This window comes from Lysobacter sp. Root604, from assembly GCF_001427505.1.
GTDB lineage: Bacteria > Pseudomonadota > Gammaproteobacteria > Xanthomonadales > Xanthomonadaceae > Lysobacter.
Map to the genome: position 1 here is coordinate 1534491 of NZ_LMGS01000001.1, position 57671 is coordinate 1592161.

The 57671-nt window shown below is 66.4% G+C and carries 47 protein-coding genes and 1 tRNA gene (2 of these 48 cut by a window edge); 30 read left to right on the forward strand and 18 right to left on the reverse strand.

The features are described 5' to 3' along the window. The 8 genes from ASD69_RS07020 to ASD69_RS07055 form a co-directional block, all read left to right on the forward strand. Positions 1–211 carry the 3' end of a biotin-dependent carboxyltransferase family protein gene (locus ASD69_RS07020; protein ID WP_056175550.1) on the forward strand. The gene continues 755 nt to the left of window position 1, outside the view, so 211 of the gene's 966 nt are visible here — the last part of the coding sequence; the start codon falls outside the window, past its left edge; it ends in the stop codon at positions 209–211. Positions 212–491: 280 nt separating this feature from the next. Continuing rightward, a complete protein-coding gene (locus ASD69_RS07025) occupies positions 492–2318 on the forward strand; it encodes a DUF885 domain-containing protein (RefSeq protein ID WP_056175555.1) in 1827 nt (608 codons plus the stop codon). Between the two features lie 102 nt (positions 2319–2420). Further along, positions 2421–2603, forward strand: coding sequence for a DUF5668 domain-containing protein (locus ASD69_RS07030; protein WP_056175562.1), 183 nt, complete (start codon positions 2421–2423; stop codon positions 2601–2603). A gap of 37 nt (positions 2604–2640) precedes the next feature. After that, positions 2641–3405: a 5-oxoprolinase subunit PxpA gene (locus ASD69_RS07035; RefSeq protein WP_056175565.1), complete on the forward strand. Its 765-nt coding sequence runs from the start codon at positions 2641–2643 to the stop codon at positions 3403–3405. A gap of 124 nt (positions 3406–3529) precedes the next feature. Continuing rightward, complete coding sequence (locus ASD69_RS07040) at positions 3530–4228, forward strand: DUF969 domain-containing protein (protein WP_056175568.1); 699 nt, start codon at positions 3530–3532, stop codon at positions 4226–4228. Continuing rightward, complete coding sequence (locus ASD69_RS07045) at positions 4225–5178, forward strand: DUF979 domain-containing protein (RefSeq protein ID WP_056175570.1); 954 nt, start codon at positions 4225–4227, stop codon at positions 5176–5178. Before ASD69_RS07040 ends, ASD69_RS07045 begins: the two co-directional genes overlap by 4 nt. After that, positions 5175–5831: a pyroglutamyl-peptidase I gene (gene pcp, locus ASD69_RS07050; protein WP_056175573.1), complete on the forward strand. Its 657-nt coding sequence runs from the start codon at positions 5175–5177 to the stop codon at positions 5829–5831. Before ASD69_RS07045 ends, pcp begins: the two co-directional genes overlap by 4 nt. Before the next feature lie 236 nt (positions 5832–6067). Next, a complete protein-coding gene (locus ASD69_RS07055) occupies positions 6068–6370 on the forward strand; it encodes a hypothetical protein (RefSeq protein ID WP_056175578.1) in 303 nt (100 codons plus the stop codon). 16 nt (positions 6371–6386) lie between these two features. On the opposite strand, the gene ASD69_RS07060 is transcribed toward ASD69_RS07055, so the two are convergent. The 3 genes from ASD69_RS07060 to apbC all read right to left on the reverse strand — a co-directional run bounded on the left by ASD69_RS07060 (position 6387) and on the right by apbC (position 8684). Further along, complete coding sequence (locus tag ASD69_RS07060) at positions 6387–6905, reverse strand: RDD family protein (RefSeq protein WP_056175582.1); 519 nt, start codon at positions 6903–6905, stop codon at positions 6387–6389. A gap of 31 nt (positions 6906–6936) precedes the next feature. Next, complete coding sequence (gene dcd, locus ASD69_RS07065; protein ID WP_055899878.1) at positions 6937–7506, reverse strand: dCTP deaminase; 570 nt, start codon at positions 7504–7506, stop codon at positions 6937–6939. A 110-nt stretch (positions 7507–7616) separates the two neighbouring features. Beyond that, positions 7617–8684: an iron-sulfur cluster carrier protein ApbC gene (apbC, locus tag ASD69_RS07070; protein WP_235567158.1), complete on the reverse strand. Its 1068-nt coding sequence runs from the start codon at positions 8682–8684 to the stop codon at positions 7617–7619. Positions 8685–8890: 206 nt separating this feature from the next. Here apbC and ASD69_RS07075 point away from each other — a divergent pair, with 206 nt between their 5' ends. From ASD69_RS07075 to rnfB, 8 genes are all read left to right on the forward strand, one after another. Continuing rightward, the gene (locus ASD69_RS07075) at positions 8891–13774 is read left to right on the forward strand and encodes an RHS repeat-associated core domain-containing protein (protein WP_157499067.1); all 4884 of its coding nucleotides are present in this window, start codon (positions 8891–8893) and stop codon (positions 13772–13774) included. Then, positions 13746–14147 carry a hypothetical protein gene (locus ASD69_RS21805; RefSeq protein ID WP_157499068.1) on the forward strand — a complete coding sequence of 134 codons (402 nt, stop codon included), beginning with the start codon at positions 13746–13748 and terminating at the stop codon, positions 14145–14147. The genes ASD69_RS07075 and ASD69_RS21805 overlap by 29 nt, the downstream gene beginning before the upstream one ends. 762 nt (positions 14148–14909) lie before the next feature. Continuing rightward, a complete protein-coding gene (locus ASD69_RS07080) occupies positions 14910–17744 on the forward strand; it encodes a TonB-dependent receptor (protein ID WP_056175589.1) in 2835 nt (944 codons plus the stop codon). Between the two features lie 595 nt (positions 17745–18339). Then, positions 18340–21165, forward strand: a complete 2826-nt coding sequence (locus tag ASD69_RS07085; protein ID WP_235567159.1) for a TonB-dependent receptor — start codon at positions 18340–18342, stop codon at positions 21163–21165. A gap of 533 nt (positions 21166–21698) precedes the next feature. Continuing rightward, positions 21699–24533 (forward strand): TonB-dependent receptor, encoded by a 2835-nt coding sequence (locus tag ASD69_RS07090; protein WP_056175591.1) that lies wholly within the window; start codon positions 21699–21701, stop codon positions 24531–24533. Between the two features lie 164 nt (positions 24534–24697). Further along, a complete protein-coding gene (locus tag ASD69_RS07095) occupies positions 24698–25132 on the forward strand; it encodes a DUF2147 domain-containing protein (protein ID WP_056175596.1) in 435 nt (144 codons plus the stop codon). Between the two features lie 249 nt (positions 25133–25381). Then, positions 25382–27460 (forward strand): methionine--tRNA ligase, encoded by a 2079-nt coding sequence (gene metG / locus ASD69_RS07100; protein WP_056175599.1) that lies wholly within the window; start codon positions 25382–25384, stop codon positions 27458–27460. Positions 27461–27541: 81 nt separating this feature from the next. Then, entirely contained in the window at positions 27542–27955 is a 414-nt protein-coding gene (gene rnfB, locus ASD69_RS07105; RefSeq protein WP_082576314.1) for an Rnf electron transport complex subunit RnfB, read from the forward strand. Positions 27956–28091: 136 nt separating this feature from the next. On the opposite strand, the gene ASD69_RS07110 is transcribed toward rnfB, so the two are convergent. The 6 genes from ASD69_RS07110 to ASD69_RS07135 all read right to left on the reverse strand — a co-directional run bounded on the left by ASD69_RS07110 (position 28092) and on the right by ASD69_RS07135 (position 35898). Further along, positions 28092–29138: a TraB/GumN family protein gene (locus ASD69_RS07110; protein WP_056175602.1), complete on the reverse strand. Its 1047-nt coding sequence runs from the start codon at positions 29136–29138 to the stop codon at positions 28092–28094. Between the two features lie 22 nt (positions 29139–29160). Beyond that, a complete protein-coding gene (locus ASD69_RS07115) occupies positions 29161–30141 on the reverse strand; it encodes a DUF1684 domain-containing protein (RefSeq protein ID WP_235567160.1) in 981 nt (326 codons plus the stop codon). A gap of 41 nt (positions 30142–30182) precedes the next feature. Then, positions 30183–32033, reverse strand: a complete 1851-nt coding sequence (gene mutL / locus ASD69_RS07120) for a DNA mismatch repair endonuclease MutL (protein WP_056175605.1) — start codon at positions 32031–32033, stop codon at positions 30183–30185. A 176-nt stretch (positions 32034–32209) separates the two neighbouring features. Continuing rightward, positions 32210–33754, reverse strand: a complete 1545-nt coding sequence (locus ASD69_RS07125; RefSeq protein ID WP_082576316.1) for an N-acetylmuramoyl-L-alanine amidase — start codon at positions 33752–33754, stop codon at positions 32210–32212. Between the two features lie 129 nt (positions 33755–33883). After that, positions 33884–34357, reverse strand: a complete 474-nt coding sequence (tsaE, locus tag ASD69_RS07130) for a tRNA (adenosine(37)-N6)-threonylcarbamoyltransferase complex ATPase subunit type 1 TsaE (protein WP_056176689.1) — start codon at positions 34355–34357, stop codon at positions 33884–33886. A 41-nt stretch (positions 34358–34398) separates the two neighbouring features. Further along, the gene (locus tag ASD69_RS07135; protein ID WP_056175611.1) at positions 34399–35898 is read right to left on the reverse strand and encodes a bifunctional ADP-dependent NAD(P)H-hydrate dehydratase/NAD(P)H-hydrate epimerase; all 1500 of its coding nucleotides are present in this window, start codon (positions 35896–35898) and stop codon (positions 34399–34401) included. 82 nt (positions 35899–35980) lie between these two features. On the opposite strand from ASD69_RS07135, the gene queG reads away from it, so the two are divergent. Continuing rightward, a complete protein-coding gene (queG, locus tag ASD69_RS07140) occupies positions 35981–37015 on the forward strand; it encodes a tRNA epoxyqueuosine(34) reductase QueG (RefSeq protein ID WP_056176692.1) in 1035 nt (344 codons plus the stop codon). Between the two features lie 492 nt (positions 37016–37507). Here queG and pgi read toward each other — a convergent pair whose 3' ends face one another. From pgi to pcnB, 6 genes are all read right to left on the reverse strand, one after another. Further along, the gene (gene pgi / locus ASD69_RS07145) at positions 37508–39025 is read right to left on the reverse strand and encodes a glucose-6-phosphate isomerase (protein ID WP_056175614.1); all 1518 of its coding nucleotides are present in this window, start codon (positions 39023–39025) and stop codon (positions 37508–37510) included. 8 nt (positions 39026–39033) lie between these two features. Further along, complete coding sequence (gene panD, locus ASD69_RS07150) at positions 39034–39414, reverse strand: aspartate 1-decarboxylase (protein WP_056175616.1); 381 nt, start codon at positions 39412–39414, stop codon at positions 39034–39036. A 109-nt stretch (positions 39415–39523) separates the two neighbouring features. After that, positions 39524–40372, reverse strand: a complete 849-nt coding sequence (gene panC / locus ASD69_RS07155; RefSeq protein WP_056175618.1) for a pantoate--beta-alanine ligase — start codon at positions 40370–40372, stop codon at positions 39524–39526. Positions 40373–40488: 116 nt separating this feature from the next. Then, positions 40489–41322 carry a 3-methyl-2-oxobutanoate hydroxymethyltransferase gene (gene panB / locus ASD69_RS07160; RefSeq protein WP_056175621.1) on the reverse strand — a complete coding sequence of 278 codons (834 nt, stop codon included), beginning with the start codon at positions 41320–41322 and terminating at the stop codon, positions 40489–40491. Positions 41323–41385: 63 nt separating this feature from the next. Further along, positions 41386–41886 carry a 2-amino-4-hydroxy-6-hydroxymethyldihydropteridine diphosphokinase gene (gene folK, locus ASD69_RS07165; protein ID WP_056175625.1) on the reverse strand — a complete coding sequence of 167 codons (501 nt, stop codon included), beginning with the start codon at positions 41884–41886 and terminating at the stop codon, positions 41386–41388. Then, positions 41883–43268, reverse strand: coding sequence for a polynucleotide adenylyltransferase PcnB (pcnB, locus tag ASD69_RS07170; protein WP_056175628.1), 1386 nt, complete (start codon positions 43266–43268; stop codon positions 41883–41885). Before pcnB ends, folK begins: the two co-directional genes overlap by 4 nt. 155 nt (positions 43269–43423) lie before the next feature. Here pcnB and ASD69_RS07175 point away from each other — a divergent pair. Both ASD69_RS07175 and fdxA read left to right on the forward strand, forming a co-directional pair. Next, a tRNA-Glu gene (locus ASD69_RS07175) sits at positions 43424–43499 on the forward strand. 227 nt (positions 43500–43726) lie between these two features. Further along, entirely contained in the window at positions 43727–44050 is a 324-nt protein-coding gene (fdxA, locus tag ASD69_RS07180; RefSeq protein ID WP_056175631.1) for a ferredoxin FdxA, read from the forward strand. 433 nt (positions 44051–44483) lie between these two features. On the opposite strand, the gene ASD69_RS07185 is transcribed toward fdxA, so the two are convergent. Together ASD69_RS07185 and dapA are read right to left on the reverse strand one after the other, a co-directional pair. Further along, the gene (locus ASD69_RS07185; protein ID WP_056175634.1) at positions 44484–45002 is read right to left on the reverse strand and encodes a hypothetical protein; all 519 of its coding nucleotides are present in this window, start codon (positions 45000–45002) and stop codon (positions 44484–44486) included. A gap of 20 nt (positions 45003–45022) precedes the next feature. Beyond that, complete coding sequence (dapA, locus tag ASD69_RS07190; RefSeq protein ID WP_056175638.1) at positions 45023–45928, reverse strand: 4-hydroxy-tetrahydrodipicolinate synthase; 906 nt, start codon at positions 45926–45928, stop codon at positions 45023–45025. Positions 45929–46035: 107 nt separating this feature from the next. Here dapA and ASD69_RS07195 point away from each other — a divergent pair, with 107 nt between their 5' ends. From ASD69_RS07195 to ASD69_RS07205, 3 genes are all read left to right on the forward strand, one after another. Then, entirely contained in the window at positions 46036–46674 is a 639-nt protein-coding gene (locus ASD69_RS07195) for a glycine cleavage system protein R (protein ID WP_157489304.1), read from the forward strand. A gap of 16 nt (positions 46675–46690) precedes the next feature. After that, positions 46691–47173 carry a peroxiredoxin gene (locus tag ASD69_RS07200; RefSeq protein WP_056175642.1) on the forward strand — a complete coding sequence of 161 codons (483 nt, stop codon included), beginning with the start codon at positions 46691–46693 and terminating at the stop codon, positions 47171–47173. 136 nt (positions 47174–47309) lie between these two features. Continuing rightward, positions 47310–48707, forward strand: a complete 1398-nt coding sequence (locus ASD69_RS07205; protein WP_056175645.1) for a PhoH family protein — start codon at positions 47310–47312, stop codon at positions 48705–48707. Positions 48708–48780: 73 nt separating this feature from the next. Here the strand turns inward: ASD69_RS07205 and ASD69_RS07210 are convergent, their stop codons facing one another. Beyond that, positions 48781–49824, reverse strand: a complete 1044-nt coding sequence (locus ASD69_RS07210) for a hypothetical protein (RefSeq protein WP_056175650.1) — start codon at positions 49822–49824, stop codon at positions 48781–48783. A 308-nt stretch (positions 49825–50132) separates the two neighbouring features. Here ASD69_RS07210 and ASD69_RS07215 point away from each other — a divergent pair, with 308 nt between their 5' ends. The 8 genes from ASD69_RS07215 to kdpC all read left to right on the forward strand — a co-directional run. Then, the gene (locus ASD69_RS07215) at positions 50133–50498 is read left to right on the forward strand and encodes a helix-turn-helix transcriptional regulator (protein ID WP_056175654.1); all 366 of its coding nucleotides are present in this window, start codon (positions 50133–50135) and stop codon (positions 50496–50498) included. 193 nt (positions 50499–50691) lie between these two features. Continuing rightward, positions 50692–51492 carry a bifunctional hydroxymethylpyrimidine kinase/phosphomethylpyrimidine kinase gene (gene thiD, locus ASD69_RS07220; RefSeq protein WP_056175657.1) on the forward strand — a complete coding sequence of 267 codons (801 nt, stop codon included), beginning with the start codon at positions 50692–50694 and terminating at the stop codon, positions 51490–51492. Beyond that, positions 51489–52346: an alpha/beta hydrolase gene (locus tag ASD69_RS07225; protein WP_056175658.1), complete on the forward strand. Its 858-nt coding sequence runs from the start codon at positions 51489–51491 to the stop codon at positions 52344–52346. Before thiD ends, ASD69_RS07225 begins: the two co-directional genes overlap by 4 nt. 144 nt (positions 52347–52490) lie before the next feature. Next, positions 52491–53216 carry a TorF family putative porin gene (locus ASD69_RS07230; protein WP_235567161.1) on the forward strand — a complete coding sequence of 242 codons (726 nt, stop codon included), beginning with the start codon at positions 52491–52493 and terminating at the stop codon, positions 53214–53216. A 12-nt stretch (positions 53217–53228) separates the two neighbouring features. Continuing rightward, positions 53229–53321 carry a potassium-transporting ATPase subunit F gene (locus ASD69_RS07235; protein WP_056175663.1) on the forward strand — a complete coding sequence of 31 codons (93 nt, stop codon included), beginning with the start codon at positions 53229–53231 and terminating at the stop codon, positions 53319–53321. A gap of 138 nt (positions 53322–53459) precedes the next feature. Continuing rightward, positions 53460–55289 (forward strand): potassium-transporting ATPase subunit KdpA, encoded by a 1830-nt coding sequence (gene kdpA / locus ASD69_RS07240; RefSeq protein WP_056175666.1) that lies wholly within the window; start codon positions 53460–53462, stop codon positions 55287–55289. A 28-nt stretch (positions 55290–55317) separates the two neighbouring features. After that, entirely contained in the window at positions 55318–57339 is a 2022-nt protein-coding gene (gene kdpB, locus ASD69_RS07245; protein WP_235567181.1) for a potassium-transporting ATPase subunit KdpB, read from the forward strand. A gap of 29 nt (positions 57340–57368) precedes the next feature. Beyond that, positions 57369–57671, forward strand: the beginning of a protein-coding gene (gene kdpC, locus ASD69_RS07250) for a potassium-transporting ATPase subunit KdpC (protein ID WP_056175672.1). The gene runs 303 nt beyond the window's last position; only the first 303 of its 606 coding nucleotides appear in the window; the start codon lies at positions 57369–57371; the stop codon falls past the right edge of the window.

The following is a 57671-nucleotide window of genomic DNA, read 5'->3' on the forward strand; positions in this document are numbered from 1 at the left end:
CCAGACCGTCGGCGGTTATCCGCGTCTGGGCCACGTCATCGCCGCCGACCTGCCGCGACTGGCGCAACTGCCTCCGCATGCGACGCTGCGCTTCCAAGCCTGCACCGCCGCCCAGGCACAAGCCGCCGCGGCCGAAGCGCGGGTGCGGCTGCAGCGCTTGTATTTGGCGCTAGAACGCCCGCTGGCACGCTTCCTGTCCGCCACCATGTGATCGGCCGAGCCGCGAGGCTCGCTCTGTGTGGGAGCGGCGTAAGCCGCGAATGCGTCACCTCAAGCTGCGGTGTCAGTGATTCGCTTCGCGTCCATCGGGCCGCGACGCAAGCGTTGTGGCGCGGTCGCGGCTTGCGCAGCCCCTACAGTGGCTGACGTGGCGATCCAACAGCACCGCACCGCACCGCGACCACGCTCCCACCGCACACGACTTCGGGCACTGGCTGCTGCTGGCGCTACGTGCTTAGCATGCCCGTTCGATCCCGCTCCGGAGAGTTCGCATGCGTCCCGTCCGTCTGCTGTCTCTGTCCGCCTGCATCGTGCTCGCGCTGGTCGCGTGCAAAGCGCAGACGCCCGCCGCCCCCGACGCCGCTGCGCCGGCCGCCGCGGCCACCGCCGCCGCCAACGCCGACTGGCAGCCCACGATCGATGCTTTCATCGAGGGCTACTTCAATCACTACCCGACCGCCGCCGCCAGCGCCGGCAAGCACGAATTCGACGGCAAGCTGCCCGATTGGTCGCCCGAAGCCCTGGCCACCACCGGCGCCTGGCTGGAGCAGCAACGCGCCAAGCTGGCCGCGTTCGGTGACGACAAGCTCGCCCCCGATCAGCGCTTCCAGCGCGAATACGCCCTGTCGGTGATCGACGGCCAGCTGTTCTATCTGAAGGATTCCGGTTTCCCCAACAAGAACCCCGCCTTCTACGCCGGCGACCTCTCGCCGAGCATGTACCTCACCCGTCCCTACGCGCCGCTGCCGCAGCGCATGGCCGCGTTCGCCAGCTACCAGGAAGCCCTGCCCAAGGCCGCCGAACAGATCCGCGCCAACCTCAAGGGCCCGCTGCCGGCCAGCTACATCGAGTTCGGCAACATCGTATTCGGCGGACTGGCCGAGTTCTTCAAGAACGACGCGCCCAAGGCCTTCGCCGAAGTGCCCGACGCCGCGCTGCAGGCGCGTTTCAAGGCCTCCAACGCCAAGGCCATCGAAGCCATGCAGGGCCTGTCGGACTGGCTGACGGCGCAGAAACCGCAGGCCACCCAGGACTATGCGATCGGCGCCGAGCGCTTCGCCAAGATGCTCAAGGCCACCGAGCGCGTCGACTTGCCGCTGGACCAGCTCAAGGCGATCGGCGAGGCCGACCTGGCGCGCAACCTGGCCGCGCTCAAAGCCGCCTGCGACCAATACGCCGCCGGCCAGACCATCAACGCCTGCATCGAGAAGGTCAACGCCGACAAGCCGCAGGGCGGCGCGGTCGAAGGCGCGCGCGCGCAACTGGTCGACCTGCGCAAGTTCCTGGTCGACAAGGACCTGGTGACCATCCCCGGCACCGAGGAGGCGCGCGTCGAGGAAGCGCCGCCGTTCAACCGCACCAACTTCGCCTACATCGAGATTCCGGGCCCGTACGAGAAGAACCTGCCCTCGGTCTACTACATCGCGCCGCCGGACCCGAAGTGGCCCAAGGCCGAGCAGGACGCCTACGTGCCGGGCAAGGCCGACCTGCTGTTCACGTCCGCTCACGAAGTCTGGCCGGGCCACTTCCTGCAGTTCCTGCACGCCAACCGCTCGCAGTGGAAGTTCGCCCAGTTGTTCGTGGGCTACGCCTACGCCGAGGGTTGGGCGCACTACACCGAGGAAATGATGTACGACGCCGGCGTCGGCGACGCCACGCCCGAGATCCATATCGGCCAGCTCAGCAACGCCCTGCTGCGCGACGTGCGTTTCATCTCCGCGATCGGTCTGCACACCGGCGGCATGACCGTCGCCCAGTCCGAGCAGATGTTCAAGGACAAGGCGTTCCAGGATCCCGGCAACGCGCGCCAGCAGGCCGCGCGCGGCACCTACGACCCGGGCTATCTGAACTACACCATGGGCAAGCTGATGATCATGCAGCTGCGCGAGGACTGGACCGCCAGCCGCGGCGGCCGCAGCGCCTGGAAGGCCTTCCACGACCAGTTCCTGAGCTACGGCGGCCCGCCGGTGCCGCTGGTGCGCGCGCAGATGATGGGCGGCCCGGCCGAGGCCAAGCTGTGGCAGGCGCCGGCGGCGGCATCCGCTCCGGCGGCCGCGCCGGCTGGCGCCGACAAGCCGCAGGCCGCGCCCGGCACCTGAACCCGTGCGCCGGGCCGCTGCGGCGGCCCGGCGCAGGCGGTCGCGGGGCCGTCGCGACGCCCGACTTGGTGGCGCACTGGGCCCTCACTCGGGGGGCGATCCATGAGACCGAATATCGTCGCAGCGATCGTGCTGATCGCGATCGGCACCGTGTTCCTGCTCGACAATCTGGGCCTGGCCGACATCAGCCTGGGGCGCCTGATCCGGACTGGGTGGCCGGCGATCCTGATCGTGGTCGGCCTGGGCATGCTGTTCAGGCCCCATCGCAAACGCCAGGACGACTGAGGTCCGCTGCGACGCCGCTTTGAGGCAGAATCGCGGCGTGACCGTTCCGAACCGCAAACGCATCGATTTCAACTGCGACCTCGGCGAAGGTTGCGGCGACGACGCCGCGATCCTGCCCTACGTCAGCTCGGCCAACATCGCCTGCGGCGGCCACGCCGGCGACGACGCCACCATGCGCGCGACCCTGCGCCTGTGCCGCGAGCACGGCGTCGCGATCGGTGCCCACCCCGGCTACGAAGACCGCGAACATTTCGGCCGCCGCGTGCTGCCGCTGGACCGCGACGAGATCGGCATGCTGATCCTCAGCCAGCTCGCGCGCCTGGCCGCGATCGCCGACGACGAAGGCCTGCGCCTGAGCCACGTCAAACCGCATGGCGCGCTCTACAACCTGGCCGCCGACGACCGCATCGTCGCCGACGCCATCGTCGGTTCGGTCGCGGCCTTCGATCCCAAACTCGCGGTGTTCGGCCTGTCGGGCTCCGAACTCACCGCCGCCGCCGAAGCCGCCGGCCTGCGCGCCGTGCACGAAGTGTTCGCCGAGCGCGGCTACGGCCGCAACGGCCGCCTGCTGCCACGCGGCACGCCGGGCGCGGTGCTGAAGACCTTGGAGCAGGCGATCGCGCAGGTCCACAGCCTGGCCACGCACGGCGAAGTCGTGTGCGCCGACGGCCACCGCCTGCCGTTGCGTGCCGACACTCTGTGCCTGCACGGCGATCGCGCCGACGCGCCCGAGTTCGCGCGCGCGGTGCGCGCCGCGCTCGAGGCCGACGGCATCCGCATCCTCGCGATCGACGCCGCATGACCGTAGCGGCCGCCCCGTCCCGCACCGTTTCCTGCTCGCATCCATCGCGTCGCGACCCCCAGCCCGCCTCTCCCGACACGGACGTCCCCACCGCCGGCAGCCCCGCTGCCGACAGGATCCGCTCATGAATTACTGGCCCTTGCTGGGCGTGGCCGCCGTCGTGCTCGGCTTCGCCCTGCGCCTGAATCCCGCCCTGGTGGTGGTGGCCGCCGGCTTCGTCACCGGCCTGGCAGCGAAACTCTCGCCGCTGGACGTGCTCGAGGTACTGGGCAAGGCCTTCACCGACAAGCGCTTCCTGCTGCTGTTCCTGCTGACCCTGCCGGTGATCGGCCTGCTCGAACGCCACGGCCTCAAGGAACACGCCCAGGCCTGGATCGCGAAACTGCGCGGCGCGACGATGGGCCGCTTGCTGATCGCCTATTTGTTGATGCGCCAGTTGTTCTCGGCGATGGGCCTGACCAGCCTGGGCGGCCACCCGCAAACCGTGCGCCCGCTGCTGGCGCCGATGGCCGAAGGCGCGGCCCAGGTGCGCCACGGCGAGCTGCCCGAAGACGAGCGCCAGCGCATCCGCGCGATGTCCGCCGGCACCGACAACGTCGGTCTGTTCTTCGGCGAAGACATCTTCATCGCCTTCGGCGCGGTGCTGCTGATCCAGAGCTTCTACGCCGAACACGGCATCCAACTGGACGCGTTGCAGATCGCGTTCTGGGGCATCCCCACCGCGATCTGCGCATTCGCTATCCACACCGTGCGCATCCTGCGTTTCGAGCGCCGCCTGGCCAAACGCCTGTCCGCGGCCAAGCCCGAGGCGCCGTCGGCATGATCACCCTCACCCACGCGTACTGGCTGCTTGGCGCCTACTTCGCCGCCCTGGCCTGGCGCGGCTGGCGCGACCGCGACAACCCGCGCCGCCACACCACCGCCCTGTTCTGGGGTCTGCTGGCGTTCCTGCTGTTCGCCGCCGAGCACTTGCCGCCCAAACTGGTCGGCGTGTTTGTAGTGGTGCTGGCCGTGCTGGCCGGCTTCGGCGGCGTGCGCATGGGCGGCTACCAGCAGAGCAGCGCCGAAGAGAAACACCGCGAAGCGCAACGCCTGGGCAATCGATTGTTCTGGCCCGCGCTGCTGATTCCGGCGGTCACCCTGATCGGCGCGCTCGGCCTCAAGCGCATCCAGTTCGGCGGCACGCCCTTGCTGGAAACCGTCAACGTCACCCTGGTCTCGCTAACGATCGCTTGCACGATCGCGCTGGCCGCCGCATGCCGCCTGACCCGGCAGACGCCGTGGAGCGGCGTGGAGCAATCGCGGCGCCTGGTCGACTCGATCGGCTGGGCCGCCCTGTTGCCGTTGCTGCTGGCCTCGCTGGGCAGCGTGTTCGAGGCCGGCGGCGTCGGCCAGGCCACCGCCGCGGTGGTGCGCTCGGTGATTCCGGTTGATAACCCCTTCGTGGTGGTCGTCGCCTACGCACTGGGCATGGCCTTGTTCACCATCATCATGGGCAACGCCTTCGCCGCGTTCCCGGTGATGACCGCCGGCATCGCCCTGCCGCTGCTGGTGCAGCAGCACGGCGCCGAAGCCGCCTCGCTGGCCGCGATCGGCATGCTCTCGGGCTACTGCGGCACCTTGATGACGCCGATGGCGGCCAACTACAACCTGGTGCCGGCCGCACTGCTGGAGCTCAAGGACCCGTACGGCGTGATCCGCGCGCAGTGGCCCACCGGCGCCGTGCTGCTGGCCTGCAACGTGCTGCTGATGTACTGGATCGCGTTCCGATGAGCACGCGCAAACCGACTGTGCTGTTGACCGGCTTCGCGCCCTTCGGCGGCGAAAGCAGCAACCCCAGTTGGGACGCGGTGCAGCGCCTGGCCGGCAAGTCCGTGCGCGGCCACCGCATCGTCGCGCGCTGCCTGCCCTGCGTATTCGGCGCCTCGCTGCGCGAGCTGCGCGCGGCGATCCGCGACACCCGGCCTGCGCTGGTGCTGTGCGTCGGCCAGGCCGGCGGCCGCAGCCAGCTGTCGTTGGAGCGGATCGCGATCAACGTCGACGACGCCCGCATCCCCGACAACGATGGCGCGTGCCCCATCGACGAACCCGTGGTGGCCGAGGGCCCGGCGGCCTACTTCAGCGACCTGCCGATCAAGGCCATGCTCGCGGCCCTGCGCGCTGCCGGCATTCCCGCCGAGGTCTCGCAGACCGCCGGCACCTATGTCTGCAACCACGTCTTCTATGGCCTGATGCACGCGCTACGGCGCAGCCCCGGCGTGCGCGGCGGCTTCGTGCATATCCCGTATTCGCCGGCCCAGGCCGCGCAGCACCCGGGCGCGCCCAGCCTGTCGATCGAGCTCGTCTCCGAAGGTCTGCGCATCGCGCTGGCCACCGCGCTCACGACCGTTGCGGACAGCAGAATCGCCGCCGGCGCCGAGCACTGACGCGTCTGTTTGCCTCCCCCTTCCCGTCCTCCTCTTCGCTTTTCCTCCCCCTTTGAAAAAGGGGGATCGAGGGGGATTTGCTCTTGATCCGCAGCTAGAAGCAAATCCCCCCTAGCCCCCCTTTTGCAAAGGGGGGAATCAAGATGGCGAAATCGCGACGACGTTCGGCTCCCATTCGCCCACCACCAGCGAAGATGCCGCATCGCGTGACACAACGCCTCACCCCGGAGAACGCCATGCACCGTCGCCTGTCCGCCGCCCTGCTCTGCACCCTGGCTGTGCTCGCCACGCCCGTCGCCCAAGCCGGTCTGTTCGACAAGAACCCCGACCAGGTCGCGCAGGAAGCCGTCGCCAAGAACCTGCGTGCGGTCACTTTGTGGGTCGAAGCCAGTTGGGGCTTCCGAAATCAGGGCGCCGCCAACAACCTCAGCCGCGCCCACCAGTCGTTCACCACGCGCGGTTACAACGTGGTCAGCGTGGAGCCGTACATCGAGAACGGCGATTTGCAGGGCTTTTTCGTGACGTATCAGAAGCCCTGATTCGTCCTGTGCGTGGTCAGGGCGCCCTGACCACGCGCGTACCAGCAATCAGGTCGTGCAGACAGCGGCGGTCGCGGCGGAAGATCATCAAGATGTCCACCCACCCGTAAACCAGACTCAGGCCCGGAATCGCAGAAGCCGCATTGATGGGCAAATAGCGGCGCAGCAATAGCCGACCCAACCCAGGTTTGGCACCGTCCGTGCCAACGATCTTGATCTTGCACACCCGCTTGCCCCAGGTCTGCCCATAAGCATGCAAGGGGTAGGCCTGCACGAGCACGAATACCGCGAAGCCGATCGCCGCCCACAAGGCCATCACGCTAAACGGCATAAACAGGCGGCCGGCCTCGCTGTTGGCTCGAATCTGATCGAAATAGCCGCCGAAGTACGCCAAGGGCGCGACCATCACGAACGAGAGAATCCCGTCCAGGATGGCCGCACCGAGACGGCCCTCGCGCGTGGCCAGCTCGCTGTCGTCCGACACCGGCTCGACCAGTTGCGCCTGCGGGCTGCGGTATGGGTTCTCTTCTTCCACGGCTCGTCCTTGCAGTGGTTGCCGATACGGCTCAGGTACGCGGCAGCGTCACGCCGGTCTGCCCCTGATACTTGCCGCCGCGGTCCTTGTACGAAGTCTCGCAGACTTCGTCGGACTGGAAGAACAGCATCTGCGCCACGCCTTCGTTGGCGTAGATGCGCGCGGGCAGTGGCGTGGTGTTGCTGAATTCCAGGGTCACGTGGCCTTCCCACTCCGGCTCCAGCGGGGTCACGTTGACGATGATGCCGCAGCGCGCGTAGGTGCTCTTGCCCAGGCAGACCACCAGGGTGTCGCGCGGGATGCGGAAGTACTCGACCGTGCGCGCCAGCGCGAAGGAATTCGGCGGGATGATGCAGACGTCGTTCTCGATGTCGACGAAGCTACCCGGGTCGAAATGCTTGGGGTCGACGATGGTCGAGTTGATGTTGGTGAACACCTTGAACTCGCGCGAGCAGCGCACGTCGTAGCCGTAGCTCGAGGTGCCGTAGCTGACGATGCGCTGGCCGTCGGCAGCGTGCTTGACCTGACCGGGCTCGAACGGCTCGATCATGCCGTGCTGCTCGGACATGCGACGGATCCAACGGTCGGACTTGATGCTCATGCGGGGGGCTCGGGGCGTACTGGGGGCGAAAGCGCCGTGACCGCCGATTGTAAGCGAGCCGGGCTGGGCGGCGCCCAGCCCGAGGCCGCCTGGCCGGGTCCGGGCCCGGCTCAGCCCAGCAGCGAGGCCGAAATCGAGGGCGCCACCCGCGGCCGCAGCGCCAGCCGCACCGCCAGATTGCGCGCCGCCGCGCGGTAGGCGCGGGCCGCGGCCGAGTCCGGCGCGGCCGCCACCACCGGCACGCCGGCGTCGCCCTGCTCGCGGATCGCGATCTCCAGCGGCAGGCTGCCCAGCAAAGGCACCCCGTACTGCGCCGCCATGCGCGCGCCGCCGCCCTCGCCGAACACGTGCTCGGCATGCCCGCAGTTCGAGCACACGTGCACGGCCATGTTTTCGATCAGGCCCAGCACCGGTACATGCACCTTTTCGAACATCTTCAAGGCCTTGCGCGCGTCCAGGGTGGCCACGTCCTGCGGTGTGGTCACGATTACCGCGCCCGCCACCGGAATCTTCTGCGCCAGTGTCAGCTGAATATCGCCGGTGCCCGGCGGCAGATCGACGATCAGATAATCCAGCTCGCCCCAGCGCGTCTCATTGAGCAACTGGGTCAGCGCCGAGGTCGCCATCGGCCCGCGCCAGATCATCGGCGTGTCCTGCTCCACCAGCAGCCCGATCGACATCGCCGCGATCCCGTGCGCGTGCATGGGCTCGATGGTCTTGCCGTCCGGACTGTCCGGCTTGCCGCTCAGCCCCAACATGGTCGGCACGCTAGGCCCGTAGATGTCGGCGTCCAACACCCCCACCCGCGCCCCGTCGGCCGCCAGCGCCAGCGCCAGATTGACCGCCGTGGTCGACTTGCCCACCCCGCCCTTGCCCGACCCGACCGCGATCAGATTGCGCACGTTTTCCAGCGGCGCCAGGTTGGGCTGCACGGCATGCGAGGTGATGCGCGCGTTGAGCTCCAGACTGGCCAGGGTCTTGCCCTCACCCGCGAGCAGGCTCGAGATCGCCTCACGCAGGGCCACCTCGATGCCGCGCACCGGGAAACCGCAGGTCAGCGCCACCGCCACCCGGCCGTCTGCGTCCGCGGCGCGCACTTTGGCGCCGGCCTCGGCGAGCGTAAAAGCGCTGTCGGGTAGCTGCAGAGCCGCGATCTCGTTTTGCAGTAATTCGCTCAATTAATTCACCGAAGAGTACGTATTGTAAGTGCCAGAGAACGGCCGGGCAGCTATGTCGCCATGATACAGCGGCCCAGGGCTTGACTTCCGCGGTGCCTGACTGATCAATGACGGCAACGCTACTGCCGCAAAGGCAGAGCTAAAGTCGATCGACCCCTTGGCGCAGGCTGCCAGGCGGTCGCTATGGAAAGCCACGGGGGAACACCATGCTGTCGAATCGCTTCCATGGGCTATCGCTCGCACTGCTCGCGTTTGCAGGCTACGCCGGAACTGCAATCGCGGCTGACGGGGTCATGCCGTATCAGGAATACGGCAAACGCATAAAAGGTAGCGAGACTGTCTCGCCCTTGAGCGACGCTCTATTCGGCGATCAAGTCAGCCTGTATAGCGGCGGCACCGAATTCGTCGTCACCGACATCGATATTCCGGGGAACAATGCTCTTCCCGTCAGGCTCACTCGAAGGCTGCAGATCGAGGACCGGAAAAAGCAGGAGTATTTTGGCGGCTTCGGCGAATGGGAGGTGGACGTTCCGCATCTCTACGGAACCTTCGACGGCTTCTATAAATGGACGGTCGCCTCCAGCACTCCAAACAGTCGCTGCTCCAGCGGTGGGGGCACTCCAAGAATAAGCAACTCTTCGTTTCAGACGTCCAAGGTCTGGAGCGGCAACCAAATGCATATTCCGGGCGAGTCGGACAGGCAGTTGCTGTCCAACCCATCGACGTCCATACCAGCGGTGAATGACGGCAACACCTATCCGTATATCACCAAAGATTTTTATAGGCTTCGCTGCAAAACCGCTACGGCAAATGGTTATCCGGGCGAAGCATTCATCGCTATCGGTCCCTCAGGACTGAAGTACACCTTCGATATCGCCGTTGAACGATCAGCACCAACGCTGCGCGAGCCGGCAGACTTGGACTGGCTAGACTTCAATGCGTTGACGCGTAAGCGCGTCTACCTCATGGCAAGTCGCGTGGAAGATCGGCACGGTAACTGGGTAGCCTACAACTATACGGGCGACAAGCTAACCAGTATTACCGCCAGTGACGGTCGCAGCATCTTGCTTACTTACTCCGGCACGACGATCCAATCGGCAACCGCCGCTGGGCGCACCTGGACTTACGAATACCGCACCACCTCGGACATCAGACATCCCGGCCCTTTGCTCAACAAAGCTACGTTGCCTGACGGGTCTACTTGGGAATACGCGTCTGCAGGTAACTTGTGGCCGGACTATCTGGAAGCTCCGGCGCCGGAAGAACAAACCCCGACTTGCCCGGAACCAGAAATGGGCGTCGGAGAATTCCAACTTACCGCGAAGCATCCTTCTGGAGCGCGTGGCGAATTCAACTTCGCGTTCCTTCGCCACTATCGAGGAAACATTCCAAACTGGTGCGTTTCCGAACGACCGGGCTACCAATACCAGGTCGTTTCAAGCTTCTTCGACACCTATAGCCTGATAACCAAGAAACTATCGGGCCCCGGCCTAGCAAACCAACAGTGGTCCTACGATTATCAGGAGAACCAGGAGGCCGGCGCGCCTGGCGATCCTGGCCCTTGTAACGGCTGCATCAGCGAAAAGAACGTTGTCGTCACGCGGCCCGACGGGCGTAAAGTCACCAATCGCCTGGGCATACTGTACGACTCGAACGAGGGCCGCACACTCGGCACCAGTATAAAGGACGCTCAAGGCACGGTTGTCAGTACGGAGACGCTATCCTATGTCGAGGATGCGTCGATGCCATCGATGCCGTTCGCCAATGTCTTTGGCAATGGCTTCGGCGATTCTGAAGCGCCCACCCAGATTCGTCCTCTACGGCAGCGGCAAATTCTTCGTGACGGAGTAACCTACACTTATACCGTCAATACGTTCGACTCATTTGCCCGCTCTGTATCGGTAAGCCGCTCAAGCAACATCAGCTATGGTTACTCCCGTACCGAAACCACCACCTACCACGACAATCTGTCGAAATGGGTGCTGGGGCAGGTCGACACGGTCGACGCCAGCGCCTACGCCGCCATTCTCGGCGTGAGTAGCTACCGGCTCAGCAAGACCGACTACGACGCCAATGCGATGCCTTATCGCAGCTACCGATTCGGCGACGCCACGCCAACCCAGACCCTGACCTACAACGCCGACGGCACTGTCGCCACGGTGAAGGACGGCAACAACAACGTCATCACCCTATCGAACTGGAAACGCGGCATCCCGCAAACCATCCAGCATCCGGCCACGCCCGAGTCGCCTTCGGGCAGCACCGAATCGGCCGTCGTGAACGACAGCGGCTGGATCACGTCGGTGACCGATGAAAACGGCGCCGGCTACACCACCAACTACGGCTACGACACCATGGGTCGGGTGTCGTCAATCACCTACCCGACCGGCGACAGCGTCAACTGGAATACGGTTTCGCGCTCGTTCGAGCAGGTCAACCAGGACGAATTCGGCATCCCTGCCGGTCATTGGCGGCAGGTAACCACTCAAGGCAACCACCAGAAGGTAACGGTGTTCGACGCCTTGTGGCGGCCGCTGTGGGAGTACCAACGCGACCTCAGCAACAACGACGCGACCTTCAGCCTCGTTGCGAAATCGTATGACACAGCGGGTCGCCTGGCTTTCGCCTCCTACCCGCGCAATCCCTATGCCGATGGCAACTGGGCGATCGATACCGGAGTACGCACGACCTACGACGCGCTCGACCGGGTAATCAAGGTCGAACAGAACTCAGAGCTGGGCATGCTCGCCACCACCACCCAGTACCTGAATGGTGGTGAGACCCTGGTCACCAACCCGCGCAACCAGCAGCTGCGCACCCGTTACTCGGCCTGGGACCAGCCGACTACCGACTACCCCATCGAGATCTTCCATCCGGAAGGCGCGTTCACCCAGATCTGGCGCGACTACTTCCTCAAGCCCACCCAGATCCGCCGCTCGGGCACCTACGCGGGTCAGACCGTCGAAGCGGTACGCAAGTACTACTACGACGGCGTGCAGCGCCTGTGCCGCACCGACGAGCCCGAGACCGGTTCGACGGTCATGGGCTACGACAACGCCGACAACCTGACCTGGTCGGCCGCAGGCCTGTCGGGCCTGAATACGGTCGATTGCGATCACCTGGTGGCTTATAACGGCGGCCGCACCGTCACCCGCAATTACGACGCCCGCAATCGCCTGTCGCAGATGGCGTTCCCGGGGGAAGGCCTGGGCAACCAGACTTGGACCTACACCAAGGACGGCCTGCCGGCCACCATCACCACTTACAACGGCGCCGGCAACACGGCGGCGGTAGTCAACAGTTACGGCTACAACAAACGCCGTCTGCTGACCTCCGAAACCATAAGCGAGCCCGGCCTCTACACCTGGCCGCTGGGTTACGGCTACGACCAAAATGGCAACCTGGCCGCGCAGACCTACCCGACCGGACTGGCGCTGACCTACAGCCCCAATGCCTTGGGGCAGGCGACGCAGGTGAGCACCTCGGCGGGCAGCACCACCGCCGGCACCTACGCCACCGGCGTCAGCTACTACCCCAACGGCGCGATCAAGCAGTTCACGTACGGCAACGGCGTGGTTCACACCATGTCGCAGAACGCCCGTCAGCTGCCGGATACGGTCAGCGACATCGGCGTGGCCGGCTACACCTACACTTACGACAAGAACGGCAACACGACGCAGATCGTCGACAACGGCCAAGGCGCCAACTTCAATCGATACCTGAGCTACGACGGCCTGGATCGCCTGACGTCGGCCGGCTCGGCGATGTTCGGCGGCAGCACGCACTACATCAACTACGGCTACGACGCGATCGACAACATCCGCAGCGTCAGCCACCCGGGCGTGCGCGAGCACAGCTATTGGTACAACGCAAAAAACCAACTGACCAACGTCCAGAACAGCGGCGGCGCCAGTGTGATCGGCCTGAGCTATAACCCCCAAGGCAATCTGGAGTATAAGAACAACCAGCAGTACGGTTTCGACTACGGCAATCGCCTACGCTGGGTGGCCGGCAAGGAGAACTACCGCTACGATGGCCACGGCCGCCGCTCGAAGATCCAGAAGGACAACGGCCTCCTGGAGTGGTTCCAGTACAGCCAGGCCGGGCAATACCTGTTCAGCTCGAAGCTGACGGCTGGCGGGGCGCAGACCACCCAGGAGAACGTCTACTTGGGCGGCAGCGTAATCGCCACCATCGATCACAACTGGCCGAGCAACACGATCATCGCGACCAAGTACCAGCACACCGATGCGCTGGGCAGTCCGGTGGCGACCACGAGTACCAGTGGCGCACTGATCGAGCGGACGAATTACGAGCCTTACGGCAGCGCGATCAACAAGACGGTCGACGGTATCGGCTACACCGGTCATGTCATGGATGGGGCGACCGGGCTGACGTATATGCAGCAGCGGTATTACGACCCGACACTTGGGAGATTCCTATCCGTTGATCCCGTGACCGCAGATGGAAATGGCGGCAGCAATTTCAATCGTTACTGGTATGCCAATAACAGTCCTTACAAATTCACAGACCCTGATGGACGAAAAGTTGCACTGGAAGGAAACAAAGCCGATCAAACTGAATTTATCCAGCAAGGCGAGCGTTTTTCCGGCATGCAAATTTCTTCTGATAACAATGGAATGCTATCTGTGAATCAATGCGGAGGCACCGGGGCTGCTCTAGCCCTATCTAATGCCATCAATTCAGAGCAAACGATAAACATAACCGCGATAAGCAACGACCCGAATGTTTTTGTCGATCAATTCATTACCGGAAAGGTAGACACAGGGGATCTTGCGGCATTTGAAGCAGAGTCGGGCGATTTAGCAGCCGCCACGTTCACGCACGTCCTGACGGAGTACACAACTTCCGCAGAACTTGGGGCGCAAATGGACACTGCAAACTTCAGAACAGCTCACAACGCCGGATTGCAGGCTGAAAGCCAAGTAATGGGGGCAGTTAATCGCATTAACTTTGGTGGCTCACCAGCGCCGGGGGCCCAAGTTGGCATCGGCTTCATTAATTCATACGGAGTAATGATTAAGAGCTTCCTGTTATCACTTGACCCTGTTACCGGAACTCCAAATTAATCAACGGGCGAACACTGCCATGACATCAAGGCATTCATTCACGATCGCCCTCTTCCTGAGCCTTTGCTTTGGGTGCCGTTCAATTCCCAGCGAGGAAAAGCATTTCGAAAAGTTGGTTGACGCAGAAGTTGTCGCACGTTCAGTGCTGCCTCCGTACTCAGGAATACTCCGCACCTGGGTTGTAATTACCATTCGACTTAAAGACACCCAGTTGGACGTGCTCATTCCATATTTTCATGCCGACCAGAACCTTCCGGCAGTGGGTGACACCTGTGAATTCATTACCAGGCAAGAACAAGTCAACGGACTGGCTGGCGACAAAGTAGTAGATACCACAACCAATATCGTCGCAGATTTTAAATGCCCGACATGAAAATAATAAAATGAAAATCCCGGAAACAAGGACACCCTGAAGGGACCCGGGTTTTCGGACGGACGACCTGGAACGATGGAATGAGCCTCTCTTATCTTCATCGGCGCAAAACTGCCATGAACTCTGTGTGCAATTTAGACTTACACGTCTATCGAAGAGGAAAGTCGACGAGTGAAAGCGATTCGCCGACACCTATAGCTCGCCTCTCTCTGACTCCGGCCAGCTGGAGCGGCACATTTATAAAACGCAGCGCTGCGTGAGGCGGACACTCTTGTGCAGCTCGAACACTGCGCCGACCCGGAAATGGAATCAGATCTGTCTATTTTGAATTAAAGAGAACCACTCGTAACGCGCAAGCGCGTTATTCAGCAAGGCTTCTTTTATTGTGCACTGCGATCGTTATATCCGCCTGCGCCATAAAGAAAATGACCGTCGGATCCGACGTCCTGCACTCACGCTGGCCAGCCCCGTGCTTCGCACCCGGCCTCGTCTACGACTCGCGATCAGACGGCGCACTTCTCTCAGTCGATTGCTTTTCTACGAGTCGATCATTGCGATCCATTTCGAGATCGCAACGCCTGTAGGCATCAAGACCCCTACCTGTCCTGCGCCGAACCGGTTCGGCGCACTTTGCATAATCTGTCCACTCGATAAGCACATGCAAAGCGCGTTAAGGGCATGTTACGGTCGGTTCGTCGGGGGATTGACGACATAGAAATTGCCACGGATAGGCACACCATCCAAAAAGTTAGGGGATAACTCATGGAAGTAACCGAGAAGCGGCTGCCGCGCAGCCGTCTGACTGCTGCACTTTTGGCGGCTTTGATCGCGCCCGCCGCCGGCGGTGCGTTCGCCCAGGACGCCGCGCCTGCTCAACCGCAGCCCGCTAGCGATACGCCGACCGACATCGACAGCGTTACCGTGGTCGGCTCACGCATCAAGCGCGCCCAGATCGAAGGCCCGGCACCGGTCACCGTCATCAGCCGCGACGACATCGACAAACAAGGCTTCCAGACGGTCTCCGACATGCTGTCGTCGCTGACCCAGAACACCACCAACTCGTTCACCGGCGATCTGGCCGTCAACGGGTTCACGCCCAACGCCCAGGTGGTCAACCTGCGCAACCTCGGCCCGGGCTACACCCTGGTCCTGGTCAACGGCCGTCGCATCGCCGACTACCCGCAGCCCTACAACAGCGACCGCTCCTCCGTGAACGTCGGCGCCATTCCGTCCTCGATCATCGAGCGCGTGGAAGTGCTGGCGGGCGGCGCGTCCGCCATTTACGGTTCGGACGCGGTCGCGGGCGTGGTCAACATCGTTACCCGCACCAACTTCGACGGCAACCTGCTGCGCGGCACGGTCGGCACGACCGGCGCGGGCGGCGGCGACAGCGTCAACCTGGAGTACTCGGGCGGCCGCGTCGGCGACAACTGGAGCCTGACCTACGCCCTGCAGTACAACTACAACGAGCCGATCTTCGCGGCGCAGCGCGACTTCATGGACGACCTCCGTGACGGTCCGCGCGGCAACCGCGTCGGCCCCAGCCTGTCGCTGGTCGCGATCGACCTGCTCAACCGCAACCGCGCCGCGTACTATCCGGGCGACGCAGTCTGCGATCGCTTCGGTTTCTCGCCCTACCTGTCCGCCACCCGCGGCCAGATCTGCGGTTCTTACGATTCCGTGGCATCGCAGTCGATCTCGAACAAGCGCGAAGCGACCTCCGGTTACGCCTACGGCACCTACGACTTCAGCAACGGCATCCAGGGCTGGGCCAGCCTGATGCTGAACAACTCCGAATCGACCTCGAGCAGCGGCACCGAGTTCTGGGGCACCGGCGGCGATCCGTTCCTGCCCGCCAGCTTCTACTTCGACGAAGGCCTGGGCACCTACGTCCAGCTGCAGCGCGTGCTGACGCCGAAGGAAGTCGGTGGCAACACCGCGGTGGTCACCAAGTACAAGGAAAAGAGCTACGACTTCGCCACCGGCCTGCGCGGCGACTTCGGCGATCGTTTCGATTGGGATCTGTCCGCCTCGTACGGCCGCTACGACTACAAGTCCGACTCGCCGCGCCTGCTCGCTCAGAGCGTGCACGACTACTTCCTCGGTCCGCAGACCATCGACGACTACGGCTATGCGCACCACACCCTGAACCTGGATCGCTGGCACACGCCGCTGACCCCGGAACAGTACCGGGCCATGTCCACGCGCGTCATCAACAAGGGCTATACGTCCTCGGCGCAAGCGAACTTCGTCGTCAGCGGCGACCTGTTCGAGTTGCCGGCTGGCCCGATCGGTTTCGCAGGCACCATGGAGTTCGGCCGTCAGACCATCGACCTGAAGAGCGATCCGCGCACCGACCCCTCGCGCACGCCGGATGCAAGTACGCCGTATAACTTGGTCAGCTCGGGCAACATCAAGGGCGAGCGCGATCGTTACGCGATCGGCGCCGAGTTCCGCGTGCCCCTGCTGGACACCCTGAGCGCACAGCTGGCCGGTCGTTACGATAAGTACGACGACATCACCGAAGTGGACGGCGCCTTCACCTACGGTCTGGGCCTGGAGTTCCGTCCGATCGAGCGCCTGCTGCTACGTGCGAACTACTCCACCAGCTTCCGCGCGCCGGACATGCCGCTGGTGTTCGCGCAGGGTGTGGCTTCGTTCGCCGGCATCGTCGACTACTACGGCTGCCGCGCCGGTGGCGACACCGTCACCGAATGCCGTGCCAACAACCACCCGAGCCAGTACCAGACCCTGAACCAGACCGTCGGCAACCCCGACCTGCAGGAAGAAAAGGGCAAGTCGCTCACCGCCGGCTTCGTGCTCGACCTGATCGAAGGTATGTCGATGTCCGTCGACTACTACAAGATCACGCTGGACGACCAGGCCACGCGTCTGAGCCTGGACTACATCCTGCAGAACGAAGCCAACTGCCGCATCGGCACGCTGCCCGACGGCTCGCCGATTCCGCAGGGCCAGGGCTCGGCGTTCTGTCAGGACATCCTGTCGCGCGTGACTCGCCAGGTCGCCCCGGGCAACCCGAACGGTCGCGTCGTCAATGTCCGCGCCGGCTACATCAATGCGTCGCGTTCCGAGAACACCGGCATCGACGCGACCTGGCGCTACCGCTTCGATACGGATCGCTGGGGCAACTTCGATTTCAATCTGGCCTACAGCCTGAGCCTGGGTGAGAAGTACAAGCAGTTCGAGGAAGACGATCTGATCGACTACCGCGACCGCCTGGACAACGACAACCAGCGCAGCCGCGTTCGCGGCAGCGTGACCTGGGAGAAGGGCGACTGGACCACGACCGTGTTCGGTCAGCGTCTGGGCTCGGCGCCGAACGAGGCCGAAGCAGCGGGTCGGGATGCGGTGACCGGCGTTTACTACGGCGCACGTCTGCAGCCCTACATGCTCTACAACCTCTCGGTCGAGAAGAAGTTCGGCGAGAACATGGAGGCCGCGTTCGTCGTCAACAACGTGCTCGACAACACCCACCGCAAGGATCCGAGCAACACGGGCTATCCGTTCTTCAACCCGTTCATCGGTGCCGACCCGTACGGCCGCGCGTTCTTCCTGCGTCTGTCGTACAAGTTCTGATCCACTGCACTCCGCTACAAGAAAGGCCCGGCGCAAGCCGGGCCTTTTTCTTTGCGCGCTATCAGGAGCGCCATGTGCGGCATCACTCGGATTTGTTCGCGCAAGTCGCCGACGCAAGCGCAGCACGAGACGAAGCGAGAAAGACACAATTAAAGTGTCATAAATCGCCAATGCCGCTCCGACTGCATATCGACCAGCAGAATTGACGGGCACTTCGAGTGCCACATACGGCCTACTAAACACATCTTAGGCGCACTGCATGCGCAATATCGCGATATCAGACGCATGCATCCCATGCCACACGCGCAAGCCATGTAACCTGATTTCACCGTCGAATCAGTCAAGTAGCACTCTCTCGCGCCCTTAAATGCTTCGCGCCGCTAGCGCGCTCACCGCTGCCTGCGCCAGTGAGCGCGTCCACCTGGCACACAAATTCGACTGCACTTTTCGGCCGATTGCAGGCTGAATCGCTCGTTCGTTAACCAACGATGACAGCGCCGTTAATCGTGTGTACGTTCGGTCATAAGGGGACGGCATCACGCCAAGGTCGGCGTACATAACGCAATGCGAAGACTACATTTCTAGGGGACAACCAATGGCAACTCGTAACGCATACGGCCTGCAGCGCAGCAGGCTGACGGCGGCGCTCATCAGCGCCTTGATCCTTTCGTCCGCCGGCACCGCTGGCGCGCAGGACACCAGCACTCCGTCGCCTCCCGCCTCGAAGTCCGATGCGACCGACGTGCAAGGTGTCGTCGTTACCGGTTCGCGCATCAAGCGAGCGGAGATCGAGGGCCCGGCACCAGTCACCGTAATTTCGGCCGCCGACATCGAGCGCCAAGGCTTCACCACGGTCTATGAAGCGCTCAATACGCTTACGCAGTTTTCCGGCAGCGTCCAGAACGAACTAAATCAGAGCGGCTTCACGCCCAACGCCAGCGTGCTGAACTTGCGCGGCCTCGGCCCGGAGCATGTGCTCACGCTGATCAATGGACATCGCGTGGCGGATTATCCGCGTCCCTACAATAGTCAGAGCAATGTGGTGAACCTAAATGCGATCCCGGCCGCGGCCATCGAGCGCATCGAAGTGCTGACCAGCGGCGCCTCGGCGATCTATGGCTCGGACGCGATCTCCGGCGTCGTCAACGTTATTCTGAAGAGCAACTACGAAGGCAATGAAGTTCAGGTGCGCGTCGGCACCACAACCCGCGGTGGCGGCGACACCGGCGATGTGCAATGGATCGGCGGCCGAGTCGGCGACAACTGGAGCCTGACCTACGCATTCGAGTACCTCACCCGCGAGCCGATCTTCGCTTCGCAGCGCGAGTTCATGGATTCCTATCGCGACGATCCTTCGACCGACAACCCCTCCCCCGTCATCGGTTTGCGTATCCGCAACCGCAGCCGCGTAATCTCCGGCACCAGCCAGTACGTCCTGCCCGGCGGCCTGGCCGTATGCGACCAGTTCAAGGATTTTGAGCGTTATCCGGTAAACGCCGCGCTGAATCCCTCGGTCGTGGTCGGCAACTCCTGTGGCTACTGGTCCTTCCCCGCGACGCAGCAGATCCGAAATTCGCGCAGCGACCTGTCCGGCTACGTGCGCGGCACCTGGGATTTCGCCAACGGCATGCAGATGTACGGCAGCCTGACCGCCTGGTCCAGCGAGGCCAAAGCCGCGTCGTCGACGCAGTTCTGGCAGAGCCCGCTCTTCGTCGATCCGGTGTTCAATGTAGCCAACGGTCTGCCGGCCGCCAGCATCCTGGACATGCAGCGCATCATCACCCCGAGCGAGATCGGCGGCCGCGATGTCCAGCAAACCAAGTTCAAGGAAAACAGCTACAACTTCGACATCGGCCTGTCCGGCACGGCTCTCGGCGACAAGTTCGATTGGGATGTCTACTACAGCCGATCCGAATACACCAGCAAATCCGACCAGCCACGCTTGAAGGCCAAGGCGATCAACGATTGGTTCCTTGGGCCACGCATCGGCACCACGCCCGGCAATCGCGCCATCTATAACTTCAACCAAGCGCGCTACCTGCGTCCGCTGACGCCGGAAGAGTTTGCTAGCCTGAGCACCGTCGCAAAGGCCAAGGCGAAGTCGCAAGCCGATACCGTGAACCTCACGTTCGCGGGCGATCTGTTCGAGCTGCCGGCCGGCCCGCTGGGATTCGCGACCGTGCTGGAAGCGGCGCGCCAGGAATACTCGCTTAACCCCGACCGGCGGACCCTCCCGGGTGCCGATCCGAACGAGGCGATCTACAACCTCACCGACACCATTGGCGGTGGCAAGCGCAGTCGTTATGCGGCGGGCGTCGAGTTCAGCGTGCCGATCGTCGATACGCTGAAGGCGCAATTGGCCGGTCGCTACGATAAGTACGACGATCGCACGGACACTGGTGGCGCATTCACCTACAACCTGGGTTTGGAGTACCGGCCGGTCTCGAATCTGTTGCTGCGCGGCTCTTACGGCACGACCTTCCGTGCTCCCGACATGCATTACCTGTATGCGGGCACCAGCGGCTTCTTCACCACCTACTTCGATGAGTTCGCGTGCCGTCGTGACGGTTTTCAGGTCGCGGATTGCAACAACAACGCCACCTACAACTACTCTGCCGCGGGCGTGCGCTCGGGCAATCTCGAATTGGAAGAGGAAACCGGCAAGTCCTGGACCGCCGGCGTGGTGTGGGACATCATCGACAACCTTTCGGTCTCCGCCGACTACTACAGCGTCGAACTCGAGAACATCATCGGTGACGACGTCGAACGCCTGCTCAACGACGAAGCCAGCTGCCGCTTGGGCGTGGATCGCAGCGGCGCAACGGTTAACCCGGGGTCCGCGATCTGCGTCGACGCGCTCTCACGCATCACACGCGGTGCTCCCATCGTCGGCCCTGGCCTTGGCAACATCGCCACCCTGACGACCGCTCCGCGTAATCTGCAGCTGCTCGAAACCAACGGCATCGACGCCAGGGTCCGTTATCGCATCGACACCGATCGTTTGGGTGACTTCCGTTTCGAGCTGGGCTGGACGCACGTGCTGAGCCAGAAGCGTCAGGACTTCGCCGCCGACCCGGTCGAGGAATATCGCGACGACCGTAAGAACCACGACTTCCGCAGCCGCGCCAACTTCACCACCTCGTGGTCGAAGCAGGATTGGAGCGCGAATATCTATGGCACCCGTTGGGGCTCCTTGCCCGACTGGGAGGAATCGGGCCGTCGCATCGCGCCCTACTTCCTCTGGAACGTCAACGTCAGCAAGAAGATCACCAATAAGGCTACGCTGGGGTTCTTCGTCAACAACGTGTTCGACAAGCTGCACCCGCGCGACGACTCGCACTTCAGCTATCCATACTTCTGGAGTGCGTATAGCCCTATCGGCCGCGAAGTATTCCTCCAGTTCGACTATAAGTTCCAGTAAGTTTCTACTGCTGCTCCCGTATCAAAAAAGCCCGGCGCAAGCCGGGCTTTTTTTGGGGGGCCTGGCCCGAGCGATCGCTCTTCCACAGGCGCGCCCCCTCCGTTACCGAACTCCCTCTAAACCTCTCCACACGAGGTGTGGAGCGGCCGCTCTCGCACGCGCGAAGAGCCTGCCCCGGCCAGTGCTAGCTTGGCGATCGCCCGCGACGAGTCGCCATCTCACACATTCGCGCCATTTCGCATCAGTAGAAGAATTCGTGCAGGCACCCATGCACCACATCTCACTACGTAGTGACAGTACGCTTTGAGCACGCAACAGAACACTTCAAAGAGCATAAAATGGCAATTGTTGGGTGCAATTAAGTCATTTTTTCAATAAAAACAATAACTTATACGGAGCAAAATTACTGCCTAAAAAGTGTGATCTTGTGATGACATAGGCGTTAACACCATGTTAAGTTCGCCTTTAAGGGGACAGCAATACGCCAAGGTCGGCACACAAGAAACACATCTAGTTCATTTGGGGGACAACCAATGGCAGTTCGCAACGCATCCGGCCTGCAGCGCAGCAGGCTGACGGCGGCGCTCATCAGCGCTCTGGTCCTTTCGGTCGCCGGCACGGCGAGCGCTCAGGACACCAACACGCAACAGGCTCCTGCTTCGAACACCAAGGCGACCGACATCGACGGCGTCGTGGTCACCGGCTCGCGCATCAAGCGCACCGAGATCGAAGGTCCGTCGCCGGTCACGGTGATCACCTCGGCCCAGATCGAACGCGAAGGTTTCAACACCGTTTACGACGCGCTCAACACCCTGACCCAGGCCTCGGGCGCGACCCAGAACGAAGTCTTCCAGGGCGGCTTTACCCCGAACGCCAGCGTGATCAACCTGCGCGGTCTCGGCCCGGGTCGTACCCTGCTGCTGATCAACGGTCGTCGCGCCGCGGACTATCCGCTGCCCTACAACGGCCAGAGCAACTTCGCCAACTTCGGCAACATCCCGGCCGCCGCCGTGGACCGTATCGAAATCCTGGCCGGCGGCGCTTCGGCGATCTACGGTTCGGACGCGGTCGCGGGCGTGGTCAACGTCATCCTCAAGACCAACTTCGAAGGCGACCAGCTCAAGGTCCGTGCCAGCACCACCAGCCAGGGCGGCCGCGATGTCGGCGACATCCAGTGGATCGGCGGCAAGACCGGCGACAACTGGAGCGTCACCTACGCCCTCGAGTACTTCAACAGCGAGCCGCTGTACGGCTATCAGCGCGACTTCATGGATTCGGCGCTGGACAACCCGCTGCCACCCGACTACGTCGGCATCCAGCCGACCGGTACCATGCGCGTGCGTCGCCGCTTGGTGACTGCGAATTCCTATGTCACTCCGCCCGCAGGCGCCTGCGAGCAGCTCGGCGACGAGTGGGTGCGTTGGAACTATCGTTCCGCCAACGCCGCGGGCGTGATCACCAACCTGGGTCAGGCTTGCGGTAGCTTCAAGGACGTCGGCTACCAGACCATCAGCAACGGCAACAGCGATCTGTCGGGTTACGCCTACGGCACCTATCAGTTCGGCAACGGCATCGAAGGCTGGGCCAGCCTGCAGGCGTGGAAGTCCAAGGCCAAGTACGGCGCGGGCACGCAGTTCTGGGGCGGCCGCACGGTGGGCGGGCTGTGGTTCGACCAGACGTTCAACACCATCGTCGACGCCCAGCGCGTATTCACCCCGCAGGAAGCCGGCGGCATTGAGAACCTGTTGGCCGAGAACGACGAGCGCTCGTATGATTTCGCGTTCGGTTTCCGCGGCACCTTCGGCGAGAAGTGGGACTGGGATCTGACCCTGTCGCGCGCCGAGTACAACATCAAGGTCGACCGCCCGCGTCTGCTCTCCACTTCGGTCAACGACTGGTTCCTGGGTCCGCAGCTGGGCACCCGCGTCGTCGGCGGCGTGACCTACCCGGTCTACAATCTCAACCAGTCGCGCTATTACCGTGCGCTGACGCCGGAACAGTTCGCGGCCCTGAACACCACGGTCCGTACCGACGCCGAGTCCTACGTCAACCAGGGCAACTTCGTGGTGTCGGGCGACCTGTTCAACCTGCCGGCCGGCCCGCTGGGCTTCGCCGCGGTGTTGGAAGCGTCGCAGCAGGAATACAAGCTCACCGCAGATCCTCGCATCCTGCCCGACTACACCGGCACCGACCGTCCGTACAACCTGACCGGCACCGGCGGCGGTGGCGAGCGTAGCCGCTACGCTCTGGGCGTCGAGTTCTCGGTGCCGATCCTCGACTCGTTGAAGGCCAGCTTCGCCGGCCGCTTCGACAAGTACGACGACGTCACCTCGGTGGACGATGCCAAGACCTGGAACGCCGGCCTCGAATGGCGTCCGCTGGACAACCTGATGTTCCGCGGCTCGTACTCGACCAGCTTCCGCGCCCCCGACATGCACTATGTGTTCGCCGAACGCAGCGGTTCTTTCGCTTCGATCTTCGACACCCGCCGCTGCCTTGAGGCTGGTGGCAGCTCCACCAGCGGCTGCACCGGCACTGCCTATACCTACACCGCGTTCGGCGTCCGTCAGGGTACCCGCGACCTCGAAGAGGAAACCGGCAAGTCTTGGACCGCCGGTTTGGTGTGGGACATCATGGAAGGCATGTCGTTCACCGCCGACTACTACAACATCGAGATCAAGGACGGCGTCTCCGACATCACCTCGGCCTACATCCTCGACGGCGAAGCCGGCTGCGCCACGGGCCTGACCCGTAACCGCACGCCGTTCACCCTGGGCGCTCCGGGTTCCGCGTTCTGCAACGACATGCTCTCGCGCGTGTCGCGTCTGAGCGCGCCGGGCACCCCGAACGACGGCCAGATCACGGAAATCCGCCGTGGCCCGATCAATCGCGCGGTTCAGAGCGTGACCGGCATCGACGCCACCCTGGACTACCGCTTCGACACCGACCGCCTCGGCGACTACCGCTTCCAGCTGGCCTACTCGCACACGCTGGAGCAGAAGACCGCCCAGTTCAAGGGCGACCCGGTGCTGGATTACCGCGACGACCTGACCAACTTCGACTTCCGCAGCCGCATCCGTGCGACCGCGACCTGGGAGCGCGACGATTGGCAGGCCGCGGTGTTCATGCTGCGCTACGGCAGCCTGCCGAACTGGCAGGAAACCGGCCGTATCGCGCCTTACTTCATCTGGAACACCAGCGTGGGTAAGAACATCACCGAGAACGCCAAGCTGGTCCTGTACGTGAACAACGTCTTCGACAAGACCCATCCGCGCGACGACGGCTTCAACAGCTATCCCTACTTCTGGCGTGCGTACAGCCCGATCGGCCGTGAAGTGGCCTTCGAGTTCCAGTACAGCTTCAAGTAAGCGACTGCTGCTTAGTCCCCAGAAGCCCGGCGCAAGCCGGGCTTCTTTTTTGTCCGGTCGCGGCCGTGGGGCCCCGCTTCCATACGCCGACGGATGCGGTATAAAGAAGGTCAGCCGCGGGGCTGTCGCGCGGCCAGAACCATGCCTATCCCTGGGAGGGGAACATGCGTACCAAACTGCTTGCATTGCTACTGCTGGCGCTGCCGATGGCGGCGTTCGCGCAGAACACGCCGGTCGGACACTGGGTCACGATCGACGACAAGACCCAGAAGCCCAAGTCCGTAGTCGAGATCTACGAAGCGAAGGACGGCAGCCTCGCCGGACGCGTCACCAAGGTGCTGCAGTCCGAGCGCGGCCCGAATCCGGTCTGCGACAAGTGCTCGGGCGAGCGCAAGAACAAGCCGGTCGAGGGCATGGTCATCCTGTGGAGCGTGCGCAAGCACGGCGACACTTGGGAAGACGGCAAGATCCTCGACCCGGCCAGCGGCAAGATCTATTCGGTGAAGGTCACCCCGATGGAGGGCGGCAAGAAGCTGGATGTGCGCGGCTTCATGGGCTTCTCGCTGCTGGGCCGTACCCAGACCTGGGTCCGCCAGTAAGCCTTGCACCGCTGTTGCGGCATTGACGACCCGGCCTAGGCCGGGTCGTTTCGTTTGGGGGCTGGGATTCGACCGCGAATCGGCCTGCTCGCCGGGAAGCGAGGTCCATCGCGGCTTATGACCGAAGGGAATGCCCGTGGGACGCCGCGCCCACAGAAGGAGACGGGGGATACGCCTGCGGAGGCGGGCCGCACGGGCCCTGCGGCGGTCGCGTGCCATAATTCCCGACCACCCACCGCAACGCTGCCCATGTCCCGCGAGTTCGTCGTTACCTGCGCCCTGCCCTACGCCAACGGGCACCTGCACCTAGGCCACCTGGTCGGTTACACCCAGGCCGATATCTGGTGCCGCGCGCAACGCATGTCGGGCCATCGGGCCTGGTACGTGTGCGCGGACGATACCCACGGCACGCCGATCATGCTCGCAGCCGAGAAGGCCGGCGTCACCCCGGAATCCTTCATCGCCGGCATCCAGGCCAGCCACGAGCGCGACTTCGCCGATTTCGGGGTCGCCTTCGACCACTACGATTCGACCAACTCGCCGCGCAACCGCGCGCTGACCGAGGCCTTCTACGCCAAGCTCGACAACAACGGCCACATCTCGCGGCGCTCGGTCGCGCAACTGTACGACCCGGTCAAGGGCATGTTCCTGCCCGACCGCTACGTCAAGGGCATCTGTCCGAACTGCGGCACGCCCGACCAATACGGCGACAACTGCGAGAACTGCGGCGCGACCTACGCGCCGACCGAGCTCAAGGAACCGCGCTCGGTGGTCAGCGGCGCGACGCCGGAGCTGCGCGAGTCGGAGCATTTCTTCTTCGAGGTCGGCGGCTTCGAGGCCTTCCTGCGCGAGTGGCTCAGCGGCGACGTCGCGATCCCGGGCGTCAAGGCCAAGCTGCTGGAATGGCTGGACGCCGACGGCGGTCTGCGCGCCTGGGACATCTCGCGCGACGCGCCCTACTTCGGCTTCGAGATCCCCGGCCATCCAGGCAAGTACCTGTATGTGTGGCTGGACGCGCCGATCGGCTACCTGAGCAGCTTCGAAGCCCTGTGCGAGCGCGAGGGTCTGGACTTCTTCTCCTACCTCACCCGCGACAGCCAAGCCGAGCTGCACCATTTCATCGGCAAGGACATCGTGACCTTCCACGGCCTGTTCTGGCCGGCGGTGCTGCACGGCTCGGGTTTCCGTGCGCCGACCCGCCTGCACGTCAACGGCTATCTGATGGTCAACGGCGAGAAGATGTCGAAGTCGCGCGGCACCTTCATTCAAGCCCGTACCTATCTGGACGTCGGCCTGGACCCCGAAGCGCTGCGCTATTACTTCGCGACCAAGACCGGCGGCGGCGTCGACGACGTCGACCTCAACCTGGCCGATTTCGTCGCGCGCGTGAACTCGGACCTGGTCGGCAAGTTCGTCAACCTGGCCAGCCGTTGCGCCGGTTTCATCGAGAAGCGCTTCGACGGCCGACTCGCCGACACCCTGCCCGAGCACGCGACCTATGCGCGCTTCGTCGAGCAGTTGCAGCCGATCGCGCAGGCCTACGCACGCAACGAGGCCGCGACCGCGCTGCGCCTGACCATGGCGCTGGCCGACGAAGCCAACAAGTACATCGACGAGCACAAGCCCTGGGTGCTGGCCAAGCAGGAAGGCGCCGACGCCGAGCTGCAGGCCGTGTGTACGCAGGGCCTCAACCTGTTCCGCGTACTGGCCGCCGCGCTCAAGCCGGTGTTGCCGCGCGTAGCGGCCCAGGCCGAAGCCTTCCTGGGCGCGCCGGTCGCGCTGTGGAGCGATCTGCACGCACCGCTGCTGGCGCATCGCATCCAGGCCTACACGCCCTTGTTCACCCGTATCGACCCCAAGCATATCGAGACCATGATCGAAGCCTCCAAGGAATCGCTGAAGCCCACCGAGACCGAAGCCGTCGCGGCTCCCGCCGTCAAAGCGGCCGCTGCCGCGCCTGCCGCCGCGCCCGCCGCGACCCCGGCCAACGCCGCGGCGACCATCGGCATCGACGACTTCGCCAAACTCGACCTGCGCGTGGGCAAGGTGCTGGCCTGCGAGTTCGTCGAGGGTTCCGACAAGCTGCTGCGCTTCGAACTGGACGCCGGCGAACTCGGCACGCGCCAGATCTTCTCCGGCATCCGCGGCTCCTACGCCGAGCCGGAAAAGCTGGTCGGCCGCAGCGTGGTGTTCATCGCCAACCTGGCGCCGCGCAAGATGCGCTTCGGCCTCAGCGAGGGCATGATCCTGTCGGCCGGTTTCGACGGCGGCGGCCTGCACCTGCTCGACGCCGACGGCGGCGCGCAGCCGGGCATGCCGGTGCGGTGAAGCGAGTACAGAGTGGAGAGCAGTGAGGAACGAGTAAAAGCGCTCTCTCACTCCTCACTCCTCTCAGCTCACTTCTGCCTCATGGATTTGACCGAACGCCTAGACCGCCTACTGCCGCAGACCCAATGCGGCCAATGCGGCTACGCGGGCTGCCGCCCTTACGCCGAGGCGATGGCGCGCGGCGAGGCGGGCGTCGACCATTGCCCGCCCGGCGGCGACGCCGGGGCGCGCGCGCTGGCGCGGTTGCTGGGCGTGCCCGCGCGTCCCTACGACCGCGCGCGCGGCACCCACAAGCCGGCGCCGGTGGCGGTGATCGTCGAAGCCGACTGCATCGGCTGCACCAAGTGCATCCAGGCCTGTCCGGTCGACGCCATCATCGGCGCGGCCAAGCACATGCACACCGTGATCGAGCCGCTGTGCACCGGCTGCGAACTGTGCGTGCCGGCCTGCCCGGTGGATTGCATCGTGTTGGAGCCGGCGCGGCCAGCGGCCTAGCGTTGGGCCCGCCGCAGGATGGGGTGAGCGCAAGCGAACCGCATCGTCCGCGAACCATCCTTCGCATCGATATTGCGCCGACGCGGCGCGGTGCGATTCGCTTGCGCTCACCGCACATTAGGAATGCGCTTTGGCGTCAGCGCTTACCGGCCGCTTCCTTGACCGGAGCTGCCGCGCCGGTGGCCGGCGGCGGCGCCAGGTCGGCGGTGCCGGCCGCGCAAGCCGAGCACACGCGTTCGATCTTGTAGCCCTTGGCGCGCAGCTTCTCGACCACGCCGTCCTCGCCCAGCAGATGCAGTGCGCCCACCACCACCAGCGCGTCGTCCTTCTTGGACTCGTCCAGCATCTTCTGGATCTGCGGCACCCAGGCGTCGTTGCGCTCGATGTTGACGACGCGATAGGTCTGCGGCGTCTTTTCCTTCATCTCGGTGCGGGTGAGGTCGTCGAGCTTGGCCAAGTCGCCGGCGCGCCAGGCGTCGTGCATGTCGGCGAGCATGCCCGGCATTTCGGTGGGGCGATCGAGGAAATCGCGCAGGCCTTCGATCTGCTCGGGCATCGGCGAGGAGTCCATCACCTTCAATTGATCCTCCATCGACTCCAGGCCGCCAGTAGGCTTCTTGGCCGTGCTCGCCTGCTTCATCAGGTGCATATCCAACCCGAGCTGGGGGCTGAAGCCCATGGCCTGCGATACGCCCAGCAACAGCGACAGATTCACGAACCAGGGTTCGTAACCGTCGAGCGCCGCCACCGGCACGCCCTGCTTGCCCATCAAGCGGGTCAGCTTCTCGTGCAAGTCGGCGGGCAGCACCTGGCTCAGGGTGCGGCCGTCGGGGTAGCCGGCGGCGACCATGAACTTGGCGGCCGCGCCCGGGTCGGTCATCTGCTCCGGCGGGATCTCGAACAGCACCTTGTCGGCGGCCGCGAACGCCGCATCGACGTCGGGCGACAACGGATAGTCGTCGCTCTTGAGCAGGTGGAACGAGCCCAGCAGGTAGACCGCGTTGTCGGCGTCGGACACCTTCCACAGCAGCGGCACCGGCGGCGCCTTGGCCGGCACGGCGGCGACCGGCGCCTTGGCCGTCGCTGCGGGTGCGGCGTCTTGCGCGGAGGCGATCGCCGAACTCAGCGCGGCGAGGATCAGGGCGCAGGGCAGCAGGCGCTTGAGGTGCGGATTACGGAGCATGGGTTATCGTCCTTGGAGTCGGTCAGTGCGCGCCGGCATAAGCCTTCTCGCCGGCGGTGATCGCCAGGTCGAGACGGTTTTCCTGCGGCGGCAGCGGGCAGGTCGCGAACGCGGTGAACGCGCACGGCGGGTTGTAGCTCTTGTTGAAGTCCAGCATCACGCGGCCGCCGATGCCCGGCTTGGGCGCGTCGAGGAAGCGTCCGGCGCCGTAGCTGCCGTGGCCGTTGGTGCGGTCGGCGAACACCAGGAACAGCTCGTCGCCGCCCTCGTCCAGGGCTTCGATGCGGTAGCTCTTGCCGTCGCGCTCGAATTCGACGTAACCCGGGTTGGGCACTTGCTCGGTGGTGCCGACGATGTTGGCGATCGCGATGGTCTTGCCCGGCGGATGAGCGACGAACTTGCTGTCCACCACCCAGCCGGCGTCGGCCTGCCAGTACGGAATGTCCTTGAAACCGCTGCGCGTGGGCGCGTCGGCGTGTTTGACGCGCAAGGCGTAGCGATCGCCACGCTTGATCACGGTCAGGATGCCCTTGCCTTCGTCGAAGCCGAGCTTGCTGGGGCCGGCCGGGTCGGTGTCGATGCGCAAGGCGGTCGCGCCCTTGAGCGGCTGGTCGTCCAGGGTGAACGCGGTGCCGCGTTCGGGAACGAAGCGCACGCTGCCGTCCTTCTTCAGATCGATCATGCCGAAGTGGCCGGGGCCCATCGCCAGGCGGATGCCATTGTCGGGCTCGCTGCCGAAGTAATGCGGGCCTGGGTCCAACCAATGCAGGCCGACCAGGCTGGTCCAACCGTCGGGCTTGGTCAGGTTGGTTTTGCGCTCTTCGCGCCAGACCTGTTGCTCGCCGACGAAGGCGGCGCTGGTGGGCTTGGAGGGCGCTTGCGGCTCGGCGGCGGCGCCGGTCGCGGCGGCGGCGGCGCCCGGCGCGTCGAGGTCGCTTTCGGAACGTTCGCCGCCGCCGCACGCGGCCAGGGCAAGGCAGAACACGATCGGGGACAGCACCATCGGGAGCAGCCGCAGTGGCGGCATAGTCGGCAATCGCATTCTTAACGTCCTCGCAGGAACCAGCGGTCGATTTCGGACAGGCTGAAACGGGCCCAGGTCGGCCGGCCGTGATTGCATTGGCCGGAACGCTCGGTCGCTTCCATTTCGCGCAGCAGCGCGTTCATTTCGGGCAGGCTCAGGCGCCGGTTGGCGCGCACCGCGCCGTGACAGGCCATGGTCGCCAGCAGCTCGTCGCGCGCCGCGGCCACGCGCCGCGATTCGCCGTGCTCGCGCAGGTCGGCCAACACGTCGCGCAACAGCGCTTCGACGTCGCCGTGCGCCAGCAGGGCCGGCACGCTGCGCAAGGTCAGCGATTGCGGGCCGCTGCGGGTGACGTCGAAGCCTAGCGCAGCCAGGGTGTCGGTTTCGCGCTCGGCGACTTCGGCCTCGCGCTCGGACACGGCCAGCGAGGCCGGCACCAGCAAGGGCTGGGTGCGCAGGCCTTCGCCGTCGTGGGCGTGCTTGAGTTTTTCGTAGCCGATGCGCTCATGAGCGGCATGCATGTCGACCACGATCAGGCCTTCGGCGCTCTCGGCCAGCACGTAGATGCCGTGCAACTGGGCGATGGCGTAGCCCAGCGGCGGCAGGCTGGCGTCGTCGCTGTGCGGCAGAGCCGGGCGCGGCGCGGCGGGATCGAAGGCCGGCGGCGATGGATAGGTCGGATGGGCCTGCGTCGCCGCCGCATCGCCCGGCGCGCCGTAGAGCGCGGCGTAGCCGTTGCGGGTTTCCTCGACCTGGAAGCCGAGCGGGCGCGTGGGCGCGCTCCAGTTGTAGCTGGGCTGCGCGCTCTGCGTCGGCGCGCCGGCGCCCGGCGCTAGCGCGTAAGGCTCGTGCGCGCCCGGCTGCGGGGCGATGCCGGCGCGGGTCTCGGCCAAAGCGTCGTGCAGGGTGCGGTAAACGAAATCGTGGATCAGACGCGAATCGCGGAAGCGCACCTCGTGCTTGGCCGGATGCACGTTGACGTCGACCCGGCGCGGGTCCAGTTCCAGGAACAGCACATACGCCGGCTGGCGGCCGTGGAACAACACATCGGCATAGGCCTGCTTGACCGCGTGGGCGACGCTGCGATCGCGCACCGCGCGGCCGTTGACGTAGAGGTACTGCTGGTCGGCACTGGCGCGGTTGTAGGCCGGTTGGGCGATCCAGCCGTGCAGGCGCAGGCCGGCGCCGGCGTGGTCGACGCGCAGCGCGTTGCGCGCGAATTCCTCGCCCAGGGTTTCGTTGATGCGCACATCCGAAAGCAGATCGCCCTCGCCCTTCCAGCGCCGCGAGGGCTTGCCGTTGTGCGACACGCGCAGTTCCACGTCCGGTCGCGCCAGGGCGAGCTGACGCAGCCATTCCTCGATGTGGCCCAACTCGGTGCGCTCGGCCTTGAGGAATTTGCGCCGCGCCGGGACGTTGAAGAACAGGTCGCGCACTTCGACCGTGGTGCCCTGCGGATGCGGCTTGGGCGTGACCTGCCCGACCCGGCCGCCGTCGACTTCGAGGGTGGCGCCGTGTTCGGCTTCGATCCGGCGCGAGACCATCGCGAACCGGCTGACCGAGGCGATCGAGGGCAAGGCCTCGCCGCGGAAACCGAGCGTGGCCACGCCTTCCAGATCGTCCAGGGACGCGATCTTGCTGGTGGCGTGGCGCGAGATCGCCAGCGGCAGTTCCTCTGCGGCGATGCCGGCGCCGTCGTCGCGGATCCGGATCAGGCGCACACCGCCCTCTTCCAGGTCGATGTCGATGCGGGTCGCGCCGGCGTCGAGCGCGTTTTCGACCAGCTCCTTGACCACCGAAGCCGGACGTTCCACGACCTCGCCGGCCGCGATCTGATTGATGAGGGTATCGGGGAGTTGACGAATAGCCACTGAGCGACCGGGCGCCGCGGCGGCGCCGTGAGAATACGGCTTCGATGATAGCCGCTCACCGCCGGCTTCCGCGATCCGTTTAGCGCTTTCGCGACGCAAGCCCGTTCCGGCGCGCAACCGCGCAGGCCTTGCAGGGGTCGGATCGGATCAGGCGGCGCGCACGCCGCCCAAGCGGCTCAGGGGCTGCCGCCGCCCCCGCCCATCGCCACCGGCTGAGCGTCGGCGCGCGCGGCGTAGAGCGTGCCCGGCGGCGGCTGACGGGTGAAGTAGGTGTTAACGCCATCGAGCACGGCGCGCGCGAGCGCGCGCTGGTGCGCGGGATCGGTCAGGCGGCGCTCTTCGTCCGGGTTGGAGATGAAGGCGGTCTCGACCAGCATCGCCGGCATGTCCGAGGTCCGCAGCACGGCGAAGTTGGCGCGCTCGATATGCGGCTTGTGGTTGTTGCCGACGCGCTTGAGCCCGTCGAGCACATGCGCGGCCGCGTCTTCGGACGCCTTCATGTGACCGCTCTGGGTCAGGTCCAGCAACACCGAGGTCAGGGTGTTGTCGGCTTCCTGCAGGCGCACGCCGCCGACCAGGTCGGCCGAGTTTTCCTTGTCCGCCAGCCAGCGCGCGCGCTGCGAGGACGCGCCCTTCAGCGACAGCACGTAGACCGAGGAGCCCTTGGCGGCGCGGTTCTCGGCGGCGTCGGCGTGGATCGACACGAACATGTCGGCCTTGGCCTGGCGCGCGAGCTGCGCGCGCCGCGGCAGCGGGATGAACACGTCGCTGTCGCGGGTGAGGTAGGCCTTGAGCCCGGGCGTGGCGTTGATCTGGCGCGCGAGTTCGCGCGCGATCGCCAGGGTCACGTCTTTCTCGCGCTTGCCGGCTTGGCCGACCGCGCCGGGGTCCTGGCCGCCATGGCCGGGGTCGATGGCGATGATGAGCGGGCGCATGCCGCGGCCGCGCATCACATCCTTCATGGTCTTGACCGCGCCGGGCGTGGCCAGGTCGTCGGCCGGCGGCGCGCTCACGGCGGCGCCCGGCATCGGCGTGGGCACGCCCGAGGCGATGCGGGTGGGCACGCCGGTGGCGATGGTGGTCTGCACCGGCGGCGGTGCGACGGTCGCGACCGGCGTGGCGGCCGCCGGCGCGGCGATGGCCGGCGCGCTGGAGGCGTTGCGCGCGGCCAGTTCGGAGATCAGGCGCGTGGTCGCGGCCGCGGACGAGGCGGCCTGGTCGACGCCGCGATGCTCGGACACGACCGCAGTCGCGGCCGGCGGCGGCGCCGATTGCGGCACGGTCGCGGACGGCACGGCTGTGGTGTGCGCGGCGGCGACGGAAGCGGCCGGCGGCGTGGCGACGGGCTGCGGCTCGACGCCATCGCCCGGCCACTCCAGCACCAGGCGCGCGCCGTTGGCGGCCGGCTCGATGCGCGGTTTGAGCGCGGCGACCGGCTGGGCCAGATCGAACACGATGCGCACGGTGCCCGGCGCGGGCTGGCCGGTGCGCACGGATTTGACGATGCCCGCGCCGGTCGGCAGGCGCAGGCCCTTGGCCAGCGAGGAGGCCGGCAGGTCGACCGCGAGGCGGTCGGGGCCCTTGAGCGAGATCAGCTTGAATTCGGTGCCGCGGTCCAGGGCGATCTCGGCGCGAGTGCCTGTGGCGCCGCTACCGACGTCCAAGCCCTTGATTTCACTGGCGTGCGCAAGATTCCAGGCCAGCGCCGCGAGCAGCGCCATGCCGAGCAGGAATTTCTGAACGGTGGCCCCTTTTACGCGCATGGGTGCTAGTCAAGCACCAGCGCCTTGGAAATGCAAGCATTTTTCCCTTACGAATCCGGCACCTGCCACCACTTCCTGTGGAAACGTTCAGGAGTCGGCCGCAAGCTCCGGGGTGGCGGCCAGGGCCTGGACCCAGCCCCTGCCGGTCTCGGACTCCGGGATCAGGCGGGCCGAACGCCCCGCCCCCTCGACCGCCAGTTCGACCCGCAGGTCGGCCGGGGGTAGCCCGCCGCGACCGCGGTCGGGCCATTCGATCAACCACAGCGTGGCCTCGTCGCCGTCCAAGCCGAGAAACTCGAGCTCGCCGACATCGCCGATGCGATACAGATCCAAATGCCAGGCTTCGCCGCCGCTGGCGAGCGGATAGCGTTCGACCAAGGTGTAGGTGGGACTGCGAATCGCGCCTTGCACGCCCAGCGCGCGCAGCAAGGCGCGTGCGAGCGTGGATTTGCCGGCGCCGAGATCGCCGCTGAGATGCACCACCGCGCGCTGCGGACGCGTACGCGCTAGTGCGGCACCCAAGGCATCGGTGGCGTCGGCATCGCGCAACGACAATGCGATCGCTGCTGGTTCGTGCGCGTATGCGCTGGAGTGAGACGAGATCAACGCGAACTCTCCGGATTGGCCAAGCGCCGCAACCACGGCATCAAGTCGGTAGGCAGCAAACCGCGCTCGCCTCCGTCGCGCGCCGCGGCGTCCGCTGCGGCTGAGTGCAGCAGCGCGCCGCATACGGCGGCGTCGAACGCGTTCAAACCCTGCGCGCGCAGCGCGGCGATGGTACCGCTGAGCACGTCGCCCATGCCGCCGACGGACATGCCCGGATTGCCCGCCGCGATCACGCGAGGTTCCGCATCCGGCGCGGTCACGATGGTGCCCGCGCCTTTCAACACGATGGCGCAGGCGTAGCGATCGCGCAACGCGCGCGCGGCGCTCAAGCGATCGGCTTGCACCTGCGCGGTATCGATGCCGAGCAAACGCGCCGCTTCGCCCGGATGGGGCGTGAGCACGCAATCCGCATGCAAGGTGCGCGGCCGCTCCGCCAACAGATTCAAGGCATCCGCATCCAGCAGCAAGGGGCGCTGGCTCTCAAGCACGCAAGCCTGCAAATCGCGCGCCCAAACGCCCTGCCCCAGGCCCGGTCCCAAGGCGATCACGCTCGCGCGTTCGAGTGCATCACGCAGTTGCGCTGCATCGCGGACCTCGCGCGGCATCGCTTCCGGTATGCGCGCCAAAACGGCTTGTACATGCTCGCCGCGCGTGGCGATCTCGACCAGGCCGGCGCCGCTGCGCAAGGCCGCTTGCGCGCACAACACGATCGCGCCGCCGCTGCCGTGGTCGCCGCCCACGCACAGCACCCGGCCGTTGCGTCCCTTGTGGCTATCGCGTTCGCGCGGCGACAACCAGCGCCGCAGATCCTCCGCGCGCATCGAACGCGCGACCGGCGCACGATCGAAAGCTTCGACGGAGAGCTGCAGATCGGACCACGCCAACGAGCCGACGCAGTCCAAGGCCGAACCGGTACTCAAACCGAACTTGTGCGCGATGAACTCGATCGTGGCATCGGCGATCACGGCGGGCGCATAGGCGACGCCGCGCTCGGCGTCGACGCCGCTGGGCACGTCCAGCGCGAATACGGGCGCGGATTGGGCGTTGATGGTCTCGATCAACGCCGACGCCTCCGCATCCGGTGCGCGCGACAAGCCGATGCCGAACAGGGCATCGACGATCAGATCCGCATCCAGCGCGCCGCTCGCATAGACCTCGCTGCGGCCTCCCGCCTCCGTGTATGCGTCCGCGGCGCGCCGGGCCAGCTCGCCGCGCGGCGCGTGCGCGGCCAGGTGCGATACCCGCACCTCGCGACCGCTAGCCTGCGCGTGCGTCGCCAGCACATAGCCGTCGCCGCCGTTGTTGCCCGGCCCGCACACCACCACGATGCGATGCGCCGCAGGCCAGCGCCGCAGCAGTTCGCGCCAGGCCGCCGCGCCTGCGCGGCACATGAGCTCGTAGGCATCGCCCAGTTCCACGCTCGCGCGGGCTTCGACCGCGCGCAGCGCCGCGGTGTCGTAGAGCGCTGAATCGAAGGAGAAATCGGCCTTAGGCATCGCACGATTCTATACTTGCCGCAACGTGAGCCCGCACCGCGCCAGCCCCGACCCCACGCCCGCCGCGCCCGACTACGCGGCGCTGACCCTGCGCATCCGCGAATTGGCGCGCGAACTGGGTTTCCAGCGTTGCGGCATCGCGGGCATCGAGCTGGGCCCCGACGAGGACTACCTGCGCGACTGGCTGGCGCAGGGGCTGTACGGCTCGATGGACTGGATGGCGCGCCACGGCGAGCTGCGTTCGCGCCCGCAGGAGCTGATTCCCGGGACCTTGCGGGTGATCTCGGTCGGGCTGGACTACGGCCGCAACGACGACGAGGACGCTTGGGCCACCCTGGCCGACCGCGAGCGCGCCTACGTCGCCCGCTATGCCCTGGGGCGCGACTACCACAAGCTGATGCGCCAGCGCCTGCAGCGCCTGGCCGACCGCATCGGCGACATCGTGGGACCGTTCGGGCACCGGGTGTTCGTGGATTCGGCGCCGGTGCTGGAGCGGGCCCTGGCGCGCAACGCCGGCCTGGGTTGGATCGGCAAGCACACCTGTCTGATCGACAAGGACGGCGGCTCCTGGTTCTTCCTGGGCGAAATCTACGTCGACCTGCCGCTGCCGATCGACGCCCCCGCCAGCGCACACTGCGGTACCTGCGTGCGCTGCATCGAGGTCTGTCCGACCCAGGCCATCGTCGCCCCGCATCGCCTGGATGCGCGCCGCTGCATCGCCTACCTGACCATCGAGCACGAGGGCGCGATCCCGGAGGAGCTGCGCCCCGCGATCGGCAACCGCATCTTCGGCTGCGACGACTGTCAGCTGGTCTGTCCCTGGAACAAGTTCGCCAAGCGCACCGACGAGCCGGATTTCCGCGCTCGCAACGATCTGGATCGCGCCAGCCTGGCGCAACTGTTCGCCTGGAGCGAAGCCGAGTTCCTGCAGCGCACCGAGGGCTCGGCGATCCGTCGCAGCGGCCATGAGCGTTGGCTACGCAATATCGCGGTCGCGCTGGGCAATGCGCCGAGCACGCCCGAGGTGATCGCCGCATTGAACTCGCGCCGCGAGGCCGACAGTGCCGTGGTGCGGGAGCATGTCGAGTGGGCGTTGGCTAGGCATGGCGCGGCCTGAGGGCGCGCTCAGTGCTCGCTTCGGGGTAGGAGCGGCGTGAGCCGCGACTGCGGCAATGAGAACGCATCGAAACGGCCGGATGGTGGGCAGATCCCGCACGGACGAACGCACGCCACTAGTCGGCGCATCCCACTGAAGTCACTGGATCCCCGCCTTCGCGGGGATGACGAGTTCGAAGCGACACGCTTTGGGGTAGGAGCGGCGTAAGCCGCGAGCGCGACAATGCGAGCGTGAAGGAATAGCCAGATCGTGCAGATCCCCGGCAGAACGAAAGAACGCGCGCCATTGCAGCACCGCGCTAAAGTCACGGGATATTCGGCTCCGCTGAAGTAAAGGGGAACCCGCCTTCGCGGGGATGACGAGTTCGAAGCGGCACCGCTTTGGGGTAGGAGCGGCGTGAGCCGCGACCGCAACACTGAGAACGCATCGAAACGGCAGCTGACGCGAGACGGTGCGGTGCGCCTTCGGCTTACCGCACCCTACGGAATCGACTCAACCACGCAGTTGCGCGATCAACTCCCGCGTCACCGGATCCTCGGCTTCGGCCTCGCCGGCCAGCGCGGGTAGCAAACGGCTGGCGACCTGCTTGCCCAGTTCGACGCCGAACTGGTCGAAGGCGTTGATGTCCCAGAACACCGACTGCAGATAGACGCTGTGCTCGTACAGCGCGAGCAGTGCGCCCAGCGAGCGCGGGGTCAGCGCGTCCAGCAGGATTGTGGTGCTGGGCCGGCTGCCGGCGTAGGCGCGATGCGGGTCCTCGTTGGCCTGGCCGTTGGCGAAGGCCTCGGTCTGGGCGAGCAGATTGGCGTGCAGCGCGCGGTGATTCTCGGCGTAGGGCGTGTCGGCGCGGATCACGCCGATGAAATCGCCGGGCACGATCGAACTGCCCTGATGCAGGGCCTGGAAGAAGCTGTGCTGGGTGTCGGTGCCTACCCCGCCCCACCACACCGGCACGGTGTCGCCGACGACGGCGCGGCCGTCCAGGCGGGTCGACTTGCCCAGGCTCTCCATCACCAACTGCTGCAGATAATTCGACAGCAGCTTGAGGCGATCGTCATAGGCCAGCACCGCCTGCGTCGCGTAGCCCAGGCCGTTGCGGTTCCAGATCGCGGTCAGGGCATGCCAGGCGGCCAGATTGCGCGGCGCCGGCGTCTCCAACACATGCGCGTCCATCTCGGCGGCGCCGTCGAGGAAGGCTTCGAACGCGTCCATGCCGATCGCCAACGCGATCGGCAGACCGACCGCGGACCACAGCGAATAGCGTCCGCCGACCCAGTCCCACATCGGCAGGATGCGCTCGGGCGGAATCCCAAACGCGGCCGCCGGGCGTTCGACGTTGGCGCTGATCGCGTACAGGCGTTCGCCCGCGTGCGCGCCCAACCAGTCGCGCACCAGCGCGCCGTTGAGCAGGGTTTCCTGGGTGCCGAAGGTCTTGGAGATCAGCAGCGCGGCGGTGCGCGCCGGGTCCAGCCCGGCCAGGGTGCGTTGGGCGGCATGGCCATCGACGTTGGACAGGAAATGCACGCGGAAACGACCGGGCGCGGCGCCGCTGAGGGCGTCGGCGGCCAGGCGCGGACCGAGGTCGGAGCCGCCGATGCCGATGCTGACGATGTCGGTGACGTCGCTGGCGGCCAACGCGTCGACGATCGCGCGCATGCGTCCCCGCGCCTGCAACGCCTGGGCGTGCGCATCGCGCGCGACCTGGGCTTGCGAGAAATCGCCGCGCAGCGCGGTATGCAGGGCCGGGCGACGTTCGGTGATGTTGACCGTCTCGCCGTCGAACAGCGCGCGCAGGCGCGCAGCGAAACCGGCCTGTTCGGCCGCCGCGAACAGCGCGGCCAGGGCCTCGCGGTCGTAATGCTGGCGGGCGAAGCTGGCGTAGATCGGGCCGACCCGCAGCGCGAAATCCTGCGCGCGTGCCGGGTCGGCGGCGATCAGCTGCGGCAGCGTGGTGTTTGCGACGCGCCCCGCCTGGGCGCTCAGTAGGCTCAGTCGGGATGCGTCGCTCATGCGTTCTCTCAGGCCGCCTGGGCCGGCATCGAAGTGTTGGTATGGGTCAGCTGGTTGTGGCGGTCCACGTAGACCAGGGTCGGCTTGAACTTCGCCGCCTCGGCCTCGTCGCACACGCCATAGGCGCAGATGATCACCAGGTCGCCCGGCTGGGCCTTGTGCGCGGCCGCGCCGTTGACCGAGATCACGCCGCTGCCCTCTTCGCCGCGGATCGCGTAGGTAACGAAGCGCTGGCCGTTGTTGACGTTGTAGATGTGGACCTGTTCGTACTCGCGGATGCCGGAGATGTCGAGCAGGCGGCCGTCGATCGCGCAGGACCCTTCGTAGTGGAGCTCGGCATGGGTGACAGTGGCGCGGTGGATCTTGGCCTTGAGCAGATTGAGTTGCATGTTCTCACTCCGTCCGCGGACGCGCGGGCGCGAAAAACCGAAGTCTAGCAGCGCATGGCGCAGTGCAACATACTCGCCCCACCCCGCCCCTGGAACGGTGCATGTGCGTTCAGGCGGCGAATTCGAGGTTGTCGATCAGGCGGGTCTTGCCCAACCGGGCCGCGATCAGGGCGACCCGCGCGGCGTCGCCGGGACCGGTGTCCGGCAGGCCAAGGTCGGGCCGGCGGATCGCGGCATAGTCGACGACGAAGCCGGCGGTTTGCAGGCGTTGGCTGGCTTCGGCCTCGACCGCCTCGCGCGTGCTGCCGGCCTGCACGGCCTGGCGCATCCACTGCAGGCAGCGGTGGATCTCGGCCGCGCGCGGGCGCTCCTGCTCGGACAGGTACTGGTTGCGCGAACTCATCGCCAGGCCGTCGGCCTCGCGCAGGGTGTCGGCGGCGACGATCTCGATCGGGAAAGCCAGGTCGCGCACCAGGTAACGGATCACCGCCAGCTGCTGGTAGTCCTTGCGCCCGAACACTGCCAGGTCCGGCCGGACCTGGTTGAACAGACGCGCGACCACGGTGGCGACGCCGTCGAAATGGCCGGGACGGTGCGCGCCCTCCAGGCCCTCGGTCACGTGCGGCACGCGCACCTCGACCGTGGCCTGCGGGCCATAGGGGTACATGGTCTCGACCGTGGGCAGCCACATCAGGTCGGCGCCCGCGGCCGACAAGCCGGTGGCGTCGGCCTCCGGCGTGCGCGGGTAGCGCCCGAAGTCCTCGTTCGGCCCGAACTGGGTCGGGTTCACGAACACGCTGACCACGACCCGGTCGGCGCGCGCGCGCGCCAGCTCGACCAGCGAATGGTGGCCGGCGTGCAGATTGCCCATGGTCGGCACGAACGCGACGCGCAAACCGTCGCGACGCCAGGCGTCGATGGTGGAACGCAGTACGGCCAGATCGTCGACGGTCAGCATGCCTTGCTCGGTGGAGTGTCGAGGGAAACGTGCGGCGCCGACGGCGCCGACGCCACAGGCTGCGAATTACACGCGCTAACGCCGCCGATCACAACGTCTGCGCCGCAACGCTGGGTTCAACCGGCGTAGGAATGCGCCTCGTCGGGGAAGCGGCGTTCGCGCACGGCATCGGCGTAGGCGCGAAACGCGCCCTCGATCGAACCGCCCTCGGCCAGGAAATCCTTGACGAACTTCGGCCGGCGATGGCCGGAGTTCACGCCCAGCAGATCGTGCAGCACCAGCACCTGACCGTCGCATTGCACGCCCGCGCCGATGCCGATGGTCGGAATGGCGAGGTCGGCGGTGATGGCGGCGGCGACCGGGTTGGGCACGCACTCCAGCACCAGCAGCGAGGCGCCGGCCTCCTGGACCGCGCGCGCGTCCTCGCGCAGGCGCGCGGCGGCGGCCTCGTCGCGGCCCTGGACCTTGTAGCCGCCCAGGCGCAGCACCGATTGCGGGGTCAGGCCCAGGTGCGCGCATACCGGGATCTCGCGCTCGACCAGGAAGCGGATCACGTCCAGCTTGTGGCCCGCGCCTTCCAGCTTGACCATCGCCGCGCCCGCCTGCAGCAAGGCGGTCGAGGCCTCGAGCGCGCGCTCGGGGGTGGCGTCGGACTGGAACGGCAGGTCGGCGATCAGCAGCGCCTTGGACAGGCCGCGCGCGACGCAGGCGGTGTGGTAAGCGATGTCGTCCACGCGCACCGGCAAAGTGCTGTTGTGCCCCTGCACCACCATGCCCAGCGAATCGCCGATCAACACCAGATCGATCCCGACCGCGTCCATGGTGCGCGCGAAGCCGGCGTCGTAGCAGGTCAGCATGACCAGCGGCCGGCCGTCGCGCTTGGCGTCGGCGAGCATGGGCACGGTCCAGGCGGTCTTGCGCGGGGTGTCGGTGGGGGCCGAGGTGTACATGGGGTCTGGGTCTCGCCCGGCCGATCGCCGGACGCTCGCGGGGGTAGCCCTATAACTTACCGCCTAAGCCAGGGTTTGTATGTCGCCGATCTCGAGCTGGGCCAAGGCGTCGCGCGCCGGCCCTATTCCCGGAATCTGCGCATCGGGCGCGATTTCCAGCAGCGGCAGCAGCGCGAACGCGCGCTGGTGCAGGTGCGGATGCGGCAGACGCAGGCCGGGGTCGTCGAGGCAGTGCTGGCCGTACAACAGCAGATCCAGGTCCAGCGTGCGCGGGCCCCAGCGGTCGCTGCCGTCCTCGCGGCGATCGCGACCGGCCTCGCGCTCGATCGCCAGCATCGCGCGCAACAGCGCCTGCGGCGCCAGCGTGGTTTCCAGCATGGCCGCGGCGTTGACGAAGTCCGGTTGCGCGGTCACGCCCCAGGCCGGGGTGCGATACAGCGACGACGCGCGCAGCAGGCGCGTGCCCGGCAGCGCGGCCAGGGCTTCGAAGGCGCCGCGCAGGATCGCGGCGCTGTCGCCCAGGTTGCTGCCCAGGCCGACGAACGCGACCTCGGCCACGCTCATTCGCCGTCGTGGTGGTTCGTATCGATAGCGGCAGCGCCGGCCTCGGCTCCGCCGCCGTTGCGGCGACGGCGGCGACGCTTGCGCGGCGCGCTGCCGGCCTCGGCGTCGGACGCCGGCTGCGCGTCCAACTGCGCGGCCAATTCGTCGCCGGGCTTGCCCTGGGCTTCGCTCCAGAACGCGACATCGGCCGCGTGCTCGTTGGAGGCGGCCAGGCGCAGGTTGAGGAAGTCGTAGGCGGCGCGGAAACGCGGATGCGACAGCAAACGGAACACGCGCTTGCGCTGGCGCTGCGAGAAGCGCGTCTGCAGTAGCCAGATCTCCTGCATCGGCAGCGAGAACCGGCGCGGCAGCGCGATCATCTCCAGCTGATGCACGGTGACCCGGTCGGCGGCGCGGCGCTGGGCCTCGACCGCATGCATGCCCTGCGCCTGCAGCGCCATCAGCGCGCGGCAATAGGCCGGCCACAGCAGCATCGCGAACAGGAACGCCGGCGACACCGGTTCGTCGTTGGCGACGCGGGTATCGGTGCCCTGCAGGCCTTCCAGCAGCATGCGGCGGAGCGCGCCGCTGCGATTGGATTTCAGCGCGGCCGCGGTCTCCGGCAGCAGCGCCGGCAGCAGACCGTAACGCTCCAGGCCGAGGAAGCTCTGCACCGCGTGGCCGGACAGGAACAGCTTCAGGCATTCCTCGAACAAGCGCGCCGGCGCGGCGTCGCTGAGCAGGGAGGCCAGGGCCGGAATCGGCGCGGCGGTCGCGGCCTCGATCTCGAAGCCGAGCTTGGCCGCCAGGCGCACCGCGCGCAGCATGCGCACCGGGTCCTCGCGATAGCGCGTTTCCGGATCGCCGATCAGCCGCATCAGGCGGTTCTGGACGTCCTCGAAACCGCCGGTGTAGTCGCGCACCGAGAAATCCTCGACCGCGTAATACAGCGCGTTGGCGGTGAAGTCGCGGCGCACCGCGTCGTCCTCGATGCTGCCGTAGACGTTGTCGCGGACCAGGCGGCCGCCGTTGTCGGTTTCGCGGTCGCCGCTGCCGTCGTCGCTGTTGGCGCGGAAGGTCGCGACCTCGATGATCTCGCGGCCGTAGACCACGTGCGCCAGGCGAAAGCGGCGGCCGATCAGGCGGCAGTTGCGGAACAGGCCTTTGACCTGCTCCGGCGTGGCGTCGGTGGCGACGTCGAAGTCTTTGGGGTGGCCGCCGACGAGGATGTCGCGCACCGCGCCGCCCACCAAGTAGCCGCCGAAGCCGGCATCGCGCAGCCGATACAGCACGCGCAGCGCGTTCGGGCTGATTTCCTTGCGCGAGACGTTGTGCTGCTCGCGCGGGATCACCCGCAACATGGGATGGACGTAGTCGTGACCGGTAGGATTTTCGGGCTGCATCGAGCGGTCGTCGCCGCGTTTGGGATCGCTGCTGCGGGGCAGTGGATCGCTGTGGGAAGGTGAACGGCCACCGGTCGAGACCGGTTGCCGAGCGCTATTCAGCCCCCTATACTAGCAGGCCGCATACGATTGAGAGTCGGATGCGGGTTTAACCTGCTCCCTTCGTCTAGAGGCCTAGGACGTGGCCCTCTCAAGGCTAAAACACGAGTTCGAATCTCGTAGGGAGCGCCAAATTCGGAATGCGAGCCGCCCGCGGCCTTCCACCGTCGCCGGTGAGAACGTTCCTACAGACCGAGCCCGCGCAGCGATGCGCGGGCTTTTTCTTTGCCCGAGCGGTCGGCCAGCGCGTCTCGATGAGAGTCGCTCGCAACAACCCGCCAGGCGGCGCGATCGGCTAGGTTTGCGCCCCCGCCTGTCGCTAAACTAGTCGCGACCGCTCACCCACGGAAGACCGTTCCATGCCCTTCGTCGTCACCGAGAACTGCATCAAGTGCAAGTACACCGACTGCGTCGAGGTGTGCCCGGTCGACTGTTTCCACGAAGGCCCGAACTTCCTGGTGATCGATCCGGACGAGTGCATCGACTGCACCCTGTGCGAGCCGGAATGCCCGATCAACGCGATCTATCCGGAAGACGACGTGCCGGCCGGACAGGAAGCGTTCGTGGCGCTCAACGCCGAACTCGCCAAGGCCTGGCCGGTGATCACCACCCGCAAGGACGCGCTGGCCGACGCCAAGGATTGGGAAGGCAAGACCGACAAGCTCGGCCTGCTGGAGCGCTGAGGGATTCGGGATTCGGGATTCGGGATTCGGGATTCGGGATTCGGGATTCGGGATTCGGGATTCGGGATTCGGGATTCGGGATTCTTCGGGATTCGGGATTCGGGATTCGGGATTCGGGATTCGGGATTCGGGATTCGGGATTCGGGATTCGGGCAGAGCTTAAGCCGCGACGTATTCCCGATTCGTCATACCCGCGAAGGCGGGTATCCAGTGACTTAAGCGCCATGCAGCGACATAGACACGCGTCCATTCCAGCGACGCAAGTCCGCCGCCCCTGCTTTGTCTAGCGCACACGCACAACCCGGCAAGAACACGCCCACGAATCGCGGCATCCGGCTACCTCCATAGCCAACAAGCCCGAGTCTCCCCACCCCATCCAAACAAAAACGGGCGCCTCTCGGCGCCCGTTCTGGTCGTGCCGCTTAGGCCGCGATCACTTGCTGCCCAGCGCTTCCTTCAGCGCCGCGATCAGCTTGATCGGCGGCTGGCCGGTGGCCGGCAGGCCGCGCGGATCGACCGCGGACACGTAAGCGCCGGCCTCGACCGCGCTCACGCGGACCAGGAAGTTGGCGCCTTCGTAGTTGACGTCGTAAGCGCCCAGCAACTGGGCGCGGCTGGCGACGGTCAGACCTTCGACCTTGGCCAACGCCTCGCCGACCTTGGCGTAAGCCTCGTCGCGGCTGCCGGCGGTGGTGAAGCCGATCGGCGAGGCGGCGCTGGCGACCGTGGTGGGCGCGCGCTCGGAGGCGGACACCGAACCGTTCGGGATCGCCATGGCGCCGTCGGTGCGCGGACGGTCGAGGTCCGGCGGCACTTCCAGCGGACGCTGCTCGGCGTTCTCGGCGTACAGCGGATTGCTGCCCTTGCGGAACCAGCTGCAACCGGCGGTGGCGACCAGGCCGATCAGCAGTGCGCCGACTGCGACGCGGGACAGGGAAACATTGGAACGCATGGGCAAATCTCCTGCGGGGTTCAGGCTGCGAGCGTAGCGCGGCAGTCGTGTTCTAGTTCGCGTACCAGCGCATGGGCGCTGGCGGCGGCGTCTTGGTGGGCGGCCGACAAGGCCGTCAGCGGCAGGCGCAGGCCGTGGCCGACGCCCTGGCGGGCGAGCACGGCCTTGACCGGGATCGGATTGGATTCGACGCCGAGGAAGTCGTAGAGCGGCGCCAGGCGCGCGTCCCAGGCCAGGGCCTCGTCGCGGCGGCCGGCGCGGGCCAGATCGGCCAGACGGCGAAACGAGGCCGGCACCAGGTTGGACGCGACCGAGACGATGCCGTCGGCGCCGGCCAGCATGGCCCGGCAGGCGGTCGGGTCGTCGCCGCTGAGCACGGCGAAGCCGGCGTCCTGCAAGGCCAGCAGCGCGGTCATGCGCTCGGGCTCGCTGCGCGCTTCCTTGATGCCGACGATACGCGGATGCCCGGCGAGCTGGGCCACCGTTTCCGGCAGCAGATCGCAGCCGGTGCGGCCGGGCACGTTGTACAGCACCAACGGCAGGGCGCCGTCGTCGGCGATCGCGCGGTAATGCGCGACCAGGCCGGCCTGGGTCGGGCGCACGTAGGGCGGCGTCACCACCAGGGCGGCGTCGGCGCCCAGCGCGGCCACGCGGCGGGTCAGTTCGATGGTTTTGGCGGTGTTGGACAGGCCGGTGCCGGCCAACACCGGGACGCGCCCGGCGATCTGCTCCACCGCGGTGCGCAGCAGGGTGTCGTACTCGGGATCGTGCAGGGCCGCGGCCTCGCCGGTGGAGCCGGCGACCACGACGGCCTGGGTACCGCCGTCGAGCTGCGCCGCCAGCAAGGCGCGCCAGGCATCGAGGTCGAGTTCGCCGGCCGCGTCGAACGGCGTGGCCAGCGCGGTGATGCTGCCGGAGAGTCGCAAGTGAGGGCCTTCGCGCGGAGCGCTGTGTGAGCGGCGGCACGGAATGCCGCCAAGTGCCGATGTTACTGCCTTGCGATGTTACTTGCGGGCCGAAAGCGCGGGCAAGTATGCTGGCTTCAGGCCGCAGCCCGTGCGCGGGCCGCCGTTCAGTATCCGAGCCACTCGCTCCCCTTGCAGGCGCCGCCTTGACCGATTCCGCTGCCCGGCCGTCGCCGAACGAAAATCACCTCCTGATCAACGCCTATACGACGCATCCGGAGTCGCCGCTGTTGTCGGTGACGCGCCGGATCGCCGATTCCGGCTGCAACCTGGTGGACGCGCGCCTGTCCACCGTGGGTCGGGACGTCTCCGTCACCGCGCTCGCGGTCGGCTCCTGGGACGCGGTCGCCAAGCTCGAAGCCATGCTCACGCGCCTGGAGCGCGAGGAAGGCCTGAAGCTGGTCTGGTACCGGACCGGGCCCAAGCAGGTGCAATCCAATCTGTTGCCCTACATCGTCGAAGTGGTGGCCGCCGACAAGCCGGGGATCCTGTTCCAGCTCGCCGACTTCTTCGATCGCCAGGGCATCACCATCGAGAGCCTGCACTGTTCGCGCTACCGCGCCATGCAGACCGGCGCCGACATGTTCTCGGCCCAGGTGACCATCGGCGTGCCCTCCAGCATGCACATCGCCGCCCTGCGCGACGATTTCCTGGAGTTCTGCGATCACTTGAATCTCGATGCCATCATGGACCCGATGAAGTTCTGAGGATCTGACAGCACGCATGCTCGACACCGGTAACCGCCTCGACAAGACCGTTTCCTCCCTGCCCCTGGTGCTGTCCAGCGGCGAGACCGCGCAGCTGAAGGACTACGCCGGCCACTGGCTGGTGCTGTACTTCTATCCCAAGGACAGCACGCCGGGCTGCACCACCGAAGGCCTGGACTTCAACGCCCTGCTGCCCAAGTTCAAGAAGCTGGGCGCGACGGTGCTGGGCGTGTCGCGCGACTCGCTCAAGTCGCACCAGAACTTCTGCGCCAAGCAGGGCTTCAAGTTCGATCTGATCAGCGACAAGGACGAGGCCCTGTGCCAGGCCTTCGGCGTGATCAAGGAGAAAAGCCTGTACGGCCGCAAGTACATCGGCATCGAGCGCAGCACCTTCCTGATCGACCCCAAGGGCGTCATCGCCCAGTCATGGCGCCCGGTGAAAGTCTCCGGCCATGCCCAGGCCGTCCTGGACGCACTAAAGGCTGCGCAGACCCAGTGACCGCCCCTTTGTTCTCCGCTATCCGCCGTCCCGCCCCGCGGGCCACGGCGGCGCTGCCGTGCGCGCACGGCGGCGCCATCGCGTTCCACCCGTCGTATCCGCACCGCGCCGTACCCACCTGCCATGAGGCATCGGAATGACCCGAAGCAAGCGCATCTACGTCCTCGACACCAACGTGCTGATGCACGACCCGACCGCGCTGTTCAAGTTCCAGGAACACGACGTGTACCTGCCGATGCAGGTCATCGAAGAGCTCGACAACGGCAAGAAAGGCACCTCCGAAGCCAGTCGCAACGCGCGTCAGGTCAGCCGCTTCCTCAACGAGCTGATCGAAGTCGAGGGTACCGACAAGATCGCCGTCGGCATCACCCTCAAGCGCCCGCAGGGCCTGCAGCTGCGCGGACAGGAGAGCATCGGCAAGCTGCGCTTCCAGACCGACTCCTTCGACAGCGGCAAGCGCTTCGGCGCGGTCATCCCGGACAACCATATCCTGGGCGCCATCCTCGCCCTCAAGGAGAGCGAGCCAGGCGTGCCGGTGGTGTTCGTGTCCAAGGACATCAACCTGCGGATCAAGGCGGCGATCGCCGGAATCGCGTCGGAGGACTACGAGAACGACCGCGCGCTGGACGATTTCAGCCTGCTCTACACCGGCGCCACCGCGCTGCCGGAGGATTTCTGGCAGCGCCACGGCAAGGACCTCAAGTCCTGGACCGAGAAGGGCCGCACCTATTACGAAATCGCGCGCACCCCGGACGACGACTGGTATCCGAACCAGTTCCTGTTCCTGCCCGGCGACGAGGAGTCCGAGCTCAAGGTCAGCAAGGTCGGCGACGACCGCGTGACCCTGCAGATCGTCGACGACTACCGCCACAACCAGCATGCGGTGTGGGGCATCATCGCGCGCAACCGCGAGCAGAACTTCGCGCTCAACGCGCTGATGGATCCGGAGATCGACTTCGTCACCCTGCTGGGCACCGCCGGCACCGGCAAGACCCTGCTGGCCTTGGCCGCGGGCCTGGCCCAGACCATGGACCAGCAGCGCTATCGCGAGATCATCATGACCCGCGCCACGGTCAGCGTCGGCGAGGACATCGGCTTCCTGCCCGGCACCGAGGAGGAAAAGATGACGCCGTGGATGGGCGCGCTGACCGACAACCTGGAAGTGCTGACCCACAACCAGGAAGGCGGCGCCTGGGGCCGCGCGGCCACCAACGATCTGCTCGCCTCGCGCATCAAGATCCGCTCGATGAACTTCATGCGCGGGCGCACCTTCCTCAGCCGCTGGTTGATCCTGGACGAGGCCCAGAACCTCACGCCGAAGCAGATGAAGACCCTGATCACGCGTGCCGGCCCCGGCACCAAGATCGTCTGCCTGGGCAATGTCGAACAGATCGACACGCCCTACCTCACCGAGACCACCTCCGGCCTGACCTATGCGGTCGACCGCTTCAAGGGCTGGGCGCACAGCGCGCACGTGACCCTGCGCCGCGGCGAGCGTTCGCGCCTGGCGGACTACGCCTCGGAAGTGCTGTAAGCCATGCGCAAAAAGGGAAGCCGGCCTCGCGGCCGGCTTCCCGATACTCGTACCCTTGCGTTCGCCGGTACCGTCAGCGTCCGGGCACGCGACAACAAGTCGCGTTGATCTGGTAGCCGAGCACGCTCAACAGCGAACCGACCAGATCGCACTTCCAGCCCACCGGCTGGCCTCCGACCACGTTGGGTTCGGAGTTGCTGATCGCGATGCCGAGCACGCCGCCGCAACCGCCGCCGGTGACCGTATAGCCGGCCGGGCACGCGATGGTCTTGGTCTGCAGGCCGCTCAACAGCGCCAGCGAGCCGCTGGCTTGCGCCACGGTGCAGTCCAGCGCGGTGGCTTCCGGTTCCATGAAGTAGCCGGTCACGTCGATCACCAGCTCCGACTGCGCGTAGCTGTAGACGTTGAACTGGCTGGTGCAAGCCGGTCGGCACAAGGTGATCGACGACTCGTTCGACATGATGAAGCCGTTGGTGTAGTTCAGCGACGACGCCAGCGGCTTGGCTTCGTTGAACGGATACGCGGTGAAGTACCCGTTGCCGCCCGGATACACCGACGTGATCTTGACCTGCAGCGAGGCCGCATTGGTCGGAATGCCGCAGTTCGACGGCGCGCCGCCCTGACTGGTGAAGTCGCTCGCGGTGTAGCCCTTGAAGCTGCGTTCGCCGTCGGCCAGGATCGGGCCGCCGACCACGCGGGTGTCGACAATCCGGCAGGGACTCAGCGGGGTGAAGACCAGATCGCTGCCGCTCGAGCCCAGCGCGGTGGGTTGCAGGTTGGGCTGGCCTTGCGCGGCCACGGCGGCGCTGGCGCCCGCGCCGCCCAGCAAAGCGGCGTTCATCTGCTCGAAGCTGCCCGCGCTGGCGGCCAGTTCGAGGTTGCCGAGGTCCGCCGTTTGCAGGGTGCCCTCCATCCGCTCGCTCCAGCCGGCCCCCATCGCCCCGTAATTGCGTTCCACATAAGGCGACCATCGCGCCACGATGTCCTGTGCCAGTTCTCCCCGCATCCCTTCCGGCGCCAAACCGGTCGTGTTGGTGCCGAACAGGCCGACACCCACGGCCGCCGCCGGCAGTACCACAGCCAGCAGGGCGATCAGTATTTTGCCTTTCTTACGCATATAACCCCCGTATCCGTAATTTTGAGAGGGCGCCAGATTGCGTTTGACCAGCAGGAAATAATCACCAGAAACACCGGATGCGGGCGCATGCATCGGTGACGATAATGCTTATCCGCCGTCTGATAATGCTGCAACGTCTGATTTCACTAACGTGAATAGCTGCGGAGGTGACGAAATAGGGCATATCCCGCCGATACGCGGTTCCGCGTGTGACGCGTTACTCAATCCACACCAATCGTGCCTCGTAGCGCTATCGCGTTAGCGAAATACTGAGGCATGATCCCGGACAGTCTTAGGGGAGATCACCCATGGCGGCTTTACCGGAGCGCATACGGCGCGCCCGTAGTTTGTCCCGGATTTCCCAACTCGCCCTAGCCAACATGGTCGGCGTACAACGCAGCGCGGTCGCGCAGTGGGAGCGCAAGGACGGCAGCCATCCCTCGATGCATCATTTGATCGCGATAGCCTTGGCCACCGGGGTTTGTCTGGAATGGCTGGGCACCGGACGCGGCCCGGTCAAACCCGGCGAGGACGCCTGGACCCCGGCCATGCGCACCGACGATTACGCCCAGGACGATATTGAATCGGAGTGCTTGGATGCTCTGAGGAAAATCCCTTTCCAGATTAGAAAGCAAATCGTCGGATTGATTTCGTTGGTATCGCGAAATTATTAATCCCCCGATCTGGGTATAAACCACCACGAGCGCGCCGAAAATGTAGGCCGCGAAAACGGCGCATTATCGACCGTCCCCGCGAGGGGGCCGCGGTGTCCGCAATTCCCGGTTTTGCGCGAACGACCGTGACGGCTGCGCGGCCGGGGGATGCGATATCGTCTGCGGACCCCACCCCACGCCGCGCCAGCCCTAGATGACCCCTGCCCCGATTTCCGCCCTCACCATCGCCGGGTCCGACTCCGGCGGCGGCGCCGGCATCCAGGCCGACCTCAAGACCTTCGCCGCCCACCGGGTGCACGGGCTCAGCGCGATCGCCGCCCTGACCGCCCAGCACACCCGTGGGGTGAGCGCGGTGCATGTCCCGGACTTGGGCTTCCTGCGCGCCCAGATCGACGCCTGCTTCGAAGACTTCGACATCCGCGCGGTCAAGCTGGGCATGCTCGCCAATGCCGCGGTCATCGAAACCGTGGCGGCGGCGCTGGAGCGTTATCGGCCGCCGCGGGTGGTGCTGGACCCGGTCATGGTCGCGACCTCGGGCGCGCGCCTGCTCGAACCCGAAGCCCTGGCCGCGCTGCGCACCCGCCTGCTGCCGCTGGCGACCGTGATCACCCCCAACCTGCCCGAAGCCGAGCTGCTGCTGGGCACGACGATTGCCGACCAAACCGCGATGCGCGCCGCGATCGGCGCGCTGCGCGCGCTGGGCGCGAACGCGGTGCTGCTCAAGGGCGGCCATCTGGCCGGAGACGGCGACGTGGTCGACTACCTGGGCGACGAACACGGCCTGCACGCGATCGCGCACCCGCGCTTGCGCCTGCAAGCGCACGGCACCGGCTGCACGCTGGCCTCAGCCGTTGCGGCGCAGCTGGCCCTGGGCCGCGACCTGCGCGCGGCCTGCGACGCCGGCGCCGACTACGTGCACGCCGCGTTGCGCGGCGGCTATCGCCCCGGTCGCAGCGATATCGTGGTGCTGGACCACTACGGCGCCGCCGCATGAGCGATCCGATCCAAGCCCTGGAACTGCCGCTGCAATCGGACGACGGCCATCGCTGGCATGTGCTCGCGCGCGTGCCGCGCGCGCCGCAGGCGAGCCTGTTGTGGCTGCCCGCGCTGGGCGTGGCCGCCAAGCACTACCTGCCCTACGCGCAGGCTCTGGCCGAGCGCGGCATCGCCGTGTTCGTGCACGAATGGCGCGGCAACGGCGGCAGCAGCTTGCGCGCCGATCGCGCCCACGACTGGGGCTACCGCGAATTGCTGTTGCACGATCTGCCGCGCAGCGAAACGGCGGTGGCGACGCAACTGCCGGACCTGCCGCGCATCCTCGGCGGCCACAGCCTGGGCGGGCAGCTTGCCTGCTGCCGGCTGGGCCTGCTTGCGCGCGACGCCGCGGCCGAGCGCCCCACGCGCTTGTGGCTGGTCGCCAGCGGCGCGCCCTACTGGCGCGCGTTTCCGCCGCGCTCGCGCTGGTGGCTGCCGTTCGCCTATCGCTTCCTGTCCTGGCTGGCGGACCGCCGTGGCGCCCTGCCCGGCCGCAAGGTCGGCTTCGGCGGCGACGAGGCGCGCGGGCTGATCCGCGACTGGTCGCGCAGCGCGCTCAGCGGGCGCTACGCCGCGGCCGGCGTCGATATCGACCTGGAGGCGGCGATGGCTCAAGTCGAGGTCGACACCCACGCGCTGGTGCTGGACAGCGACTGGCTGGCACCGGAATCCTCGCTGCGCTTCCTGTTGTCCAAGCTGCCGCGCACGCAGGCGCGGGTCGAGACCCTGGACGGCCGCATGCTGGGTACCCGCGCCGACCATTTCGCCTGGATGAAGCAGCCCAGCGCGATCGCCGCGCTGCTCGCACGCTGAACGCCGCGCTTGCGCTAAGCGTTCGCAGGCGGGTTTTACGCTGAATTTACGCCCGCCGCCGCGGGCGGAATGGAGGTTTTACGGCTCGGGTTTCGAGAATGGCGATGTGGCCGATCCGGCTTCGTTCGCAACTCGGAACCCGAAATGTCGATGCAACCGCTGCGCCTGCGCGAGGCGTCCACTCCCCTGATTTTCGCCGTCTGCAGCGGCATCGGCCTGCTCGCCCTGGGCGCACGCGCCGATGCCGGCACGCTCACCGGCAATGCCGCGCTGACCACCGACTACGTCTGGCGCGGTACCACCCAGACCCAAGGCGACCCGGCCGCGCAGGCCGGCTTCAAGTTCGCCGGCGACTCCGGCTTCTACGGGTCGGTGTGGGGATCGAACGTCGAGTTCGCGCCCAGCACCCACGCCAGCAGCGAGTTGGACTTTACGCTCGGTTGGGCCGGCAAGCTTTCCAAGGACTGGGCGCTGGACGTCAACGTCCTGCACTACCGCTACCCCTCGACCACGGTCGACCTCAACTGGACCGAGCTCAACGGTACTTTGACCTACGCCGATAACTACTGGCTGTCGCTGGGCTATTCGAACGAAGCGCTGGGCAGCCGCGACAGCGGCGTCTACACCCAACTCGGCGCCAAGTTCCCGATCAACGACAAGTTCCGCCTCGAAGCCGCCGCCGGCTACTACTACCTCGACGACGTCTACAACGAGAGCTATGCGCACGGCCAGCTGAGCGCGGTGTGGGCGATCAAGGCCCCGCTGGAGCTGCGCCTGACCGCGCACGCCACCGATTCCGGCGCCAAGAAGATCTTCGGCGACGACTACGCAGGCGACCGCATCGAAGCGGCGCTGCAAGCATCCTTCTAAGGGAGTCACCTCATGCCTGCCTGGCTCGCTCTGGTTTGCGCGGTATCGGCGCTCGTCGCCGGCGCCTACCTGCTCTACGTCGTCCTGCGCCCGGAAGACTTCTAAGCGCGCTGGACGGCACGCGGCGCCTGGATGGCGACGCGGCGACATCGATGACGCGGGCCCGGCGATGCCAGGCCCGCGCGCCATCCGCGGCAGCCCTGGAGGGTTCGTCGCGGATCACTTTCTGTCTGGTTGACGACGATGATCGACATTCTTCTAGTATTCGCGCTCGCGATCGCCCTGGGCTGGCCCTTGGGCCTGTACCTCGCTCGCGTGATGCGCGGCGCGCCCTCCAAGCTGGACCGTGTGTTCGGACCGTTCGAACGCACGATCTATCGCGCGCTCGGCACCGACCCGACGCGCGGCATGAGCTGGCGCGGTTACGCCAAGGCCTTCGCGCTGAGCAATCTGGTTTTGGCCGTGTTGGTGTGGCTGCAGTTCATGACCCAGGCCTGGCTGCCGTTGAATCCCGACGACATCCCGAACCTGCGTTGGGACACCGCGCTGCACACGATGGTGTCGTTCCTGACCAACACCAATCAGCAGCACTACTCCGGCCAGGCGCAGCTGAGCTACCTCTCGCAGATGGTCGGCATCGTCGGCCTGCAGGTGGTGACGCCGATGATGGGCCTGGCGATGGTGGTAGCGACCTTGCGCGGCTTGTTTGGCGGCCGTCAGGCGATGGAGGCGCGCCAGGATGCCTGCGACAACGCCGACGCGAGCGCCACGCCGCGCGAACCGACCTCGGGGCCGGTGTACGGCGCGCGTCAGCCGGTCAAGGCCGCTGCGCCCGCGGAAGGCGAGGCCCGCGACCTGGGCAACTACTGGGCCGACGTGACCCGCGCCACCCTGCGCTTCATGCTGCCGCTGTGCCTGCTGTGGGCGCTGATGCTGACCGCGCAGGGCGTGCCCTCGACGCTGAGCGCCGGCCCCAGCGTGCGGCCGATCGACGCCTCGGTGGAGATGAAGGAGCAGAAGATCCCGCTGGGCCCGGTCGCGCCCATGGTCGCGGCCAAGCAACTGGGCACCAACGGCGGCGGCTGGTACGGCCCCAACAGCGCGGTGCCGCTGGAAAATCCGACGCCGTTCTCCAACCTGCTCGAAATCCTCGCGATCGTGCTGATCCCGATCTCGGTGACCTTCATGATCGGTCCCTTCACCGGCCGCCGCCGGCTCACCGCGATGGTGTTCGGCAGCATGCTGCTGATGTCGGCCGTCTCCACCGGCGCCACGGTGTGGTCGGAGGCGTACTCGCCGACCAGCACCGACAGCGCGCTGATGGAAGGCAAGGAAGTGCGTTTCGGCGCCACCACCTCGGCGCTGTGGACGGCGGTCACCACCCAGACCAGCAACGGCTCGGTCAACGCCATGCACGATTCGCTGGCGCCGCTGACCGGCGGCGTGGCCCTGGTCAACATGCTGGTGAACGCCATCTGGGGCGGCATCGGCTGCGGCCTGCAGCAGTTCCTGGTCTATCTGCTACTGGCGGTGTTCCTGGCCGGGCTGATGACCGGGCGCACGCCCGAGCTGTTCGGACGCAAGATCGAAGCGCCCGAGGTGCGCCTGCTGGCGCTGCTGATCCTGTTGCAGCCGCTGGTGGTGCTGGGCTTCACCGCGCTGACGCTGGCGCTGCCCTCGATCACCGGCAACTCCAATCCGGGTTTCCACGGCATCAGCCAGGTGTTCTACGAGTACACCTCGGCCTTCGCCAACAACGGTTCGGGTTTCGAAGGCCTGGGCGACGCGACCTACTGGTGGAACCTGAGCTGTTCGGCGGTGCTGGCGCTGGGCCGCTATCCGGCCCTGATCGTGCCCCTGGCCGTGGCCGGCCTGCTCGCGCGCAAACGCGTCGCCCCGGAAGGCAGCGGCACCCTGCACGTCGAAACGCCGACCTTCGCCCTGACCCTGATCGCGGTGATCGCGATCCTGACCGTCCTGCAATTCATGCCTGCGCTGGTGCTGGGCCCGGTGGCCGATCACCTGTCGCTGGCCGCCGCGTCGACCGCCATCTCGCCGTCGCCGGCTCTCTGAGGTAATGACCGTGAGCGAACAAACACATTTGGGTACCCAACGCCGCCATGCCGCGGCCGGGCTGGACGGCGCGGCCTTGCGCATCGCCCTGCTCGAATCCTTCCGCAAACTGTCGCCGCGCCAGGCCCTGCGCAGCCCGGTGATGGCGATCGTGCTGCTGGGCACGATCCTGTCGGCGCTGATCACCTTCACCACGCCCGGCCGCCTCGGCTTCGGTATCGCGGTCACGCTGGTGCTGTTCGTCACCGTGCTGTTCGCGAACTTCGCCGAGGCCGTGGCCGAAGCGCGCGGGCGCGGCCAGGCCGCGTCCCTGCGCGCCGCGCGCCGCGACCTGGTCGCGCGCCGGCTCGACGACCGCCGCGCCGAGACGCGCGTGGCCGCCACCCAGCTCAAGCCCGGCGATCTGGTGATCGTGTCGGAGAACGAGTTGGTTCCGGCCGACGGCGAGATCGTCGAAGGCGTGGCCAGCATCAACGAGTCGGCGGTCACCGGCGAATCCGCGCCGGTGCTGCGCGAGGCCGGCACCGACCGCTCCGGCGTGATCGGCGGCACCAAGGTGCTGTCGGACTGGATCGTGGTGCGGGTCAGCGCCGAGCCGGGCGGCAGCTTCCTGGACCGCATGATCGCGCTGGTCGAAGGCGCCAACCGCCAGAAGACCCCGAACGAGATCGCCCTGACCATGCTGTTGGCGGCGATGACGCTGACCTTCCTGATCGTGGTCGCGACCCTGCCGCTGCTGGCCGGCTTCGTCGGCGCCAAGCTCGATCCGCTGCTGCTGATCGCCCTGCTGGTGTGCCTGATCCCGACCACCATCGGCGGCCTGCTGCCGGCGATCGGCATCGCCGGCATGAACCGCGCGCTGTCGGCCAACGTGCTGGCGAAATCCGGCAAGGCGGTGGAAGTGGCCGGCGACGTCGACGTACTGCTGCTGGACAAGACCGGCACCATCACCCACGGCGACCGTCAGGCCACCGCCTTCCATCCGCTGGCCGGCGTCGACCGCAGCCAACTGCGCGATGCCGCCCTGCTGTCGTCGCTGGCCGACCCGACCCCGGAAGGCAAGTCGATCGTGCGCCTGGCGCGCGAGCAGCACAGCGCGGTGGCCGAGCCCGAGCGCGCGCACTACCTGCAGTTCACCGCGCAGACGCGCATGTCCGGCGTCGATCTGGAAGACGGCCGCGCGATCCGCAAGGGCGCCGGCGATGCGATCGGCCAATACGTGCGCTCGCTGGGCGGCCAGGTCGTGCCCGAACTCGCCGCGCGCATCGAACAGGTCGCGCGCGGCGGCGCCACCCCGCTGGTGGTGTCCGAAGGCCGCCACGTCCTGGGCGTGGTCGAACTGTCCGACGTGGTCAAGCACGGCGTAAAGGAACGCTTCGCCCGGCTGCGCGCGATGGGCGTGCGCACGGTGATGATCACCGGCGACAACCCGCTGACCGCCGCCGCGATCGCCGCCGAGGCCGGTGTCGACGACTACATCGCCGAGGCGCGGCCGGAGGATAAGCTCGCGCGCATCCGCGCCGAGCAGGCCGGCGGCCGTCTGGTCGCGATGGTCGGCGACGGCACCAACGACGCTCCGGCGCTGGCCCAGGCCGACGTCGGCCTGGCCATGAACTCGGGCACCCAGGCCGCCAAGGAGGCCGGCAACATGGTCGATCTGGACTCGGACCCGGCCAAGCTGCTGGCGGTGGTCGAGGTCGGCAAACAACAGCTGATCACGCGCGGCGCGCTGACCACGTTCTCGCTCGCCAACGACGTCTCCAAGTACTTCGCGATCCTGCCGGCGCTGTTCGCCGCGGCGATCCCGCAGATGGCGGCCTTGAACGTGATGCGGCTGTCGAGCCCGAGCAACGCCGTGCTGGCTGCGCTGATCTTCAACGCGATCATCATCCCGGCGCTGATTCCGCTGGCCCTGGCCGGCGTGCGCTTCAAGCCCGCCAGCGCGGTCGTGCTGCTGCGCCGGAACATGCTGATCTACGGCGTCGGCGGCGTGCTGCTGCCGTTCGTGGGCATCAAGCTGATCGACATGGCCTTGGCCGCGCTCTCCTGACGCCAGCGCCCTCCTCCCTAGGACTTCCGATGAACACCGCTACCCACAACCCTCAGGCCGTCGCGATCGACGATCGCATCGGCGCGCGCGCGCCGCTGCTGTTCGCCCTGGTCGCCCTGCTCGGCTTCGGCCTGCTGTACTCCCTGGTCGGCGCCGCCTTGGGCCGACTGGCCTTTCCCTGGCAGGCCACCGGCAGCCTGGCGATGCTGGACGGCCAGGCGCGCGGCTCGATCCTGGTGGCGCAGCCGTTCGACGACGCGCGCTACTTCCAGCCGCGTCCCTCGGCCGCCAACTACGACCCGATGGCCGCCGCCGGCAGCAACCTGGCGCGC

Coding starts and splice junctions, on each gene's coding strand:
- ASD69_RS07205 (WP_056175645.1), top strand. CDS start 47,310: ATGACCCGAAGCAAGCGCATCTACGTCCTCGACACCAACGTGCTGATG.
- ASD69_RS07185 (WP_056175634.1), bottom strand. CDS start 45,002: ATGCGTTCCAATGTTTCCCTGTCCCGCGTCGCAGTCGGCGCACTGCTG.
- panC (WP_056175618.1), bottom strand. CDS start 40,372: ATGCTGACCGTCGACGATCTGGCCGTACTGCGTTCCACCATCGACGCC.
- ASD69_RS07030 (WP_056175562.1), top strand. CDS start 2,421: ATGAGACCGAATATCGTCGCAGCGATCGTGCTGATCGCGATCGGCACC.
- ASD69_RS07210 (WP_056175650.1), bottom strand. CDS start 49,824: ATGCGTAAGAAAGGCAAAATACTGATCGCCCTGCTGGCTGTGGTACTG.
- thiD (WP_056175657.1), top strand. CDS start 50,692: ATGACCCCTGCCCCGATTTCCGCCCTCACCATCGCCGGGTCCGACTCC.
- ASD69_RS07040 (WP_056175568.1), top strand. CDS start 3,530: ATGAATTACTGGCCCTTGCTGGGCGTGGCCGCCGTCGTGCTCGGCTTC.
- ASD69_RS07195 (WP_157489304.1), top strand. CDS start 46,036: ATGCTGGCTTCAGGCCGCAGCCCGTGCGCGGGCCGCCGTTCAGTATCC.
- ASD69_RS07025 (WP_056175555.1), top strand. CDS start 492: ATGCGTCCCGTCCGTCTGCTGTCTCTGTCCGCCTGCATCGTGCTCGCG.
- ASD69_RS07135 (WP_056175611.1), bottom strand. CDS start 35,898: ATGCCTAAGGCCGATTTCTCCTTCGATTCAGCGCTCTACGACACCGCG.
- panB (WP_056175621.1), bottom strand. CDS start 41,322: ATGTACACCTCGGCCCCCACCGACACCCCGCGCAAGACCGCCTGGACC.
- pgi (WP_056175614.1), bottom strand. CDS start 39,025: ATGAGCGACGCATCCCGACTGAGCCTACTGAGCGCCCAGGCGGGGCGC.
- ASD69_RS07080 (WP_056175589.1), top strand. CDS start 14,910: ATGGAAGTAACCGAGAAGCGGCTGCCGCGCAGCCGTCTGACTGCTGCA.
- ASD69_RS07055 (WP_056175578.1), top strand. CDS start 6,068: ATGCACCGTCGCCTGTCCGCCGCCCTGCTCTGCACCCTGGCTGTGCTC.
- ASD69_RS07110 (WP_056175602.1), bottom strand. CDS start 29,138: ATGCTCCGTAATCCGCACCTCAAGCGCCTGCTGCCCTGCGCCCTGATC.
- ASD69_RS07200 (WP_056175642.1), top strand. CDS start 46,691: ATGCTCGACACCGGTAACCGCCTCGACAAGACCGTTTCCTCCCTGCCC.
- metG (WP_056175599.1), top strand. CDS start 25,382: ATGTCCCGCGAGTTCGTCGTTACCTGCGCCCTGCCCTACGCCAACGGG.
- ASD69_RS07115 (WP_235567160.1), bottom strand. CDS start 30,141: ATGGTGCTGTCCCCGATCGTGTTCTGCCTTGCCCTGGCCGCGTGCGGC.
- dcd (WP_055899878.1), bottom strand. CDS start 7,506: ATGAGCATCAAGTCCGACCGTTGGATCCGTCGCATGTCCGAGCAGCAC.
- folK (WP_056175625.1), bottom strand. CDS start 41,886: ATGAGCGTGGCCGAGGTCGCGTTCGTCGGCCTGGGCAGCAACCTGGGC.
- ASD69_RS07075 (WP_157499067.1), top strand. CDS start 8,891: ATGCTGTCGAATCGCTTCCATGGGCTATCGCTCGCACTGCTCGCGTTT.
- ASD69_RS07230 (WP_235567161.1), top strand. CDS start 52,491: ATGTCGATGCAACCGCTGCGCCTGCGCGAGGCGTCCACTCCCCTGATT.
- panD (WP_056175616.1), bottom strand. CDS start 39,414: ATGCAACTCAATCTGCTCAAGGCCAAGATCCACCGCGCCACTGTCACC.
- ASD69_RS07235 (WP_056175663.1), top strand. CDS start 53,229: ATGCCTGCCTGGCTCGCTCTGGTTTGCGCGGTATCGGCGCTCGTCGCC.
- rnfB (WP_082576314.1), top strand. CDS start 27,542: ATGGATTTGACCGAACGCCTAGACCGCCTACTGCCGCAGACCCAATGC.
- ASD69_RS07095 (WP_056175596.1), top strand. CDS start 24,698: ATGCGTACCAAACTGCTTGCATTGCTACTGCTGGCGCTGCCGATGGCG.
- ASD69_RS07225 (WP_056175658.1), top strand. CDS start 51,489: ATGAGCGATCCGATCCAAGCCCTGGAACTGCCGCTGCAATCGGACGAC.
- kdpA (WP_056175666.1), top strand. CDS start 53,460: ATGATCGACATTCTTCTAGTATTCGCGCTCGCGATCGCCCTGGGCTGG.
- ASD69_RS07090 (WP_056175591.1), top strand. CDS start 21,699: ATGGCAGTTCGCAACGCATCCGGCCTGCAGCGCAGCAGGCTGACGGCG.
- pcnB (WP_056175628.1), bottom strand. CDS start 43,268: ATGCAGCCCGAAAATCCTACCGGTCACGACTACGTCCATCCCATGTTG.
- fdxA (WP_056175631.1), top strand. CDS start 43,727: ATGCCCTTCGTCGTCACCGAGAACTGCATCAAGTGCAAGTACACCGAC.
- pcp (WP_056175573.1), top strand. CDS start 5,175: ATGAGCACGCGCAAACCGACTGTGCTGTTGACCGGCTTCGCGCCCTTC.
- ASD69_RS07085 (WP_235567159.1), top strand. CDS start 18,340: ATGGCAACTCGTAACGCATACGGCCTGCAGCGCAGCAGGCTGACGGCG.
- ASD69_RS07215 (WP_056175654.1), top strand. CDS start 50,133: ATGGCGGCTTTACCGGAGCGCATACGGCGCGCCCGTAGTTTGTCCCGG.
- ASD69_RS07125 (WP_082576316.1), bottom strand. CDS start 33,754: ATGGCGCTGCTCGCGGCGCTGGCCTGGAATCTTGCGCACGCCAGTGAA.
- ASD69_RS07045 (WP_056175570.1), top strand. CDS start 4,225: ATGATCACCCTCACCCACGCGTACTGGCTGCTTGGCGCCTACTTCGCC.